The following is a 57,671-nucleotide window of genomic DNA, read 5'->3' as shown; positions in this document are numbered from 1 at the left end:
ATGCTGCCAGATTTCTTCCGTGATAAACGGCATCATGGGGTGCAACAACCGGAGGGATTGGTCCAGGACATGAACCAACACGGACCGGGTGACTTTTTTCGCTTCTTCATCTTCACCGTAAAGAGGAAGTTTGGCAAACTCGATATACCAATCGCAAAACTCATCCCAAATGAAGTTGTACAGCACCCGTCCCGCTTCTCCGAAATCAAAGCGGTTCAAGAGCCTGGTCACATCCCGGACCGTTTCGTTCAGGCGATGCAGGATCCACTGGTCGGCCGTTGAAAAGGGTCCTGCCAAGGAAAGATCTTCTTTTTCGACTCCCTCCAAGTGCATCAGGGCGAAACGGGAAGCATTCCAGATTTTGTTCGCAAAGTTTCTTGCCGCTTCCACGCGTTCAAAGCGGAAACGCTGATCATTTCCCGGGGTGCAACCGGTCGACAACATGTACCGCATGGCATCGGCACCGTATTGGTCGATCACTTCCATCGGATCGATCCCGTTTCCGAGCGACTTGGACATTTTCCGGCCTTCCGCATCCCGGACCAAGCCGGTGAACAGGACATTTTTAAACGGAATGTCATCGGTGAATTCCAGTGCCAAAAAGATCATGCGGGCAACCCAGAAGTAAATGATATCATATCCCGTCAATAAAACATCCGTCGGATAGTACCGTTTTAAGTCCGCGGTTTCTTCCGGCCAACCCAATGTGGAAAACGGCCAGAGTCCGGAACTGAACCAAGTATCCAGGACGTCTTCATCCTGCTTTAACTGATCGCTTCCGCAATGCGGGCAAGTCTTCGGTTCCTCACGGGCCACCGTCATCTCATCACATTGGCCGCAGTACCATGCCGGAATCCGGTGTCCCCACCACAGTTGCCGCGAAATGCACCAATCCCGCACATTTTCGATCCAGTTGAAATAGATCTTTTCAAAACGTTCCGGAACAAAACGGACGCCTTCTCCTTTTTTCTGGGCCTGAATCGCCCGCTCTGCAAGCGGCTTCATGGCCACAAACCATTGGGTGGAAAGATACGGTTCCACCACCGCGTCCGAACGTTCGCTGTGCCCGACCGAATGCACATGTTCTTCCACCCGGACCAGGTATCCTTCATTCTCCAGATCTTTGACGACTTGTTTGCGGCAGTCAAACCGGTCCATACCTTGGTACTTGCCGGCATTTTCGTTCATTTTCCCGGATTCATCCATCACCAAAATCCGCGGCAGTTGGTGGCGATTGCCCACTTCAAAGTCATTCGGGTCATGAGCCGGTGTGATTTTGACAACCCCGGTTCCAAATTCCTGATCCACATATTCATCGGCAATCACCGGAATTTTGCGTCCGGTAAGCGGCAGGATCACTTCTTTGCCGATCAAGTGTTGATAGCGCTCATCATCCGGGTGAACCGCCAATGCCGTGTCCCCGAGCATCGTTTCCGGCCGGGTGGTGGCCACTTGCACCGATCCGGAACCGTCTGCCAGCGGGTACCGGATGTGATACAAGGCGCCTTGCACCTCTTTGTGAATCACTTCAATGTCCGACAGGGCCGTCCTGGCAACCGGATCCCAGTTGATAATGTATTCCCCGCGGTAAATCAGGCCTTTTTCGTACAGCTTGACAAACACTTCTTTAACCGCTTCCGAAAGCCCTTCATCCAGCGTAAAGCGCTCCCGGCTGTAATCCAGCGACAATCCCATTTTCCGCCATTGATTGGCGATGTTTTTGGAATACTCATCCTTCCACTGCCATACAACGCCCAAAAACTTTTCCCGCCCCAGATCATGGCGGCTGACTCCTTCTTCCCGGAGTTTCGCTTCCACACGGGATTGGGTGGCAATTCCCGCGTGATCCATCCCCGGCAGCCACAAGGCATCATACCCCTGCATCCGTTTAAAACGGATCAAAATGTCTTGTAACGTGTTGTTCAAAGCATGGCCGATGTGCAGATTTCCCGTAACGTTTGGCGGCGGGATCACAATGGTGAACGGCTCTTTATCCGGGTCATTTCCCGCTTGAAAATACCCACCTTTCATCCAATAATCATACCATTTGGCTTCCGCCTGTTTCGGGTCATACGTTTTTGGCATCGTCGACATTCTTTCTAACCTCCTGCTCACCTTTCTTCCGAAAATAAAAAAAACCTTCGCCGGCAAAGGACGAAAGTTCTTTTCGCGGTACCACCTTTATTCACTAATTAAAAAATTAGTGCACTCTGACCAGATAACGGCTGGGACCGGGTTATCTTACACGGTTTCAAAAACCTTTCAGACACCTGCTCAGGAGCGACGTTCGACGGTTAAATGCAGAAGAAACCTTTCAGCCAAGGGTTTCTCTCTCTGACTGCTTTAATCCGTCTACTCTTCTCCGTCTTCGCATTTTCCATTCACATCTGATATTGACTATTATATTACACGGTTTCCAACTTTGCGTCAAACTATACCCCATTTGAATAAAAAACGGCGATACCGCCGTTTCAACAAGACGCATCGATGATTCCCTTTTATGAACGGACGCCAAACGTTTGTTTAATAAATTCATACATCGCCTGAGGATCCGCCAAAAAAGCCAGAAGCAACACCGTGCACAACAACAGGATACTGAGAAAAGTTAAGAACAACACACCTTTGTAAGTTTTTTTCACGATCGTTTTAACTGCTCTCAAGTGAATAAACCCCTTCCTGTCAGCATCCGAAGTCTTTTCTTTGTAACATATTCCTATTCTCCACATTTTGTACGTTTCTGTCCAGCATCCGAAACAAATTCCTTCGCTTTTAAACGATTGTATCTTAAATCGGTCTTCCATGAGATGCAAATGACTGATAATAAGTTTATCATCAAAAGAGCGATTGAATAGTGACAAAAAACAAAAAACCGGGAGATCCCGGATTTATTCTTCGTTTATCTGCGTTTTTCTTTATTCGTCTTTCCTTTTTTTCTGTTCATCCACAACCGGCGTACCAATGCCTTGGTTTTTTCATACCGGGCCATCTCTTGTTCCAGGCGCGAAACCGCTTCGGGCTCATCATTTAAAAGCTTGGGATCCTGATAATAAATCCGGAGAGTCTTTAACAGCCGTTCCGGATAGGACAAATATAATCCGAGCAGCTTTTTTTCCTTGGACCGGAGGGGGCAAATCTCTTCATAGGCCTGAATCAGTGCCGAAGGCGAATTTTTCGGATCGGACGGATCGCTCAGGCGTTCCACCGCCAGCGCCAGGTCACGTACCGGCGAATCCACCCCGGCATGGTCAAAATCGATAAAATAAAAGTTTTCCTGATCCGCGACAATGTTGCCCGGGTGAATGCGGATGTGGCAAAGGGCGTAACGCGGGGGAGCACCATCTTCCGATTCCAGATAGCGCTTCATGCCCCGGATCGCAAACGAGAGCGATTGGTCCAGCTGTTTAAAGATTTGCTCTGCCGACTGATCAAAGGGAGACGGAAATTCCCGTGCGCGGATTTGTTCCTGGTAACTCTTCAAATCCTGCCGTTTCTCCTCCCACTTGCCGATCAACCGTTCGTCCGTTTTTCCCGCCAATTCCGGATAATCTTTCAAGACCGGCTCCGAAAAGCGATGCATATGCGCCAATCCCATGACCACATCCCGTGCGGATACTTCGCCCGCCCCTTTTTCTTTCCACGGCACCGCATACCAACAGCTTGTACGGGTGCGTACAACGGGCTCACCTTCCGGGGTCAACTCCCAAGGCAACGTGTGCACAAACCCCTGATGGTTCATTTTTTCCAAAATCCGGTGAAGCAGCATCAATTTTTCATAAGAGGCCCCCGATCTTTTCAGCCCCAATTCCCGGTCCGGCAATGTCACTTTGAAGACCCGCCCGTCTCCTTCCACCCGGACCGGTTGCCAACCGTATTGGTCACAAACCATTTTCCATTCATCATAACGGGTGAAATCCAATCCACATCCTCCTCTCCCCACTCCAAACGAATACCGGAAAAACCGGTTTGGAATTTTTTCATTGGCACTGTAAATGAATTCCGTCACTAAGCTTCCCCATTTTCGTGCGATTCGGCTGGTTTTGCGGGAACTTGCAAGATTTGTCCGGGTTCCAGCCGGTCGGTTTTCAACCGGTTTTTATTCACAATCTCATCGGCAGACACCTCATACTTGCCAGCCACCTGGTCAATGGTCTCATTTTCTTGCACGATTACCATTTTGATCGGAACAAAATTTTCTTCCTTTCCGTGAACCAACCAGCGGATCCATTCGGCCTTGCTCCGGGCTTCACCGGATTCATCCTTTTCTTCTCCGGCGGCGGAGTCTTCCACAGCGTCTTCCTCTTCGGCAAGGACCGGTTCAGGTGCGCCATCTTCCTGTTTCGGCACCTCCGCCGTCTCTTGGACGGGGGGCTCCTCTTCCGCTGTTTCTGGCAGGATCAAATCTTCCTCCGGTTTCAAATCCATTTGCTTGGATTTTTGCCTTTCATACCAGAAATCTTTGGGTGACAATTTGATTTCCTGTACAACCTCTTTGCTTTCTTTTTCCTCCGGTTCTTTTTCCGATTGCGCCGTCTCGTGCAAAGCCGGTTTTGAAACTTCTTCGGCCGCCTTCACTTTTTCCCCGGCTTTCTCTTCGCTTTCATCCGCAGCCTTTCTTTCGCCGGTTTCACGGACCGGTTTTTCTTCCTGTGCTTGTTCCTGTGCTTGCCGCTGTGCAACAGCCTCCGAAGGATCCTCTTCTTTCTCAGCCGCCTCCTTGTTCCCGTCTTCCCCGGAAATGGTTAAAGGTTGAGCTGTCGATCCGGAGAAAACCGGATATTTTTGCACATTTTCCCCGCTTTGCTCTTCTTCCTCACTGCTGCTTTCGGGGAGCAAACCGTCAATCATTAAAATCGCTTCAATCTTCAACTCAAATGGAGACAGGACTTCATAATCAAACGTCTCCACTTCCGCGGAAATCCGGGACTGCTCTGCCCTGTCGGCAGGAAGTGTGATTTCCACCGGAATCACATAAGCCAGCTCATTGGTTTCTTCCCCCACGCCCCCGTTATGTAAGGCCCCGCTTTCTCCTTCAGCGGTTTGTTCTTCCCCTACATAAACGCCGTTCAAACGCAAATAACCTTGGATTTTTAAATGTTGACCCTCGTCTTTTATCTCTACATCCGGATATAAGTCCAGTTCCAGGAGGGTATCGATTCCCGGTTGTTGCGGATGTAAACGCACCTTCTCCAAAATGTCGAAACGAAGCTGAGTGAACTGATTTTCCATTTGATTCCCTCCTTTTGAGGATTTTCTTCACCAAACGACATCACAGTGCCCGTCGTTTGGGATATTAGTAAACTATATGCAATTCCTTTCCAGTTATAACCGGTTCTTTTGGACAGGAGGTTGAAAAAACAGAAAAAGAGACGGCAATCCTTACGGATGCCGTCTCTTAACGGTTTCATGCTTTCTCATATTCATTTGGACAATTTTTTCAGTGCACGCCGGTTTGCTTCGATGGTGCGCTCAATGTCCGATTCACTGTGGGCCACCGAGACAAACATGCCCTCGAATTGGGAAGGCGGCAACAAAATCCCTTCCTCCAGCATGTTTCTGTAGTAGGAAGCAAACAAACCGGTATCGGACGATTTGGCCTGTTCATAGCTGGTCACTTTTTCATCGGTAAAGAAGAGACATACCATGGAACCGACGCGGTTGATATGATGCGGCACACCGGCTTCTTCGGCATTTTGTTTCATTCCTTCTTCCAGCATGGCCCCTTTCTTCTCCAGCTCCTCATAAGCTTGCGGGGTCATGGCTTCCAAGGTGGCCGTACCGGCTGCCATGGCCAACGGGTTTCCGGATAACGTGCCGGCTTGGTAAACCGGGCCGACCGGAGCAATCATCTCCATGATCTCGCGTTTGCCGCCGAAAGCCCCCACCGGCAAGCCGCCGCCAATCACTTTCCCCATGGTGGTCAGATCGGGCATGACGTTGTAACGTCCTTGGGCGGAATAATAATCCACACGGAAACCGGTCATCACTTCGTCAAAAATCAGGATGGTTCCATATTGTCCGGTGATCTCCCGGATTCCTTCCAAAAAGCCGGGCTGAGGCGGAACCACACCCATATTGCCCGCAACCGGTTCGACAATCACCGCGGCGATCTCTTCGCCAAATTTCTCAAAAGCCAGCCGGACACTGTCCAAATCATTGTACGGAACGGTTAACGTCGATTGGGCCAAATCCATCGGAACGCCGGGGCTGTCCGGAAGACCGAGCGTGGCCACCCCGGAACCCGCTTTAATCAACAAGCTGTCCGAATGCCCGTGATAACTTCCTTCAAACTTCAAGATTTTCGTCCTTTGGGTATAAGCGCGTGCCAAACGGATGGCGCTCATCGTGGCTTCGGTTCCGGAATTGACCATGCGCACGATATCCACGGAAGGCATGCGCTCGGTAACCATCTTGGCCATTTTCGTTTCCAGTTCCGTCGGCGCCCCGAAACTGGTTCCTTTTTCTGCCGTTTCTTTCACTTTCCGGACCACATCGGGATGGGCATGTCCCAAGATGAGCGGCCCCCAGGAACAGATATAGTCGATGTACCGGTTCCCGTCGACATCCGTCACCACGGAACCTTGCCCTTGTTCAATAAAAACCGGGTTCAGACCGACCGATTTAAAAGCACGAACCGGGCTGTTGACACCGCCTGGGATCACTTTCACCGCTTCCTGGTAATCGGCAACGGATCGTTCAAAAGAAAGACGCATAACGGACCCACCTTTTTTCATGTTCTTGAGCGATATGTAAACGCGCTGTCTGTATTGTAACGCAAAACCCGCATCCGGCAAATCAACCGGCCGGAAGGGCCCGGCTGGTTGAAACCGGCATGCGAAAAATCATTCTTTCAGCCAACGGGCCAAATCCTTGGCATGATAAGTGATGATCAAATCCGCTCCGGCACGTTTAAATGCCAGCATGCTTTCCATCACCACTTCTTTTTCATTGATCCAGCCGTTGATGGCCGCCGCTTTGACCATGGAATACTCCCCGCTCACATTATAAGCCACCACCGGCAAATCAAAACGTTCGCGAACCCGTTGCAACACATCCAAATAAGCCAATCCAGGTTTTACAATGAGCACATCGGCGCCTTCTGCCACATCGGATGCGGCTTCACGCATGGCTTCCCGGACATTGGCCGGATCCATTTGGTAAGAACGCCGGTCGCCAAATTCCGGAGCCGATTGTGCCGCATCACGGAACGGTCCGTAGTAGCTGGAAGCATACTTGACGGCATAGGACATGATCGGGACATTTTCAAACCCGGCTTTGTCCAGTCCTTCGCGAATGGCGTAAACAAACCCGTCCATCATATTGGATGGGGCAATCATATCCGCTCCCGCCTCGGCTTGCGAAACGGCCGTGGAAACCAACCGTTCCAAGGACGGATCGTTTAACACCTGCCCGTTTTCCACCACACCGCAGTGGCCGTGGGAGGTATATTCACATAAGCAGGTATCGGCAATCACATACAGGGAGGGATATTCTTTTTTCAGATACCGGATCGCTTCCTGGACAATTCCGTGCGCATCATCGGCTTGAGATCCGCATTCATCTTTATGTGCCGGAATGCCAAATACCAAAACCGAACGGATTCCAAGTTTCACCACTTCATCCATTTCCTCGTGAAGACGGTCCAAAGAATATTGATAAACGCCCGGCATGGAGGGAACTTCCTGTTTGATCCCCGTTCCTTCAATCACAAAAAACGGATAAATCAAATCATCGATATGCAAATGTGTTTCTCTCACCAGAGACCGGATGTTTTCATTCATGCGTAAGCGGCGATGACGAATAAATGAAGCCACTGATTTCATCCTCCTTCTAAAAACCTTACGGCAACTGCTTCAATGCTTCCACCAATCCTTCAATGGTGTACTCTTTGGCAATGCTGTTCACTTTCAATCCCGATTCCTTGGCCGTTTGAGCCGTAATCGGGCCGATGCAGACAATTTGCACCCCTTTTAGCAATGAGGTGACATCCGCTTCCACCGTTTGCAGGGACCGGACAAAGTTCCGGACCGTGGAGGAACTTGTGAAAGTTATCACATGAATCGTTCCTTCCCGTAACCCCTGAACAATTTCACCCGCATTTCCAGTTTCTGTCTCCGTGTCGTAGGCATCAGCGTCGGTCACTTCACAACCCATCTCAGCCAGCTTGACCGCTAAAATTTTGCGGGCAATGTTGGCGCGGGGCAATAAGATTTTATCTCCCGCTTTGACATGGTGGCGAAGGCTTTCAATCAACCCTTCCGCTTGGTATTCTTCGGGAATCACGTCGACGAGCAACCCTTTTTCCCACAGGGCTTCGGCCGTTTTCGGGCCGATGGCGGCGATCTTCGCTTTGGCCATTTGCCGGATATCGATCTTTAACTCGCGCAATCGTGAAAAGAAAAATTTCACCCCGTTGACACTGGTGAAAACAATCCAGTCATATTCATGAAGGCGGCGGAGGGATTGATCAAGAAAGGCCTGGCGTTTCGGGCGGGTGATTTTGATCACCGGAAACTCCAGCGATTCTCCTCCCAATTCATGAATCTTCTCCGACAAGCTTTGGCTTTGCTCCCGTGCCCGGGTGACCAAAATCCGTTTGCCAAACAATGGTTTCTGTTCAAACCATGCCAGCTTTTCACGCAGACGGACCACTTCCCCGACAACAATCACCGCCGGCGGGCGGAAATTTCGTTCTTCCGCCTTTTCAACAATATCCTCGAGCGTGCCGACCAAGGTTTCCTGTTCCATTTTGGTTCCCCAACGGACCAAAGCCACCGGCGTATCGCCGGCTCTCCCGTGTTTTCTCAACTGTTCGACGATATAGGGAAGGTTTTTGACTCCCATCAAAAACACCTGGGTTTCGGTTGCCCGGGCCAAGGAAGCAAAAGAAACGGAGGGTTCATTTTTTTCTTTCCGTTCATACCCGGTGACCACCGAAAACGATGCATTCATATCCCGGTGGGTGACCGGAATCCCTGCATAAGCCGGAACGGCAATGGCAGAGGTGATGCCGGGGATCACTTCAAAAGGAATACCTTCTTCCACGCAACGTTCGGCCTCTTCCCCGCCGCGTCCGAAAACAAAAGGATCCCCGCCTTTCAGCCGGACCACCGTCAATCCTTGTTTGGCCTTTTCAACCAGCAGATCATTGATCTCTTCCTGCGTGTGTGTATGATGGTCGGATGATTTTCCCACATAAATCCGTTCGGCATTCTCCTTGGCATGATTCAAAAGCTGGGGATTGGCCAACCGGTCATAAATGATCACATCGGCTTTTTTCAGCGCCTTTAATCCCTTGACGGTGATCAAGCCCGGATCCCAGGGGCCCGCACCAACCAGATAAACCGTACCGGTCATATCTTAAGTCCCTCCCGCACGGTTTCCAACAGCCGGCCGGCCCCTTCTTCTTTTAAGCATGCCGCCAAATCTTTTCCAATCTTTTCGGGATCGTTCCCGCGGATGCCTTTTTTGATCACGGCTTGTCCCCCGGGATCGGCAACGAGGCCGGTCAAATGAATCTCATCTTGCTCCAAGGTGGCATGAGCTGCAATCGGCAAATGGCATCCGCCTTGAAAAGCATGCAAAAAAGACCGTTCGGCAGAAACGGCTTTTTTCGTTTCCTCATGATTCAACCGCTGTAAAACAGCCAAAAGCTCTTCATCATCCGCACGGCACTGGACAGCCAAAGCCCCTTGCCCGACTGCCGGCAGCATGACATCCGCGGTTAGCTCCTGGCAAATTTTGTTTTCCCAGTCCATCCTTTTCAATCCGGATGTCGCCAAAATAATGGCATCAAACTGGCCTTCCTGCATCTTGCGGATTCGCGTTTCCAAATTGCCCCGCACCGGTTTCACTTTCAAATCCGGACGATAAGCCAAGATTTGCGCCTGGCGCCTCAAACTGCTGGTTCCCACCACCGCTCCGGACGGGAGTTCGTCCAATGTTTTTCCGTCGATGGATAACAGGGCATCCGTCGGTGTTTCCCTCACCGGAACCGCCCCGATCACCAATCCGGGGGGCATTTCAGAAGGCATATCTTTCATGCTGTGCACGGCAAAATCAATTTTCCCATCCAACAAAGCTTGTTCAATTTCTTTGACAAACAATCCTTTGCCGCCCACTTTGGACAAGGTGACATTTAAAATGCGATCGCCTTTGGTCACAATTTTTTCCACCCGGATATCCAATCCCGGTTCCAATTCCTTCAAGCGTTCGATCACCCAATGGGTTTGGGTAAGTGCCAACTCACTTCGTCTTGTTCCTGCCACAAGCGTCCGCATGCCACAGACCCTCCTTTCTCCTTCGCTCCGTTTAACATCATGTTTTCCAACCATTCAGCCATTTCACGGCGAACCCCGTCCGGGTTTCGGCGGCAAGCTTCAATCCACCGGTCCGATGCCAATTCTTTGTACAGCCGGTACCGGAGCCGTTTTTCCGTGACCCGGGCTTGAATTTTCTGCCGCATCTCATGCACCAGATCCAAATACAGCTCATATTCCTCGCCATAGATGTCTTCCAGTTCGCGGCGGATTTTCTTGGCCACGGACGGGCTTGCCCCTTGGGTGGAAATGGCAATTTGCAGTCTCCCCCGTGTCACGACCGAAGGGATCGTAAAATTGCAAAGCCCGGGCTGATCAACGACGTTAATCCATTGATCCCGCATCACCGCATGGCAATAAACGGTCCGGTTGACATCGGGATCATCGGTGGCGGCAACCACCAAAAATTGGCCCGCACCATCTTCTTTTTGGTAAGGCCGGGCGAACCATTCCACTGTTCTGGAAAGCGCCCAATATTTGATCATGGGTGTGACCGCCGGACTCACCACTTTGACATAAGCTCCGGCATCGATCAGCGTCTTCACTTTGCGCCCGGCCACCTTTCCTCCCCCCACCACCAAACAGGGCTTTCCTCTCAGATCAATCATCATGGCATAGGGTTGCCTCATCTTTGTCGTGCTCCTTCCGGTCTCAGAACCATTGATGAAAGGAAACACCTGCTTGGGTAATGAAATAATTCAGCAAGATGGATAAAAAAGAAAGCGAACTCCACCAAGCCAGGCGCCGGCCGGTCAACCGTGTGCGCGCCCATTGCCAGATAATCCAGCCGTACAAAATCATTACCCAAAACGTTCCCCACAATTTCGGATCCAACCAAAGCCGGTTGCCAACCGTTTGGTAACCATAAATGATACCTAATAACACGGAAATTAGCAAGAAAACGGCACCGGCGACAACCGACCAAACGGAAAAGGACTCCAGCCGGTCCAAGCTGGGCAAGATGCGCAACAAACGATTCCACTTTTTCTCTTTCAACAAATGATTGCTGACCAAATAAAGCCCCCCGCTGATGCAAGCCAGCGAAAAAGCGGCATAGGCCATCATCGCGATGGTCACATGAATGAAAACCAGTTCCGTCAACAACAAATGTTCAAAGGCTGCGGATGGATGACGCACAAAAAACAGGTTCAACACCAAAACGACAAACCCCATCAGATTGGCCAGAAAATAATAAACCGGCATACGATAGACCAGATGCATGACCAGTGTAAAACTGACCAAAATCCATGAGTAAATAAAAAAAGCATCAATCCAAAACGGCAGTTGTACGGGCCACCAATCAAAAACTGCCAGGATGAAAACTGCCGTTTGGATCAACCACACGATCCCCAAGAAAAAATAGGATATTTTCTCGGAGCGCCTGTTCCGGTGCAACAGATCAGCAAAAGAAAACAAGATGCTGAACGCATATAAATATATGATGAAATCATAAATCCAACGCTCCGCAAACATCAAGGTTTCCTCCTTTAAATGCGGGCCCAAGCCTCATGACCAAGCGCTGGATTTTTCACTTCCACTTTGGCTGTTTCTTCCTCATCTTCCTGCTTTAAAAGCTCTTCCAAAGCAAACAAGTAAACAAACATTTCCTGTGCCGCTTCTTTCTGCGGCGTGGTGGCCAGTTCCTTCAGACGGACAATCGGATCACGCATCATTTGGTTGACAATGCTCTTGGTGTGTTTGCGAATGACCCGTTTTTCCCGCTCAGTCATCTCCGGCAGCTTCCGTTCGATCTTGTTCACGGCATCTTCCTGAATGGACAGCGCTTTTTCCCTCAGCGCCGAGATCAGGGGAACGACGCCCAAAGTATCCAGCCATGTGTTGAATTCCCGAACTTCTTCCTCAATCCAGCCCTTGATTTTTTCGGCTTCTTTCTGCCTTAGGGACATGTTGGATTCAGCAATTTCTCGCAAATCATCAATGTCATATAAAAACACGGACTCCAGCCCGGCGATAGCCGGATCGATGTCCCGGGGCACGGCAATATCGATCAAGAATAGCGGGGAACGGCGGCTTTTTAATACCGGTTCCACCATGGAACGGGTCATGACCGGTTCTTTGGATCCGGTGGAACTGACCACGATATCCGCTTCTTTCAGGCAAGCAACCAGATCTTCCCATGGCCTTGCTTCCCCGTGAAACTTTCCGGCCAGCTCCTCCGCTTTCGAAAAGGTCCGGTTGACAACTTGTACACGCTTTGCCCCGTTGGAATAAAAATGTTTCGCCGTCAATTCGCTCATTTCGCCCGCACCGACCAAAAGAATCGTTTTATCCTCAAAGGAGTCAAACATTTTCTTGCCCAATTCCACGGCAACATAACTGACGGATACGGCATTTTGTCCGATTTCGGTTTCCGAATGAACACGTTTTCCAAACGTGACGGCCTGTTTAAACAATGTATTGAATAACGTTCCGGTTGTTTTGCTTTCCATCGCTGTGAAAAAGGCTTGTTTCACCTGCCCCAGGATTTGGGTTTCGCCCAACACCAGGGAATTCATGCCGCAAACGACATGAAACAAATGCCGGACGGCATCTTCGTTCTTTTTCACGTAAAGGTAATCACAAAACTCTTCTTTGGGGATACGAAACCAGTTTTCGATAAAGGTCTTGGCATAATATTCACCGGTGTGGAGCTGGTCACAAACCACATAAAGCTCCATGCGGTTGCAAGTGCTCAAGATCACGCATTCCATAATGCTTTTCATATCCCGCAACGTTCTTAAGGCATAATCCAGACGGTCTTCCGAAAAGGCAAGCCTTTCCCTCAATTCAACCGGAGCGGTCTCGTGATTCAGTCCAATGGTCAGTATATGCATGTTGCTCTTCACCTCGATTCCCGACACTGGGCACAAATCTGCGATGAATCAAACTTCATTATAACATACGATTGTAAATCCCCGGAAAAACGGGTGTGAACACATTTTGAAGCCGCCGAAATCCTGTTGAGCAAATATTGCCAATCTTATTATATAATGGAAATATAGATCCATGCCTAATTTAAATGAGGTGATCGACTTGAGAAGGTCTGTCAAGCGGCTTTCTTGTTTCCTGCTCGTTCTTTCTCTGGTCTTCTTGTCAACGGCATGCACATCTTCCCCTGACGATAAATCCAACATCCGGCTGGTCGAGGTGACGCATTCCATCTTTTACGCACCGCAGTATGTGGCCTTAAGCCAAGGTTTTTTTGAACAAGAAGGATTGTCGGTTGAACTGGTCAATGGAAACGGCGGGGACAAAACCATGACCACCCTCCTGGCCGGGGAATCCGACATCGTTCTGGTCGGCGTGGAAGCCGGCATCTACGTCACCGCCCGTTCCCGTTCCGATACGATCAAAGCCTTTGCCCAACTCACCCAAACTGACGGATCATTTTTGGTATCCCGCCAACCCGTCCGCCAATTCGACTGGCAAATGTTAAAAGGCCGGTCACTCTTGGGACAACGGCGGGGCGGCATGCCGGAAATGGTCAGTGAATACGTACAACGGAAAAATCAATTGATTCCCCATCGGGATGTGCGAATCATCCAAAATGTCGATTATCAAAATTTGGGAAATGCGTTTTTGGCAGGAACCGGCGATTTTGCCCAACTGTTTGAACCCATCGCTTCCAAAATCGAAGCCGAAGGCAAAGGATACATCGTCGCATCGTTTGGAAAAGAAAGCGGCCGTCTCCCCTACACTTGTTACCTGGCGAAAGAGAAGTGGCTCCGCGAAAATCCGGATATCGCCCAAAAATTTGTCCGGGCCGTGTACAAAGGACAAATCTGGGTGAAGAACCATTCCCCCGAAGAAATTGCCTCCGCCATCCAAAGTTATTTTCCCGATACCGACCGCTCCATCTTGATTCGGGTGATCAAGCGATATAAAGATCAGGACGCTTATGCAGACAATCCCGTCATCGATCCGGATGAATACAAGCATTTCCTCGGCATTATGTCCCAAGCCGGCGAATTGCCCAAAAATGTTCCCTATGAGGAACTGATTGATCCTCACATCAGCCAAAAAATTGTGGAGGAACTCAAAGGAGGGGGAGGGACACCATGAAACCCACACCGGCTATCCAGTTTCAGAACGTGACGCATACCTTCTTCAGCAAGGAAGAAGAAGTCACTGCCATCCGGGACATCAATTTCACTGTCGAACAAGGAGAAACCCTGGTTTTAGTCGGTCCCAGCGGTTGCGGAAAAAGCACCATCCTCTCGCTTCTGGCCGGCATTTACAAACAGACGGAGGGGCAGATTCTGTTGTTCGGCAAAGAGGGAAAAACCCATGCGGCCAAATACACCGGTTACATGCTGCAAAAGGACGGATTGCTGGAGTGGCGCACCGTCCTCAAAAACATGATTTTGGGTTTGGAATTCCGGAAACAAAACACGCCCGAGCGCGTCGAATACGCCCTTCATCTCCTCAAACAGATGGGGTTGGAACACACGGCCCATCAATATCCGTCCCAATTGTCCGGCGGCATGCGGCAACGGGTGGCGCTGGTCCGCACATTGGCCGTCAATCCGGAAATCCTGCTGTTGGATGAACCTTTTTCGGCTCTGGATATTCAAAACAAAATTGCTTTGGAAGACTTGTTGAAGGATGTCATGAAACAACACAAGAAAACGTCTGTCCTCGTAACCCATGACCTTGAAGAAGCCTTGGCGGTGGGCGACCGGATCTTGGTGATGGGCGGCCGTCCCGGAACCATTCAAAAAACGATGGCCGTTCCGGAAGAAATCCGCGCTTTGTCTGCGCTGAAATCCCGCAGCCATCCGGTTTTTCGCCGGCTGTTCGAACAATTGTGGCAGGAGGTGGAACAACCGTGAGCTTTTTTTCGTGGAAAAAGTGGTTGACCAAAGGGGCCAAGAGCCCCTCTCATGCCGATTTCCTGCGCAGATTGCGTCTCCGGCAAATCGGGGTTTGGTTCTTGCGCTTTGTGATCCTGATCGGTTTTGTCTTTGCATGGGAATGGGGAGCCCGGGCCGGCTGGATTGACTCCTTTTTATTCAGCAGTCCTTCGCTCATGATGAAGCAAGCGGCCGAATTGGCCCGTTCCGGGGAATTATATTCCCATATCGCCATCACATCGATGGAAACCATTGCCGGCTTTTTGATCGGCACCCTGTCCGGGGTTATCCTTGCCACCATTATATGGGCTTCACCGTTTTTATCCCGTGTATTGGATCCCTACCTTGTGGTTTTAAACAGCATGCCGAAAGTGTCGCTCGGCCCCCTGTTCATTGTTTCGTTCGGTTCCGGCTTCGTCTCCATTCTGGCCATGGGAATCGCCATCACCGTGATCATTACGACCATCGTCATTTACACCAGTTTTCAAAGCGTGGACTCCAGTTATCTGCTTTTGGCCCGTTCGTTTGGGGCCAGCCGCAGCCAGATCTTTTGGAAGATCATCTTTCCCGCCGCCATTCCCGATATGATTGCCGCCTTGAAGGTCAATGTCGGGTTGTCATGGGTGGGGGTCATCGTCGGCGAATTTTTGGTCTCCAAGCAGGGGCTCGGTTACTTGATGATTTACGGTTTTCAAGTGTTTAATCTGCATCTTGTGATGTTAAGCCTGATGATCGTGGCGGTCATCGCCACCATCATGTATCAGTTGATCGCGGTCATTGAAAAACGGCTCGTTTATAAAGGACTGCAGCAAAACGGATAACCGAAGCACAAGATTGGTCCCGCTTCCGTTAGTGCCGTTTTCTGTTTCCCAATTCTTTTCTTCATTTTTTCTTCACGGCCGGCAGGATAAACCCGGCCGGATCGATAAATCTGTACCTTGCTCCTGCTGAAATTGTGATAAGATGTTATAGGAAAATTCTACTTATTGACAAAGGGAGAAGGGTTTATGCAAACAAAGATTCTCGGTTTTATCATCACACTGGTCGGAATCATCCTTCTGCTTGTCCAAACCGATCTCACTTCTATTGCTTCTTTGATCACATGGCCGTTTCTCTTATTCTTGTTCAGTGTCCTTTTGCTTTATGTCGGAATCTTGAAGAAAATCAGCGCGCTGACTTTGTGGGCCGGTTTCGCCGCCACCATCAGTATCATGGTCTGGGGCCTGAAATACGTCAACGGATGGCCCAAACACTGGAGCATATTGGTTGCTCTTTTCGGATTGGTTGTTTTGTTGCAATTTACCATTAACAAAAGCAAAATCACGGCTTTGGTCGGGGTGATTTTGATATTGACGGGAATTTTTGCATACCCGGGCATCACCGAACTTCCTTTGGTCTCCCCGATCACTTCGGTCTTTCATGCTTACTGGCCCGTTTTGATCGTGATCTTGGGACTGGTTTTTATCTCCAAAAAATAATGGGGCCATCGTCAGCCAAAACCACCGGCTCCGGTGCATGAAAATGGGACAACCGGGGATACCGGTGGTTTTCTTACCCTTTTTGCAATCCCTCCATGGTTCGTGAATAACTTATTGGTGGAAAACCGTACACATTCCGATGAAGAAAACAAGGGAGAGATCGCGGAATGATTTCTTTAAAAAGCCCCCAAGAAATCCGCAAAATGCATGAAGCGGGAAAACTTCTTGCCAAATGTCATCAGCACTTGAAAAAACGAATTCGGCCGGGAGTGACAACACTTGAGATCGACGAATGGGTGGAACAGTTTTTGAAGCAGCACGGGGCCACCCCGGAACAAAAAGGTTACATGGGCTATCCCTATGCCACCTGTGCTTCAGTCAACGATGAGGTGTGCCACGGTTTCCCCCGGAAAACACCGCTGAAAGAAGGAGACATTGTTTGCATTGACATGGTCGTCAACCTGGACGGTTGGCTGGCCGACTCGGCTTGGTCTTATGCAGTGGGAAAGATTTCCGAAGCGGCCCGAAACTTATTAACCGTCACCAAAACCGCATTGTATAAAGGCATTGAACAAGCCAAACCCGGCAACAAAATCGGGGACATTTCCCATGCCATCCAGTCTTATGCCGAGCAAAACGGAATGTCGGTGGTCCGATCGTTTATCGGTCACGGGATCGGCCGGCGCATCCATGAACTCCCCGAAGTTCCCCATTTCGGCCCGCCCGGCCAGGGAGCGGAATTGAAAGAAGGAATGGTGATCACGATTGAACCCATGCTGAACTTGGGAAAGCATTTGGTCAAAATCATGGAGGACGGATGGACGGCCAAAACAGTGGACGGGAGTTTGTCGGCGCAATACGAACACACCGTGGCGATCACCAAAGACGGGCCGCTCATCCTGACCCGGCAACCGGATGAATCCTTTGATTTTTAAGTAAAAGAAAAAGGGCTGTGCAAATCGCGACAGCCCTTTTTTGCTTAAAGGTCAAAAACGGTTTTCAAATTGGACTTTTCCTCGTAACGTTGAAGTGCCAACTCAATCAGTTTGGAAATCAATTCCGGATAGGAAACCCCTGAATGCTCCCACAACTTTGGATACATGCTGTAAGGCGTGAAGCCCGGCATGGTGTTAATCTCATTGATCAACACCCGGCCGTTGTCCTTGCGGATGAAGAAGTCCACCCGCGCCAAGCCGCTGCAATCAATGGCTTTGTATGCCTGAATTGCCAGTTGCCGGACCTTGCCGGTTGTCTCTTCCGGAAGTTCCGCCGGAATCCGCATCACGGATTTCCCGTCAATATACTTGGCTTTATAATCATAAAATTCATTGGAAGATACGATTTCCCCCGGCATGGAAGCTTGCGGTTCATCATTTCCCAACACGGCCACTTCCACCTCATGTGCGGGAATATACTCTTCCACAATCACTTTCCGGTCATATTGGGCAGCCAACTGCAAAGCCTCCGCCAATGCCTCACGGTCTTTGGCCTTGGAAATCCCCACGCTGGAACCCAGATTGGCCGGTTTGACAAAGCAGGGGTAGCCAAGTTCTTGTTCCACTTTTTTGATCACTCTTTGGATGTCTTTTTTAAGTTCTGATTTCAAGAAATAAACGTATTTGCCTTGCGGAAGCCCCTCTTGTTCAAACACTTTCTTGGCCAACACTTTATCCATGCCGACGGCCGATGCCAACACCCCGGCTCCGACATAAGGGATCTGCGCCATTTCCAACATGCCCTGAATGGTCCCGTCTTCACCGTATGTGCCGTGCAAAACGGGAAACACCACATCCACTTCATGCGGGGCAAATGCAGGCAAGGTTCCGCTTCCTTTGGACACAAGCGCCGGCAAATGTGTTTGCAATTGCTCGCAAACTTCTTTCTCAAGCAAGCCGGCAATGGCCGGAATCGCTTTTTCCCCGAAATGCCATTGTCCTTCATGCGAAATCCAAACGGGAATCACTTCGTATTGGTTCCGGTCAATCGCCTGGATCACGGATGCGGCCGAATTTAAAGAGACTTCATGCTCCCCGGATCTTCCTCCGAACAAAACCGCAACACGAACTTTTTTCTCCATTCTCCCACCCTTTCTTCCGTCTACTCCTGATTTGCGTTCACTTGTTCCTCAATCAAGTTCCACAACTGCTCTTTACCATATGCAGTTTGCGCGGAAAAGAGAAGGAACGGATCTTCTTTTTCCATTTTCAAAGTTTCCCTGATGATCTTGGCATGCTTTTGCCATTTTCCTTTCGGAACTTTATCTGCCTTGGTGGCCACGACCCATGTCGGGATGGAATAATACGTTAAGAACTCGTACATATTCTGATCATCTTTCGAGGGTGGGTGTCGCAAATCAACCACTTGGATCACCGCTTTGAGCGGTTCCCGTTCCAGCAGATAAGTTTCCATCATTTTTCCCCACTGTTTTTTCATCGCTTTCGGAACGCGGGCAAATCCGTAACCGGGAACATCCGCAAAATAAAAAAGGTCATTGATCCGGTAAAAATTGATGGTTTGGGTTTTCCCGGGTTTTGAACTGGTACGCGCCAGATTTTTTCTTCTGATCAGACAATTGATGAGCGATGATTTGCCCACATTGGAACGCCCGGCCAGAGCAATCTCCGGCAGGGCGTCATCGGGGTATTGATCCGGTTTCACCGCACTGATCACAAACTCAGCTTTCTTCACCAGCATAAGGATCCCTCACTAACGCCAACCGCAACACTTCATCCATGTGCTCCACCGCTGTAAACTCCAATTCTTTCCGCACGCTTTTGGGAATGTCTTGAAGATCTTTTTCATTATCCTTGGGGATCAACACATGTTTGATACCCGCCCGGTGGGCACTCAACGATTTTTCCTTCAATCCGCCAATGGGCAGCACCCGTCCGCGCAATGTGATTTCCCCGGTCATCGCGACAAAACGGGAAACCGGAATTCCGGTCAATGCGGAAACCAAAGCGGTGGCCATGGTAATTCCGGCTGAAGGGCCGTCTTTGGGAATGGCTCCTTCCGGAACGTGGATGTGAATGTCGTGTTTTTCATGGAAAGACGGATCAATGTTCAATTCCTTGGCGCGGGAACGAATGTAACTGAATGCGGCTTGGGCCGATTCTTTCATCACGTCTCCCAATTTCCCCGTCAATGTGAGCTTACCGTTTCCGGGCAACAAGGAAACTTCCACGGACAACGTGTCCCCGCCCGCTTCCGTCCAGGCCAGGCCGGTTGCAATCCCGACTTGATCCTTTTCTTCCGCCCGTCCGTAACGGAAACGCTCCGGTCCCAAATATTTTTCCAAATTATTGGATGTAATGACCACTTTCTTTTTCTTGCCGGAGACAATTTGCTTGGCCGCTTTCCGGCACAAGGTTCCGATCGTTCTTTCCAGACTCCGGACCCCGGCTTCCCGCGTGTAATTCCGGATCAATTTCAACAATGCCCCCGACTGGATTTGCATGTTTTCTTTGGTTAAACCGTGTTCTTTTAACTGTTTGGGGAACAGATGGTCTTTGGCGATGTGCTCTTTTTCAATTTCTGTATAACCCGAAATGTATAAGACCTCCATCCGGTCGAGCAACGGACGGGGAATATTGTGAATCACATTGGCCGTGGTGATAAACATCACTTTGGACAAATCATACGGAATCTCAATGTAGTGATCGCTGAATGCCTGGTTTTGATTCGGATCCAGGACTTCCAAGAGCGCAGAGGCCGGATCGCCTCTGAAATCCATGGACATCTTGTCAACCTCATCCAGCAAGAAGACCGGATTGGTGCTTTGCGCTTGTTTCATTCCCTGAATGATCCGGCCCGGCATGGCACCGACATAAGTGCGGCGATGTCCGCGAATCTCCGCTTCATCCCGCACGCCTCCCAATGAGACACGGACAAAATTCCGTCCCAGCGCACGGGCAATGGAACGTGCCAAGGAAGTTTTTCCGACTCCCGGCGGGCCGGCCAGACAAAGAATGGGGCCTTTCATTTTCTTGACAATCTGTTGCACAGCCAGGTACTCCAGCACCCGTTCCTTTACTTTTTCCAATCCGTAATGATCCTCGTCCAGCACTTTTTCCGCTTTCTCCAGGCTGAGATCGTCTTCGGTTTCATGAAGCCACGGCAAATCCAATAACCAATCGATATAATTGCGAACCACACCGCCTTCAGCGGAACTGGTCGGGATTTTTTCCAAACGGTCAATTTCCTTGTCAATCTTTTCTTTGATCTCTTCCGGCGCTTTTAACTCGGACAGTTTTTGCCTCAATTCTTCCACTTCGCCCATGCGCCCTTCTTTTTCTCCCAGTTCCTTTTGAATGGCCTTCATTTGCTCACGCAGATAATATTCTTTCTGCGTTTTTTCCATCTGTTTTTTGACCCGGGAGTTGATCTTTTTCTCCAACTCCAGCACTTCTTTTTCGTTATGGATCATGGACAACAATTTTTCGAGACGGGCCTGAACGTTCAACGTTTCCACAATCGTTTGCTTGTCTGCAATCTTCAGCGGAAGATGTGATGCAATGACATCCGCCAGCCGTCCCGGTTCATCAATATCCGCCACGACCGAATACGTTTCCGGCGAAAGCTTTTTGGACAAGCGCAGATATTGTTCAAAATGCTCCAACACCGCCCGCATCAGCGCTTCCGTATCCAGACCGTCTTCTTCTTCTTCCGCCAATTCTTCATACCGGACGATGTAACAATCTTCATCATCGAGGTATTCAATGATGCTTGCTCTTTTCAAACCTTCCACAAGCACCCGGATGGTGCCGTTTGGCAACTTCAACATTTGACGAACCTTTACAATCGTACCGGTCCGGTAGATATCGTCTTCGGTGGGTTCCTCTATCTGAAGCTCCTTTTGCGTTGCAAGCAAAATCAAATTTTGGTCGTCCACCATTGCCTTTTCCAATGCTTGAACCGACTTTTCTCTTCCTACATCCAAATGCAAAACCATGGTGGGAAATACAACCAAGCCTCTCAATGGCAAAAGAGGCAATACATGTTGTTCCCCTTCTTTTACAGCCATACATGCACCTCCGTTGCTGTCAACACAAGGAACAGGATGCCAGCTTTGTACGATTTTATCTTATTCATTCTTTTTTGTCTACGACACGAGGGCAACCGCCGGCAGCGGCCCGCAGCCGGAACAAAAAGTGGACTCTGCATTCCTATATTATACCGGAGCCGAAGTGGGTGAAAAAAGAACCGGCATTTCCACGGATTTTTCCCGGCCAAAAGCAAGTTCAAAAACCGTCTCAATGCGTTCAACAGGAATCACTTCAATCCCTTCCAACTGCATAAAAATCGACTGCATGTTTTCTTTGGGAATCAACACTTTCTCAGCTCCTGCCTGCTTGGCCGCTTCCACTTTGGCAATGATGCCTCCCACGGGCTTCACATATCCGTGAATGCTTAACTCTCCGGTCATGGCCATTTTGGGGTCCATCGGAATGCCTTTAATGGCGGAATAAATCGCCGTGGCCATGGCAATTCCCGCCGAAGGGCCATCCACCGGCACACCGCCGGGGAAATTGATGTGCAAATGGTAATCATCCGGTTGCAACCCCATTTTTCGCAGAACCGTCATCACATTTTCCACCGAACCCCGGGCCATGCTTTTTCTTCGCAATGTCCGCTGCCGGTTGGCCATTTCCTCTTCTTCGACCACTCCTGTAATCCGGACGGTTCCCTGATCTTTTGCCGCGCGGGTTGCCGACACTTCAATTTCCAAAGTCGCCCCCATGTGCGGGCCGAGCACGGCCAATCCGGTGACGAGCCCCACTTGTGCTTTTTCCGGCATTTTCAATTCCGGGCGCGGATTTAACTGACTGCTGTTTACAACCCATTCCACGTCACGGGCTTCCACCCGGTTGCGCTGTTCACTCAACGCCACGCCCACTGCGGTTTGGACAATATTCACCGCATCGCGCCCGTTCATCGCATAACGCATGATCACCTGAACGGCTTCCGGGCTGTAATCAAAATGAATCCTCTCCAGGGCATCGGTGGCGATTTTCTCGATTTCATGCGCCAACAGCGGTCGAAAAAAAATCTCCATGCAGCGTGACCGGATGGCCGGAGGAATTTCTTCAGGAGGTCGTGTGGTTGCACCAATGAGGCGAAAATCAGCCGGCAAACCATTTTGGAAAATGTCATGAATATGCCGGGGGGTATTGGTGTCTTCTTCATTGTAGTAGGCACTTTCCAAAAACACCTTGCGGTCTTCCAACACTTTTAACAGTTTGTTCATCTGCACGGGATGCAATTCCCCGATTTCATCGATAAACAAAACCCCGCCATGCGCCTTGGTCACCGCTCCCGGTTTGGGTTGGGGAACCCCGGCAATTCCCATGGCTCCGGCTCCCTGATAAATCGGATCATGCACCGAACCGATCAAAGGGTCGGCAATGCCCCGTTCATCAAAGCGGGCCGTGGTCGCATCGATTTCAATGAACTTGGATTTTTCATTAAAGGGAGAGAAACGGTTCTTTTTCGCTTCCTCCAAAATCAGGCGCGCAGCCGCTGTTTTCCCGACTCCGGGCGGCCCGTAAATCAGGACATGCTGCGGATTCGGTCCGCACAACGCCGCCTTTAACGAACGAATGCCCTCTTCTTGTCCGACAATGTCCTCCAGTTTGGCCGGCCTGGTTTTTTCCGCCAGGGGTTCGGTCAAAGAGACCTCGCGCATGGACCGGAGCCTTTCCAATTCTTTGCGTGATTCTTTATTTACCGCACTGCGGCTGGATTGTTGGCTTTTTAACAAACTCCAGAAATAAATCCCGATAATGATGGAGAAAAACACTTGTAAAAACATAAGTAAAGAAGTCCAGTTCATAGGCCCCTTCCTTTCCTCCCTGCAATTTGGACAGACACCGTCTGCTTTTTCTGTATTATGACCGCAGGAGGAAAGGGATACTCATGCTTTTTCAATAGCCAAAAAGCACCAAAATCGTGGCATCAACGGCTTTTCATGTACATGTCGAAAGCCCAGTGCAGCATCGGGATGACCGGGTAATCCCATTCTCCCATAAATTGACAGGCTTCACCGCCAAAACCCATTTTAAATTGCAGCAATTCAAATAACCGGTTGTTTTCATCCAAAACCGTGGAAATTCCCCGGAAATCAAATATGGTGTCGCCATGCCGGTAAGCATCCTGAATCATCTTCCAACGCAGCAGGTACGCGGACGGATCTTCGTATGAATCACTGCGCCGGGCATTGTACAAATCCCATGTATGCCCGTCCACTCTCACCGCCAGCGAGGCGCTTAACAACTGATTGTCTTTCCGTGCCAAATAAAGCCGGATCCGGTAAGGATTTTCCAATACCAATGTTTCAAACATTTTTTCAAAATAAGAAACATCCCGGACATTGGATTGTTCCCGTTTGGCCGTCAGCGAGAGCAACTCGTGAAACTCCGGCAAATCGTTTTCTGTTCCCAGGTAAACATGCACTCCGCTGTTTTCCGCGTCCCGGATCCTTTGTTGCCAGTCCGGATGGAAACCCGAAAAAATCTGCTCCAACGATTTTCCTTTCATGTTCAGGCGAAAGACAAACTGCGGTTGCACGGTGTCGAAACTGTCTTCCCCGCCGTTTTGTCTCCATCCCATCTCCGCCAATTCCTGTTTCACATATTCCACCGCATTGAAGACCTGATCCGGCAAAATGTCTGTCAAACGTTTATTTTTCAATCCATGGGATTTAAATTCCTGAACAGCTTGGGAAATCCGGTTCGCAGACCACTTTTTGCTGACAAGCGGCGGATCCATTTTCACGGAGAATACATTACGGTTTTTCAAGTGGTGAAACAAAGGATGGAACCAATCGGTCAGGGAATAACTTGAAAACCAATCGATCATCGGTCCTCGGGGTATGTATGCCAAATATTTATTTAATCCGGGTACCTTCCTGTATAATACAACAGCTCCGCCCACCAATTTGCCGTCTTTCGTCGCCCATCCCAAAAATTCATGTAACCATTTCCATTCGGACTTCAAGTCCGCCCAAGACGGATACTGTAAGAAATTTCTGTAAGGTTGCGTCTCAACGAAATCCAAAAATTTTTCTCGCTCCACTGAAACGATTTGTAACAAATTTCCTCACCCCTTTGTTAATCGAAAAAGCAGCTCTACCCGCGACGTAGAACTGCTTCTAATTCGATCAGAAACTACTACATTTTAACATATCATGAACCATAGAAAAAAGCATCTGCTATTTCTCCAGCAGATGCCCAAATCCCATTCTTCCTCAAGCAGATTCTTCTTTTTTTGTTGTAATGACGCGCCCTTCACGGGTGTAAAGTTTCGGGCTTCCCCCTTGCACCACCGTGTCCTTGGTGATGACACATTTGACGATATCATCGCGCGAAGGCAATTCAAACATGACATCCAGCATGATGGACTCGATGATCGCCCTGAGTCCCCGGGCCCCCGTTTTGCGCTTGATGGCTTCTTTGGCAATGGCCTCCAGCGCGTCTTGTTCAAAGGACAATTCGACATTGTCCATTTCCAACAGTTTTTTGTACTGTTTCACCAGTGCATTTTTGGGCTCGAGCAAGATGCGCACCAGCGCTTTCTCATCGAGCGGTTCCAATGTGGAAATAACCGGAAGCCTTCCCACAAATTCCGGAATGAGACCAAACTTCAAGAGGTCTTCAGGCAACACCAGCTTCAGGTATTCGCCCGGTGTCATGTTGACGTTTTGCTGGTCCATTCCAAAACCGATCACTTTCTTGCCGATCCGCCGTTTGATGATCGTTTCCAATCCGTCAAAGGCGCCCCCGCAAATAAACAAAATGTTGCTGGTGTCAATTTGGATGAACTCCTGGTGCGGGTGTTTGCGCCCTCCTTGCGGCGGCACACTGGCTACGGTTCCTTCCAAAATCTTCAGCAACGCCTGTTGGACACCCTCACCGGACACGTCACGGGTGATCGACGGATTTTCAGATTTGCGGGCGACTTTGTCAATCTCATCAATGTAGATGATCCCGCGTTCCGCTTTTTCAATATCGTAATCCGCCGCTTGGATCAATTTGAGCAGGATGTTTTCCACGTCTTCCCCGACATAACCCGCTTCCGTCAGCGAAGTCGCGTCCGCAATCGCAAACGGGACATTCAGGATGCGGGCCAATGTTTGGGCAAGAAGGGTTTTCCCGCTCCCCGTCGGTCCCACCATCATGATGTTGCTTTTTTGCAGTTCAACATCATCGGATTTCTGCGAAGAATTGATCCGCTTATAGTGGTTGTAAACCGCAACGGACAAAGCTTTCTTCGCTTCTTCCTGACCTATGACGTATTCCTCCAGAATAGCGCAGATCTCTTGTGGTTTGGGCAAGTTTTGCAGATCGATTTCTTCTTCATTGCCCAATTCTTCTTCCACAATTTCATTGCACAATTCAATGCATTCGTCACAGATATATACACCAGGTCCGGCGACCAGCTTGCGCACCTGATCCTGGGATTTTCCACAGAAAGAACATTTCAATTGTCCTTTTTCTTCATTGAACTTAAACATCTTCTCTCTCACCCCTTTCAACGATTGATGGCCATCACCTGGTCCACGATGCCGTATTCCTTGGCCTCTTCGGCACTCATGAAATAATCGCGATCCGTGTCCCGGGCGATCTTGTCAATCGGTTGCCCCGTTCGTTCAGACAAGATCCGGTTGATTCTCTCTTTAGTCTTCAGGATCCAGTCTGCATGAATTTTTATGTCTGTCGCTTGTCCCCGGGCGCCTCCCAGAGGTTGGTGAATCATCACTTCGCTGTTTGGCAGCGCCAAGCGCTTTCCTTTCGCACCGGCGGCCAGCAAAAAGGCTCCCATGCTGGCGGCAAGCCCGACGCAAATGGTGGAGACTTGCGGCTGAACATGATTCATGGTGTCGTAAATCGCCATACCGGCGGTTACGGAACCACCTGGTGAATTTATGTACAAATAAATGTCTTTTTCCGGGTCTTCCGCACTCAAAAACAGCAATTGGGCAACAACCAAATTGGCCACATTATCATCAATGGGCCCTCCCAAAAAGATAATGCGGTCTTTCAACAGTCTGGAATAGATATCGTAGGAGCGCTCTCCCCGATTGGTCTGTTCTACCACCATTGGCACCAAAGGCATTAAAAACACCTCATTTCGGAGTGAAAAATTTGAAAAACAAGGCACGTTTTCACGTGCCTCACTTCATCTCCTATCATCATTATGCCTTATTTTTACTGTTCGATACAAGTAGATCGATCGTTTTCTTCATGCGAAGTTGATCCTTCACGGAATCAAGGGCACCTTGATTTTCCAGAATGCGGCGCACTTCATCCGCTTCGCGGCCCATTTCTTCAGCCATTTGTTTGATTTCTTCTTCCACTTCTTCATCTTTGACTTCAATTTGCTCTTCTTTGGCAATGGCTTCCAAAACAAGATCGGCGCGAACGCGTTTTTCCGCATCTTCTTTGAACTGGTCTTTTAACGCTTCTTGATCCTGGCCGGTGAATTGCGCATAGGTTTCCAGGTTCAAGCCTTGGTACATCAAGCGTTGTTCAAATTGGCGCAACATGTTTTCCGTTTCGTTTTCAATCATCACTTCCGGAATTTCCACTGTTGCATTTTGCGCCGCTTTTTCCACCAGTTCATTGCGGATGAAGTTTTCTTTGTCTTTTTCCGCTTTTTCTTTCATGTTTTTCTCGATGTCGGCTTTCAATTCTTCGAGCGTGTCAAACTCGCTGACATCCTGAGCAAATTCGTCGTCCAGCTCCGGCAGGTTCAACCGTTTGATTTCGTGAAGTTTCACTTTGAAGGTGGCCGGTTTCCCTTTCAAATCTTCAACATGGTATTCTTCCGGGAAGGTGACTTGAATTTCTTTTTCTTCTCCGGCCTTCATGCCGATCAGCTGGTCTTCAAAACCGGGGATAAACGTTCCGGAACCGACTTCCAGCGTGTATTGTTCTGCTTTCCCGCCTTCAAAAGGTTCTCCGTCGACAAATCCTTCAAAGTCAATGATCACACGGTCGCCTTTTTCCACGGTTCCATCTTCCACCGGTTCCAATTGACCTTGTTGTTTTTGCATGCGTTCGAGTTCTTTTTCCACATCTTCGGGTTTCACGGCGAATTGTTCTTCATCCACTTCCACTTCTAATCCTTTGTATTCACCGAGTTCCACTTCCGGTTTCACGGTCACCGTCGCCTTGAAGATCAACGATTTGCCTTTTTCCAGTTGCTCGATGTCGATCTCCGGACGGTCCACCGGCACGATTCCCGTTTCTTCCACAGCTTGTTCATAAGCTTTGGGCAGCAGGATATCGAGAGCGTCCTGATACAACACTTCGACGCCAAACCGTTTTTCGAAGATGGCACGCGGCACTTTCCCTTTGCGGAATCCGGGGACATTCACTTGTTTGACCACTTTTTTGAACGCTTGGTCCAGTGCGTCTTGAACCGATTGCTCATCTGTTTCGACCGTAAGGATACCTTTGTTTTTTTCTGTTTTTTCCCAGCTTGCCTTCATTACACAGTTACCTCCTGCATCACAAATCTATCATATGGTATGATCAGTCCGATTCACTAGTATCGCTCCCCGCAATAACCACTTCATTATAACACAGTAAAGCAACTTTTCAATAAACATCAAACATCCATGAACAGGAAAAAAGCCCCTATAAACCCGGGGAACTTACTATTCATCATTATGTATCCCATACCAACAGCCACTATGTTAAACCATGTGATCTCATCTTGTAAAGAAGATCAACAATTAACTATAAATATTCGTTTCATCCTTTCTTTTTCCTCTTTTTATCCGTGATCCCGGGACAAAAAATGCCGGACGGCCCGGATGGCAACGAATGAACGCCAATCACCGCGGTTTTCCGGGTCGTCCCTTTTCCGTCTTTTAAGAGATTTTTCCAACCGCTTCCTCGTATTCCCGCTTCAGCTCCGCCACCACTTCCTGAACGGTTTGGACTTTCCGGATCTGACCCACTCCGTGGCCGGCCGACCAAATGTCTTTCCATGCTTTGGGACCGGTTTCATTCATTTTGGAGAAATCGACGGTTCCCTTTTTCTCCAAGTGCTCCGGATCCAAACCGGCTCTTTCGATGCTCGGTTTCAAATAGTTGGCATTGACACCGCTGAATGCGTCGGTGTAGATGATATCATCCAAGTCTGACTCAATCAGCATGTTTTTGTAATCTTCACTGGCCAAACTTTCAACCGTCGGAATGAAACGCGTCCCCATGTAAGCGAGATCCGCTCCCATTACTTTGGCTGCCAGGATATCGCGGCCGTTGGAAATACTTCCGGCCAGAATCGTCTTTCCGTTCCAAAATTTGCGCACTTCACCAATGAACGCAAACGGGTTGATCGTCCCGCCATGCCCCCCTGCGCCGGAACAAACCAGAATCAATCCGTCAACACCGGCAGACGCGGCTTTTTTGGCATGAGGCAAAGTGCTCACATCCGAAAACACCAATCCGCCGTATTCGTGCACAACATCCACCACGGGCGCCGGATTGCCGAGGGACGTGATCACAATGGGCGGCTTGTATTTTTGGATCGCTTTCAAATCTTCCTCATATCTCCGGTTGGTCCGGTGCACCACCAGGTTGACCGCCCAAGGGGCCACGGTTTGGTTTTTTTCCAATTCTTCGATGGATTCCGTAATTTTTTTCATCCAAACATCCAAATCTTCGGACGTCCTTGCATTTAACAAAGGAAATGAACCGACGATTCCGGCTTTGCAACACTCGATCACCAATTCCGGGCCGGATACCAGAAACATCGGCGCTGCAACCACAGGCAAAGTTAATTGTTCCAAGTTTGGCATGTTTCATCGCCTCCTCTTCTACATCTTACCCGAATCTGAAAATAATTTCAGCCTAAACGTAAGGTTTTATTTTTTCTGTCAATTTTTTAATTTCCGTTTCCAAGTTTTTGATCTTTTCTTCCAACTGTAAAAGCTGTTGTTGCTTTTCTGAACGCCCCGTCCTCCACTTTTGAATCCGCTCAAACAAGAGCAACAGGCTGGGATCATGCATAACCGTCCAGATGACCGCATCCTCAAACGTTTCTTTCCTTCCCGGCATTCCGTGGTCTTTTCCGTTTCGCAAATGTTCATCCAAGAGCTTTTCGATTTTGCTGTTGTTTGGGCCGCCGGATTGCCGGAAGAAAGCTTCGATTCGCTCTTCCATGGTCATTTTGCGCTCTTTCAACGCCATCCCCCTTCCCGTCATCCCGTCAAGCTCTTTTGGAACGGAACACTCTCCATAACAGGTAAACACTCAGCGCCGATGCCCCCCACAGCATTCCTTGCATCAACCATTTGATCGACTGGACTGACTGCATCCATTCATTTCCAAAAGCAAGAAAAACTGCCGATCCCACGAATAAGCCGCTTGCCAGCCAAGCCAACGCCATCCGGTTGACCATCTTGTTCATTTGCCGGACCAAATGATCATCGGTCCGGTTTTCCACCACCACTTTCCAGTCATTCCACGCAAGCCGCTCCAGGATTTTGTTCAGCCTGCGCGGCAAAGTGCCGGTCAGCTTCGCCACTTCACTGATCCAACTGGCATTGGCCCGGTAGTTAAACCTCCGCGACAACCAGCTTTTCAAGATTTGCACATCGGCCGATTCCACAACCGTGTGGTAACTGATTTCCGGGCACAACCACCGTGCCGTCCCTTCTGCGGCCGTGAATCCTTTTGCCCACAAAGCCATGGCATTGGGAATGCGGCAATGGTTTTTCACCCCGATCACAATCGCCTGGATCAAGAGATTCCCCCAATTGTATTTGCCCGCCTGATCACTGTTCACATAGTGCACAAAATGGGAACGCAACTGATCTTTTAAGCGGATCGGATCGGTGTAAGGCGTCGGTTGGATAATATCCAAAACGGCTTCCGCCGCATCTTCCGCCTGATTCAAGCGGGTGTGAAGCAACATGCGGAAAATGGCTTCGGTATGGAGGGAATCCACCCGCCCAACCATTCCCCAGTCAATCACATACGCCTTTTTCGTGTGCTTATCGATCATGATGTTGGAACCGTGCGGATCACCATGATAATATCCTTCGGAAAACGTTTTGACATAATAATGGGCCAAATCGACCATCCGCATAAACCGTTCTTCAAACGTGAGAAAATCCACCGGAAATTCTTTGAGATTCCAACCGTCCACATACTCCATCACCAGGACATTTTTTGAAACCTTGTACACTTCGGGGACGGAAATGGTCTCAAAATCCTTCATCATCTCCCGGTGCTCTTTCATGGTCCGGGCTTCGGCCAGCATGTCCAGTTCGTTGGTCGAACTGCTGTAATAATCACGGACCAACCCGTTTAAATCCACTGAAGCTGCGTATGGGGGAGGGAGCCTTTTTTGCAACCGGCCGGCAAATTTTTGGATGATGGAAATATCGATTTCAAACAGTTTGTCCACGATGGGGCGGACCACTTTGACGGCACAAACCCGTCCATCCTTTAATTGTGCACGGTACACTTGGGCCAATGAAGCGGATCCGACCGGTTCCGGGTCAATCCACTCAAACTCCTTTAATCCTTCCGGAAGCCCGTCTTCCATCACCGCGGCCATATAGCGGAAAGGCATGGGAGGAACTTCGTTTAACAACTCCGAAAGTTCCGTCGTCACCGGCTCGGGAATGATTTCCTGCCGGGAAACAAGAACTTGTCCCAGTTTGATAAAAGTGGGACCCAGTTCCTCAAAAACCATCCGCAGCCGGCGTCCGAACCGGTGCAGTTTTTCTTCTTCTTCCCGGGTCCGCTTTTTAAAAAACAGCCGGAACAACCCGCGGTCTTCCAACAAGTGAAGCAACCCGTGCTTGGCAAAGATTCCGGCAATGGTGCGATACCGTTGACTTCTCGTGATTTTCAAACGCATTTCAAGAATTTCCCGCCTCGCCTGATCCAACTCCAAATCCGAAACCTCTTTCGCCGACACGACGGACACACCCATCCCCCCTTCCAAAGATTAAGACAGGCGGACACCGGGTCCGCCTGATCCAATGCAAAATTATTCATCCGTCAAGCCGACATCTTTTTCGCTGATGGAATAAATTTCATCCGGCGTTTTTCCGCGCGCCCGCCGGAGCACTTCCATGCGTGTTTGAAACTGTTTCATTGCAAAAGCAACAATGTCATCTTTTTTGAGATCAAACGGAAACGGATCCATCGTGCCGAAGATTTCATCCACCACACCAATTGCATGCGGAAGCAGCAACTCCATCCGTTTGACAACCACATCCCATATGTGATCATGCTCTGAAATGAGCCGCTGCAAAAGATAGCTCCCGTAACTGATATGCCGGGCTTCGTCTCGTTTCAAATTCGTAACGGCTTCAAACATCCCGGGCATGGCCAGTTGTCCCTGGAGAGCGGTATAAAATGCATGATAACCGGATTCGGCCAGGATTCCTTCCACCACCATGTTATAAGTAACCGAAGCTTCCGCCTGCGCTTCCGGTGACGGATCATCAATCAGACGTTCCATCGCCTGCGGCAGGTACTCGTAAAAAATTTTCTTAAAGTGGCTCTGATGATAAATCGTCAAATCCCCGGCCCCGCCGACCACTTCATCCAAAAACCTCCGGAATACCTCGGTATGTTTCGCTTCTTCAAACAGAAATGTCGTCAAATACAATTCCTCTTCCAAACGCCCTTCCATGGAAATCACCCGGATGAGCGGAAGCAAATCCCGGGTTACTGCTTCTTCCCCCGCCTGAAACATCGCCCCCAAGCGCAGACTCGCTTCTTTTTCTTCATCCGTGAAAGTTTGCCATGTTTCCTTATCTTGGGTAAAATCAATGTCTTTCGGATCCCACACCCCCAGCTTCTTCGCTTTGTGGTATAACCGCATGGGCAAAAGCGAATGATCCAATCCCTTTTCACCGGTTGTTTTCAGTTCCCGCATGATCGATCCCCCCTCAATGAGTCAAACAAGATGTCACCGCTTACAACAAGCCTTCGCGCCCCTCCTTATCGCATCCAACCATTTCAATTAAATGTTATTTTATTTGAAATATTTGGACAATCCCTGATATTCTGGGTTATAATACCCCTAAAACCAAGGTTTTTAGGGGGTTGGCCATGAAAAAAGAGCAACTGCTCGATCTGATCTCCGGCAGATATCCGGAAGGTTTGGCACGTTGGCATTTGAAATTATCCAAGTGGAATGCCCCGGATGAAGAAAAAGCCGCTCTGTCCCGTCTTTTCTCTTTCCTGCTTGATCACCTGGATCTCGCACTTTCCGACGAAAGCGCTTTGATGAGCCGGTTGCAACAATGGATGATGGATGAAACGCCGGTCGCTGATCCGAACCATTGGTTTTTTGCCGTCGGATCCCTGGAACAAATCCTCATGGAATTCGTCATGGAATCGCAAGATTCTTCGTTTGTCCAACAGGCCTTTCACAAGATCCACACACTGTGCATGAACATCAACCTGGCCCTGATGCAATGGCCGTTTTTGACACTCCGCGCTTTCGATTCTCCCCGCATCCGGTCTTATTCCCCATTGGTTGAACTGCTGCAAGGATTAAAAATCCGGCCGGATGTCCGGTGGAACAAAATAGCGGTGCTCACTTCCGAAGGAAAAGTCCTGGACCTGGCCGTTCACCACCCGCGGAACAACCGTTGGGTTGCGGCATACCCCACGGACAGACAAACTTTATTTGTCCGCCGCATCCTCCAGGGAAAAGACCGGGGATTCACCGAACCCGTCAACCAACATCTCTCACTGGCCATTTCGGGCAGCAAAAATGCTTTGTCCCGGTCTTATGCCCGGGAAATTGCGGGTTGGATCCGGCACGCCCTGCGGTTTTCCCGACAATATACCAGCGGCCCGTTATATGACACCCTCCGGCAATATGAAGCGATTCTGGAATTTGATGACACGTTGCTTTCCACCAGCGGCGTCAAGGAAACCTTGCTCACCAGCATGAAACAAATCTGCCGCCTGACCGGCTTTCAACGCAGCGCCTTTTTTTGGTACTATCCCTTATTAAAAAAGGTGGAAGGCATCTGCTCGTATAATGTGCCATTGGAAGAAATCCAACGGATTCATGAGTCCGAACAAAATGTGCCCGGGATTTCCAAATTGTTCGATGTCAAACGCCCCGTGTATTTCCGGCAGGTACACCATCTGCTGCCAAAACATCACATCCGGCATTTCCGTTTGACTTCCCTTTTGGTCGCTCCTTTATATGAAGAACACCATCATGTCACCGGCGTGCTTTTGTTGGACCAGAACGGACAACAATTTGACGTTTCACAAACCACCATCGAAATCATCCGCTCCCTGTTGACCCGCGTGTCCCGGAATTTACGCACCAAACTTTATGCCAACGCGTCTCCCCTTCAACTCTCCTCCCCGCTCACCCACCGGGAAAAACAAATTCTCCGGTTCAGCGCCAACGGATTAAGCACCAAACAGATCGCCGCCAGACTGAAAATCAGCGAACACACCGTAAACGAATATATCCGGTCGGTCTTTAAAAAGTTGCACGCCAAAAACCGGGCCGAAGCGGTTGCCAAAGCCCTGCGCCAACGGTTGATCAAATAAAAAGGACGGTTGAGCTGCGGGTTCAACCGTCCTTTTCTCATATTCACCCTTTTATTCATCCAGCCTTTCAATAATGGTTGCATTGGCCATGCCGTATCCCTCGCACATGGTTTGCAGTCCGTACCGGCCGCCGCTTCGTTCCAATTCATGCACCAGGGTCGTCATCAACCGGGCTCCCGAAGCTCCAAGCGGATGTCCAAGTGCAATCGCCCCGCCGTTGGGATTCAGCTTTTCCGGATCAGCGCCCGTTTCACAAAGCCAAGCAAGCGGCACCGGCGCAAAGGCTTCATTCACTTCAAAAAGATCGATCTCTTCCAATTGCAATCCCGCTTTTTTCAGCACCTTTTCCGTTGCAGGAATGGGTCCGGTCAGCATCAGGGTCGGATCGGACCCGGTCACCACACGGGACAAGATGCGAAAGCGGGGCTTTAACCCCAGCTGTTCCGCTTTTTCGCGGGACATCAACAAAATAGCCGCCGCGCCGTCACTGATTTGGCTGGAGTTGCCGGCATGAATTTTTCCGTTCTCCACAAAGGAAGGAGACAAAGCGGCCAGTTTTTCCATGGAAGTGTCTTCCCGCGGCCCTTCGTCCTGATCAATCACCTGTTCGCTTCCGTCGGGCAACCGGACGGCAACCGGCATGATCTCTTGCTTGAAACGCCCTTCTTTGCGTGCTTGTACCGCTTTTTCATGGCTGCGGAGGGAAAATTCGTCCAGCTGCTCCCGCGAAAACCCCCATTTGTCGGCAATGCGCTCCGCCGAAATGCCCTGATGGATCATCTATACCGGGAAGTAAGCTTTTCACTGAAGACGGCGCCTTGAAAATTGGAAGACATCGGCACGCGGGACATGCTTTCCACGCCAGCCGCCACGACCACATCCATATCCCCGCTCAAAATCGCCTGGGCCGCAAAATGGACGGCTTGCTGGCTGGAACCGCATTGCCGGTCGATGGTGACCCCGGGCACTTCCACCGGAAATCCGGCGATCAATGCGGCCAATCTCCCGATATCTCTTGCTTGTTCGCCGGTTTGCGTCACACACCCCATCAACACATCTTCCACCAGTTCCGGAGGGATTCCGGCCCGCCGGACCACCTCTTTCAACACCATGGCCGCCAAATCGTCCGGGCGGATTCCGCTTAAAGTGCCGTTCCGCCGCCCAATCGGCGTACGAACTGCTTCGATGATAACTGCCTCCCGCATGGTCTATCTCTCCTTTGTTCTTTTTTCACGTTTCATCAGGCTTGGTTTTTGTGTTGGTTTCGCAAAAGAAACTTCTGAATTTTCCCGCTGGCGTTGCGGGGAAGCTGCTTGACAAACCGGTATTCTCTCGGCCGTTTGTAACGGGCCAGTTTTTCGCTTTGCCAGCAAAACCGTTCCAGTTCATCCGCCGTCACCCCCGGATCTTTTTTAACGACATACGCCACCACCCGCTCCCCCCAAGTTTCATCCGGTTCCCCCAACACCGCCACATCCAACACCCCGGGATGCTCATACAGCACGTCCTCCACTTCCCGCGGATAAATATTTTCCCCGCCACTGATAATCATATCATCCAAACGGTCGGCCACCCACAAATATCCGTCTTCGTCCAGATAACCCAGATCCCCTGTATGATACCACCCTTGATGCAGCGCTTTGCCGGTCTCCTCTTCTTTCCGGTAATATCCTTTCATCATGCAAGATCCCCGGACGAGAATCTCCCCGGTCTCACCGGGTTTGAGCACGTCCTCCGGATCCGACGGCACTCCTTCCTTCACACGCACCACCCGGACTTCATGGTTTAAACAAGGCTTTCCGGCGGAACCGGCTTTGGTGATCTGTTCCACTTCCAACAAGAAGGTGACCGCCGGCCCCATTTCCGTCATTCCGTAGGCTTGAACCAAACCGATGCCGAGCTTCTCCCGGCAACGTAGAATCAATGCCGGAGCCATGGGAGCCCCGCCATAGAATCCCAGCCGCAACGACGACAAACGGTACCGGGACAAATCTTCCTGCAACAACATGTTCCACATGGTGGGAGCGGCAAAGAAAACGGTGACCTTCTCCTCCTGCACCAGTTTTAAAACCCGTTTCGGATCAAATTGGCGCATGATCACCTGGCCGGCTCCGATATGCACTCTCGGCAAAAACGCACAATGCAGTTCGGCACAGTGAAACATGGGAGCGGTCACCAGCCCCCGGTCTTTCGGGGTCAAACGCATCATCGCCAAAATGATCAGACTTTGCTCAATCATGTCGCGGTGCCGGTGCATCACGCCTTTGGGCCGGCCGGTGGTCCCGCTGGTGTACATGATGCCGCAAAGGTCCTCTTCCGACACCTCCGCTTCCGGCCGGGTATCCGGAGCCATCCGGATCCGTTTTTGGTAGCTTTCCGCATAACAAGGAGGGTCCCCGTCCGTCATCCAAAACGAGATCCGGGGGAATCTCCCGTGAATCTTTGCGATATGACTTTCCAGCTCTTTTTCAAATAAAACGATTTTGGGTTCGGCATCATGCAAAATATAAGCCACTTCTTCGGCCGTCAAACGGAAATTGACCGGGTTGAAGACCGCGCCGATTTTGGCGCAGGCAAAAAAAGCAGTGGCCAACTCCACGGAGTTGTATAGGTATGTGGAAACCCGGTCCCCCTTTTTCACCCCGGCTGCCAAGAAAGCCCGGGCCAGCCGGTTCACTTCCCGGTCCCACATCCGGTAAGTCCAGCGCCGGTTCTTCTCCGCATCAAACAGCGCTTCCTTTTCCGGATACTTTTGAACCGTTTGCTCCAGGATCTTCCCGATGGTTGGGTACATGAACGAAGCGGACCCCCTTTAAAAAAGTGAATCAACCTTTGATATATTTCTTCCGCAATTCCATTTTGGAAAATTTCCCTGCCGAAGTGCGCGGAATAGAGTCCGTGAAAACAAACTCATCCGGCAGCCACCATTTGCTGAACTTCGAAGCCAAAAACGCACGCAATTCCTCTTTGCCGGCTTTTTTTCCTTCTTTCAGCACGACGACCGCCAGCGGGCGCTCCTGCCATTTGGGATGCGGCATGGCAATCACCGCGGCTTCCTTGACCGAAGGATGGGCCATCAGTTCATTTTCCAAATCCACCGAACTGATCCACTCTCCCCCGGATTTAATCAGATCTTTCGTCCGGTCGGTAATCTTCATGTAACCTTCCGGATCAATCGTTGCAACATCCCCGGTTTGAAACCAGCCATCGTCTGTCAACACCTCTTTGGCATCCGGACGGTTATAATAACCGGCCGTCACCCAAGGCCCCCGGATTTGGAGCTCTCCCATCGTTTTCCCATCCCAAGGAACTTCCCGGTCCCCGTCCATCACCCGGATCTCGACAAACGGAACAGGAGTTCCCTGTTTCAATTTGTATGCCAATTGCTCCTCGGCAGGCCTTTCTTTTAAATGGGGCTTCAAATGGGATACAGTTGCCACCGGCGTGGTCTCGGTCATTCCCCATCCGTGCACCGCCTGCAGGCGATGCCGTTCCAATCCCCGGATCAACGATTCAGGCGGGGCAGCCCCTCCGATCAAAAGCTTGAGATCCGGATCCAGATCCCACCGGTCCGGCTTTTCGTCCAGCTTGTTCAACACATCAAACCAAATGGTGGGAACCCCGGCCGCAAAAGTCACTCTTTCTTTTTCCATCAAGTCCAGAAGGTTTTCGGCATCCAGGAACGGACCGGGAAAAACTTGCTTGGCGCCCAACATCACCGAAACAAAAGGAAGCCCCCAGGCATTGACATGAAACATGGGAACAATGGGCATCCCGGCATCCTCACTTGAAATCCCCAACCCGTCTTTGAGCCCCAACATAAAGGAATGCAGCACCAAAGCCCGGTGGGAATAAACCACGCCTTTCGGCTTTCCGGTCGTTCCGGAAGTATAGCACATCACCGCGGCGTCATTTTCGTCCAGCCCGGCATAAGAAAAGGTGTCGCCGGCGCTCCCGAGGAACTGTTCGTAATCTTCACCGAAAGAAGGAACCGGTTGGCCGGTGAGCGGGACAACAATGATTTTTTCCACGTCAATTTGATCCCGAAATTTTTCCAGAAGGGGCAAGAGGATATCATCGACGATCAGAAACCGGTCCCTCGCATGCCGGATGATATAAGCAACTTCCGTGGGATGAAGGCGCAAATTCAGCGTGTGCAAAACCCCGCCGGCAACCGGAACGCCAAGGTACGCTTCCAAATGAACATAATGATTCCACATCAAAGTGGCCACACGATCCCCTTTTTTCAAGCCGGCTTTTTCCAATGCCCCGGCCAACATCCGGGCACGCCGGTAAAAATCCGCGTAAGTATATCGATGCAATGATCGGTCCGGCATTCGGGAGACGATTTCAACAGAACCATACAAATCATTGGCCCTTTCCAATAAATGCGAAAGCGTCAGCGGAAAATTCATCATGGTGGCACGCATTCCTTAAAATCCCCCCCAGATTCCTTGTAATCCATCATCCAAACAATAAGCAAATCCAATGCCAACGGTGTGCGGAAAAAAGGGCCGGAAAATCCTTTACTCCCTTTCTCCCGAAACGGGATGATTCCGAAAAACCGGACACTTGTCAAAGGTCGGTGTCCGGTTTCCGGACAGCAGGATGGTTCCCCCGGGCCCGTTCGTTCAAAACGCATTCGGCAGTTGGTATTTTTTTAATTTTTCGTATAAGACGGAGCGGCTGATTCCCAACAAACGGGCCGCTTTCACTTTATTGCCTCCCGTCTCCAAAAGCGCCTGGCAAATTGCATTTTTTTCTGCTTGTTTCAGCAAACCATCCTCCTTTTGGCATGCGGTTTTTTTCAGGTCCCGCAGGGGAGAGGGGAGATCCTGCCACCGGATGCAACCGTGCCCGGCAAAAATCATCGCCCGTTCCAAAGTGTTTTTTAATTCACGGACATTGCCGGGCCAATGATAATTCAACAAAATTTGTTCTGCTTCGGGATCGATTCCGGTGATGGCGGTCATCAGCTTTTGATTCAGTTCTTTGACAAAGTGCCGGCACAACGGCAAAATATCCTGCTTCCGTTTCCTTAGCGGCGGGATGTGTAGTGCAATGACGTTCAACCGGTAAAAAAGATCCTCCCGGAACGTTCCCTTTCGGATCATCTCTTCCAGGCTTTGATTGGTCGCGGCGATGATCCGTACATCGGTTTCAATCCGTCTGGTGCCGCCGACCCGGTAAAATGATTTTTCCTCCAGCACCCGAAGCAGTTTGGCTTGCAGTTTCAAGGACATGTCGCCAATTTCATCCAAAAACAACGTGCCGCCATCCGCCAATTCCAATTTTCCGGGCTTTCCTTTCTTTCCGGCTCCGGTAAATGCCCCCTCATCGTATCCGAAAAATTCCGCTTCCATTAAATGTTCGGGAACGGCTGCACAGTTGACGGTGACAAACGGTCCGTTTCTGCGCGGACTGTCACCATGAATGGCATGGGCCACCAGCTCTTTCCCGGTTCCGCTTTCCCCGCGGATCAGGATGGTTGAATCCCCGGCCGCCGCTTTTCGGGCACACCGCTTTAACCGCTTCACTTCCGGATCGCTTCCAATCACCTGTTTCCAAGTAAAAAGGGACGGATTGGCCTGCCACTTTCTTCCGGTTTCCGCGTTTTGCCCCTCGTCCAGCTGTTCCAACCGCTTTTTGATTTGATTCCAATGCCGGTATATCACTTTCCCGGCCATCCCCGCCACCTTCCCGCTTTCAAAAACCGGGTAACAGTGAACCAGATACCGGATGCCGTTGGCTTCCAACCATCCGGACACCTCCTCCTTTCCCGTTTTCATCGTGTTTGTCAGCTTCAATCCGGGAAGCATTTGGCCGATCGGTTTTCCCAGCCATTCTTCCCCGGAACAAGCCATGAGTTCGAGCAGGCTTTGGTTGGCAAAAACCATTTTCTCCTCTTCATTCACCAAAAACCAGCCGTCACTTCCTTGTTCCAGGATCCTCTCCATCATCCGGCACCAGGAAAACGCCCTCCTGAGAAGGTCCGACCGGGAAAGCGAACCGGTGACTTGTCCTTCCCGGTTCAACACAAAAACCGTTTCCACCTGACTGTGAACCATTTTTTCCAAGATTTCTTCCCAAGCGGGATTGGAAACAGCAAACGAGTCATCCTGCGGAAAATGATCTTGGATCGGGGCATGAAGCGGCAGCTTTCGCAAAACCATTTGCAGCAAATGGTCCCGGGTGACGGCGCCCAGGAAGGTTCCGCGGGGATCCACCACGGGGATGGCCTCTGATGGGGAACAGAGCAATTTTTCGGCAGCATCCAACACGCTATCCTCCGGATAAAGAAAAACATCCACCTTCTTTAAGATTTCCTGCAGTCGAATCATACTCTCCTCCCGGTAAATTCAGAAAATACTAATTTCATTTTAACAAAAAACCGCTCCAGGCTGTGAAATCGGCTGATCTGCTTCATAAAATGAATTTTGTCCGGATCACAGAAAATAAAATCATAGTAAATCGATGAGAAATTATGAAAATAACAATTGACCCGGATCAAGATTTGTAATACATTAATTTCAAAAGAATATAATAAGACGAACAATTCTTTCAAAAATGGATTGTTTCACCCATTTCCATGCCTTTGCCGAATAGTCGACAAATTCACTCAAGATTGTCAAGAATTCTTTGGCTTGTTTTCAGCTGCAAAGGGGATTGAACAATGAAAGTTTCAACCCGTGGCGAATACGCCTTGCGCACCCTCATTCTTCTCGCACAGCATCCCGCGGTCATCCCCGGTGCCGAAATTTCCGAAAAAACCCGGGTGCCTCTCAATTATCTGGAACAGATCCTGCTTCAGCTGAAAAACCTTGGTTATGTCCAGAGCAAGCGGGGAGTCCGGGGCGGTTATTTTTTGCATAAACCGCCCGAGCAAATCATCATTGGAGAAGTGATCCGGCAGCTGGAAGGGCCATTGGCCCCCATGGGATGTGTCAGCGTGACCGCTTATGATCCCTGTCCACTGGAGGAAGGTTGTTTGTTGAAACCTTTATGGGCCTTCATCCGGGACACCGTTGCCCGGTGTTTGGAACAGACCACTTTAAAAGACTTGCTGGAAGGTCAAATTCCGAATGTCAAAGGGGCGTGAAAACCAAGATGAGACCGTCTGCTGTTTCGGATGAACAAATGCTGCGCATTCAAAAATCATTGGAAGGGCTCGAATACGGGACCGTCGTCATCACAGTCCATGATTCCAACATTGTGCAGATCGACCGCACGGAAAAACACCGTTTCTCCTTGAAAAAATCCCGTCCCTCCCCGGACCGGGCAAATCACAACCAAAAAAGCGTTTAACAGCCGACCAGAAAACTGGAGGCCCCACACCCTGTTTGGACTCAGGGATGTCGGGGCTTTTTTTCATTTTTTAAGCAAGAGGTGAAACGTTTCATGCGTCTGCGATTGATTCCTGTTGCTCTACTCATCACATTACTCTTTCTGACCGCCGGTTGCCGTCCCGGTGAAGCAAATAAAAACGAAATCCGGATCGGTTATCAAAAATTCGGGGTTTTAAGCATCTTGAAAGCCCGCGGATCCTTGGAAAAACGCTTCGAATCCCAAGGGGTCCGGGTAAAGTGGGTCCAATTCCCGACCGGACCCCAACTTCTGGAAGCCCTTCATGCCGGAAGCATTGACATCGGGGAGACGGGAAACACCCCTCCCATCTTTGCGCAAGCGGCGGGCACCCCGCTGGTGTATATCGGAGCCGGAAAGCCGCGGCCCGAGGCTGAAGCGATTGTCGTCCATCATGACTCACCCATTCATGACATCGGGCAATTGAAAGGGAAGAAAATCGCTTTGAACAAGGGATCCAATGTTCACTATCTGTTGCTTAAAGTATTGGAAAAAGCCGGGCTTTCGTATTCGGATATCCGGCCGGTCTATTTGCCGCCAGCGGATGCCAAAGCGGCTTTTATCAGAAAAAGCGTGGATGCATGGGTCATTTGGGATCCTTATTTTGCCGATGCCCAGACGGATTTGAATGTCCGGATCCTCACGGACGCAAAGGGATACACATCCAACCGCTCCTACTATTTCTCGTCCAAAGACTTTGCACAAGAGAATCCGGACAAGATCCAAATCCTTTTGGATGAATTGCAAAAATCAGCCGAATGGTTTAACCAAAACCCCGATCAAACCGCCAAATTGCTCGCCGAACAAATCGGGATGGACTTGAAGCCGGTCGATATCGCCATCCGGCGGGCGAAATACGGGATTGAACCCGTCAGCCCGGACATTGTTCAGGACCAGCAACAAATTGCCCGGGCTTTCCATGAAACCGGCCTGATCCCCCAATCCGTCCAAGTCCGCGATGTGATTTGGTCACCTAAATAAAATGGAAGGATGAGATTGATGAAACTTTTTTGGTTTCTCCCGACCCATGGAGACGGACGTTATTTGGGAACATCGATCGGAGGGCGCGCCACCGAGTATCCTTATTTGCTCCAAGTGGCTCAAGCCGTGGATCATCTCGGATTCAGCGGGGCGCTCGTCCCCACCGGACGATCCTGTGAGGATGCATGGATTGTGGCGTCCTCTCTGCTTTCGGTCACCAAACGGATGAAATTTTTGGTCGCGGTTCGTCCGGGCATCATTTCCCCTTCAGCTTCTGCGCGCATGGCCGCCACTTTTGACCGTTTGTCCAACGGACGGTTGCTCTTAAATGTCGTCACTGGTGGGGATCCGGTGGAACTGGCCGGGGACGGCATTCATCTCGACCATGACACCCGCTATGAATTGACCGACGAATTTTTAACGGTCTTTCGCCGGATCATGCAAGGGGAAAAAGTGGATTTTCACGGGCGCCATCTCCATATCAAAGGCGGAAGCCTGCTGTTTCCCCCGGTTCAAAATCCGCATCCGCCTTTGTATTTCGGCGGCTCCTCTGCTGCGGGAATGCAAGTGGCCGCAAAACACGCGGATGTTTATCTCACATGGGGAGAACCCCCGTCCCAAGTTGCTTCCAAAATTGAGCAAGTCCGCAAGCTTGCCGCTCAACAAGGAAGAACCGTAACGTTTGGCATTCGCTTGCATGTCATCATCCGCGAAACCGAAAAAGAGGCGTGGAAAGCGGCCGAAGAAATGATCCGCCATTTGGATGAAAAGGCCATCCGCAATGCCCAACGTATTTTTTCCCGCTTTGATTCCGTCGGCCAACAACGCATGACCCGGCTTCATCATGGCAAAAAATCCAATTTGGAAATCAGCCCCAATTTGTGGGCCGGAATCGGACTGGTCCGGGGCGGCGCCGGCACAGCGCTGGTCGGGGACCCGCAAACGGTTGCCAAGAGGATCCGGGAATACGCCGATTTGGGAATCGAAACCTTTATTTTGTCCGGCTACCCCCATCTGGAAGAGGCCTACCGGGTTGCGGAATGGCTGTTCCCGGAACTGTCCCTTCCGGCCGGTTCTCTTTACTCCCGGCCGCACGCCGTGAGCCCGTTCGGGGAAATTGTGGCCAATCATCATCTTCCGCAAAAGAAAGGAGAGGTGAAATGAACACCAAAACCATCAGGCCTCATGCACGCAAATTTCACTTTCTCCTGTCTTGGCTGGTTCCGGCCCTGCTGATTGTGCTCTGGCAACTATTCAGCAGCATCGGCTGGATTTCCGACCGGACCTTGCCGGCACCCCTCACGGTGATTGAAGCGGCTGTCCGCTTAACCCGGTCCGGGGAATTGCTGCAGCACATTGCCGACAGCACGGTCCGCGCTCTTTTGGGATTGGGTATCGGCGGCGGAATCGGGCTGCTGCTGGGATTTTTAAACGGAATCTCCCGGGTGGCTGAAAAGCTTCTGGATTCCACGGTGCAAATGTTGCGCAACATTCCTCATCTCGCTTTGATTCCGCTTGCCATCATGTGGTTTGGCATCGGGGAAGAATCCAAATTATTTCTGGTTGCCCTCGGGGTCTTCTTCCCCGTCTATTTAAACACGTTTCACGGCATCCGCCACATTGATCCCGGATTGATTGAAGTGGGCAAAATCTATCAACTCACCCCCGGGTATTTTTTCTGGCACATTCTTTTGCCCAATGCGTTGCCTTCCATCCTCATCGGGCTCCGCTATGCCCTGGGAATCATGTGGCTGACCCTGATCGTGGCCGAAACCATCTCCTTTGATTCCGGCATCGGCTACATGGCCATGAATGCCCGGGAATTTATGCAAATGGATGTCGTGGTGTTAAGCATTCTGCTCTATGCTCTGCTCGGAAAAGCGGCAGACCTTTTGGCGAAAATGTTGGAGAACCGTTGCCTGAAGTGGCGGGAAACCCAATAACCATATGCAATCGCAGGAGGTGTTTCACCTGAACCGTCAACCTTTCGGAACCCGGCTCAACTTGAAAGACTTGCAAAAACAATACGACGGCCGTTTGATTCTGGATCACATCAACCTTCAAATCACCCCGGGAGAATTCATCGCCGTGGTTGGCCGCTCCGGCACCGGAAAAAGCACATTGCTCCGATTGATTGCCGGAATCGAAAAAACCAGCGGGGGAAAAATCATTCAAGACGGAGAATTCCTGACCGGAATCAATTCAGCGGCCCGCATGATGTTTCAGGAATCCCGCCTGTTGCCTTGGAAAAAAGTTTTCCAAAATGTTGCCCTCGGCATCCGGGACAAGCGCCATCGAAAAGAAAAAACCGAATTGATGTTGGAAAAAGTGGGACTCGATCAGTATAAAGATGAATGGCCCCGTATTCTCTCCGGGGGACAACGGCAACGGGTGGCGCTGGCCCGTGCCCTGGTCAGCCGCCCCCGCCTTTTGTTGTTGGATGAACCCTTGGGCGCTTTGGATGCTTTCACCCGGATCGAAATGCAAAAATTGATTGAAGAACTGTGGCAAGAACAAAAATTTACTGCTCTGTTGGTGACGCACGACGTCGAAGAAGCGGTGACTCTGGCAGACCGGGTCATCTTGCTGAAAGACGGCAAAGTCGCAACGGACATTCCGGTGACTCTTCCCAGACCCCGCCAAAGGGACGATGCGCGTTTCTCTTCCCTGACGGGCCGTATCCTGAAGGAAATCATGGACACTGCCCAACCCTGCCGGAACGAATCATCCGCATCTTCCCACTCCCCTGTGAATCCCGCAAACAAGCTTCCCGAGCCTTCGCGCTTATAATAAATATGCCAGACACAGCGTCTGGCATTTTTTATTTGCCAATCATTTACTTTTATTAACAATAAAAATAAAATTAGATTATCATTTTCATAAAGATTTTCTTTTAACAATATGTTATGATGCTAAAGGGTTTTTTGAGAATCCCTTCATAAAATGACCTGAAAGAAAGGAGGATCAACATGTCTCAACAAGAACAAGCCATATCCGCCAAGAAAATCCCTGAAACCAAAAAAGAGCATTCCATAGATTTTTCTTTACCGATTTGGAAGACGATGATCCCGTTTTTGATCCCGTTAATTTTTAGCAATGCATTGCAATCTTTAGGCGGAACGGTCAGCTCCGTTCTGATCGGAAAACAGTTGGGCGAAAATGCTCTGGCAGCCGCCAGTACGGTATTTCCGCTGACCTTCTTTTTGATCTCCTTTGTGATTGGCCTGGGAAGTGCCAGCTCCGTGCTCATCGGGCAAGCTTTCGGAAGCGGGAACACGGAGAAAATGAAAGAAACTGTCGGCACTTCACTCACTTTTAGTTTTATTTTGGGAGTCATATCTTTAATCATTGGTTGGTTATTTTCGGACCAATTGCTCTCCCTCATGGGAATCTCGGAGGAGATTAAAAACGATTCTTCCAAATTCATGCATGTTCTTTTTCTCGGATTGCCCTTTTTGTTTCCTTATGTGATTTACACCACCTTGTTGCGGGGAACCGGCGATTCGAAAACGCCCTTTTATTTTTTGATCATCAGCACATCCCTGACCATTTTGCTCACCCCCCTGTTTTTGTTCGGATGGGGCGTTCCGCAGATGGGGTTGGAAGGAGCGGCGCTGGCTCAAATCATCGCCAGCCTGGTGACGTTTATCCTGTTGATCCTTTATTTGTTCAAAGTGCGACACCCGCTTGCCTTGGACAGAGATACATTGAAAATGCTGAAATTGAACCCGCAAATTTTGCGATTGATGGTAAAAATCGGGTTGCCGACCAGTATCCAAATGGTTGTCATCTCCGTTTCGGAATTGGCCATTGTCACGTTTGTCAACCATTTCGGGGCAAAAGCCACGGCTGCCTACGGAGTCATTAACCAAGTCATCAACTATGTGCACATTCCGTCCATGAGCTTGTCGATCGCCGTGGGAATCTTCGGCGCCCAACTCATCGGGGCCAATCTTCAAGAAAAACTGACGGAATTAATCAAAACCACCGTATGGTTGAACTATGTGGTCGGCGGCTTTTTGACCATTCTCATCTATGTGTTCAGCCGCCCGATCCTGTCCATGTTCTTGACGGACCCGTCCACCATTGACATCACGCAAAAATCTCTGTTCTTCACCTTGTGGGCGTTCACCGTGCTCGGCCATGCGGTGATTTTATCCGGATTGATGCGCTCCAGCGGCACCGTTTTCTGGCCCACCACCATCATTATCGCAACCATCATTTTGGTGGAAATTCCATGTGCGTTTGTCTTCTCCCGGCTGTTTGGCTTATACGGGGTCTGGATGGCTTATCCCGTTTCCTATTTCGCCACACTCCTCGGACAATACATCTACTACCGGAAGTATTGGAAAGGGAAAAGACATCAACAATTCTTCGAACAGCCGGAACCGGCCAACGGATGACTTCTGCCAAAGAAGAGCCCGTGAATTCAAGATTCACGGGCTCTTTGTTTTTATTTCATTTCGCTTTTAAAACGCGGGAACAAAATGTTGTTTTCCAAATGAATGTGCTGGAACAAATCCGCTTCCAACCTCTCAAGCATGTGAAAGGTCAGTGCATATGTCCGGCACGCCCCTTCCGGCAGTGTGTACCCATTGGTAACCTCTCATTTTCTTGAGGAGCTCCCCGGCCTCACTGTACTCCGATTCCAAAACAAACATGTGATCACCGTGCCGAAGGACATTTCCGAAAAGGCCAAACGGGCCATTGAAAGAATGGTTTCCATCGGATAAACCATAAGCTGTTTTCAAGAACATCCGTGAAGCGGAAGCCACCCGGTAAAGACAGCCCCTTTTCCAGGCTGATTTCCGGCAAACAGATCCCCTTGGTGGGCATGAAGGATCCGTTTTGCAATCGTCAGTCCCAAGCCGGTTCCCCCGGTTTTGGGATTTCTTGATTTTTCCGCCCGGTAGAAGGGCTCAAAAACATGAGGCAAATCCTGCTCCGGAATCCCCGGTCCGGTATCGGTAACCGTAAAAACGACTTGATTTTCTTCCTTGCGCCATTGCACGCAGATTTCGCCTCCGGAAGGCGTGTAATAAAACGCATTGTCCATCAGATTAAGCACGGCCCGTTCCAGTAAATGTTTGTCCCCCCACACCAAACATTTTTCCGTTTGCCGCTGCACGCGAATCTCAATGTTTTTGGTTTGTGCGACCAGCCGGTAATGATCCATGATTTCGTCCATCCAATCACCAAAATCAAACGTCTCGCCCCGAACCGCGGCCGACGGCTCCTGAAATTCCGTCTTTGCGTAAGCAAACAGATCCGAGATCAACCGCTCAAGCTGTTCGGCTTTTTGCCTGCACACATGGATATATCTTTCCATTTTCTCCGGGGACCGGACCAACCCTTGCTCCATCCTCCATAAACTGCCCCGCAAAACAAACAGCGGCGTGCGCAGGTCATGGGCGATGGAGGAGATAAAAAAGCGGCGTTCTTCTTCCAATTTTGCCTGCCGGTTCAGCGACTCCCGGAGGCTGTCCCCCATCTTCTCAAATGCCGCCCGGACTTCTGCCACTTCCGTCAACCGGGATGCAGGCAGCCGGAAATCCAAATTCCCTTTTGCAATTTGTTTGGCGGCCAAACTCATGCCCGAAAGGGGCTTCAACACATATTTCCCCATCAGCCATCCAATGAGAAAAATCGTGGCAATGACCGCAAAAACGGCGGATAAAACCGCAAACACCTGCTGGTGGTCATACAAATACAGATGAACCACTCCCCGGACTTTTCCGTTTTCGATCACGGTCATTTGCCGGCTGTTCCATGGGTTGGGATGCAGGCGGCCCGTTTGAAAGATTTTTTGGCCGGACGGATCGGCGATGAAGACGGGAATCCCTGACGACGCATACTGGTTTTGAAAGGCTTGTTGCCACGCGGGATCTTTCCAATCATCCGCATGCTGCGTGATGTCCCGCATCATTTGGTCAGCCAAAGCCCTTTTGGACTCGGTTTGATGCGCCACGACCGGCTGAAGCACAAAATCCGTGATGGTGTAAAACAATCTCGGCAACAGCACCATGGCCAACAAACCGGAAAAAAGAAACTGGCGGATTCGTAACGTTTTCATGGTTTATGCTCCTTCAAAACGGTACCCGACTCCCCAAACATTGACAATCCATTTGGGATGATTGGGATCTTCTTCGATTTTTTCCCGGATTCTGCTGATATGCACAACCACCGTATGTTTGTCCCCCACCCCGTCCCAAAATTTCTCAAGCAATTGATCATAAGTGAACACTTGACGGGGATGTTCGGCAAACAGCAGGAGAATGTCAAACTCTTTCGGCGTCAGGGAAACGGGTTTGCCATTTACGAAAACCTCATGCGCCCAGACATCCAAGCGGAGCGGGCCATACCGGAGAACCGCTTTTTGCGGGGAAGCTTGTTTCCGGTAACGGCGAAGAACCGCTTTGACCCGGGCCACCACTTCCACCGGCGTGGCTGACTTGACAATGTAATCGTCCCCGCCAATTCCGAGCCCCCTGATTTTATCCATGTCTCCGTTGCGGGCGCTTAAAAACAAAATGGGAACATCATTGTTTCTCCGGATTTCGCGGCACAGTTCAAAGCCGTCCTGCCCGGGCATCATCACATCCAAAAGGATGCAATCCACCGGCACCTGATTCAACAGTTTAAGCGCTTGTCCCGCATCAAAGCCTTTTCCACCCGATAACCCTCATCTTCCAGAAAATCCTGCATCAATTCCACGATTTCTTTATCATCATCCACTACCAATATGGTCTCTTTCCTGTCCATGGCGAACCTCCATGCATCCAAAAATCAACTTCATCTTAACACAGCCACTCTGCCCGTTTGAAAAGACAAGCAATTCCTGATGGATTCGTGACCGGTCTGTGACTTTTTCACAAATTTATTTGTGATGAAAAAAATGTATCTTATACCCGTGCAAGGTAGTTTATCTGACCATTTCAATCAGAGAGGTGATCTTATGTTTTTAACCGTACACCCGGCAACCCATGCTCCCTTTTTTCCTTTTTTCATTTTTCCCATTGCATTCTTCTGCCTGCTGATCGCGGCGATTTTGATCTTCCGGTTCATGAACCGCCGTTCCGGTTGCCGCTCTCATTCCACCGGCATCCATCTGGAAGCCGAAGAAATTTTAAAACTCCGCTTGATCAATCATGAAATCAGCGAAGAAGAATACCTGAAAATGAAAGAACTGCTGAGGAAATAACCGACCGGCCGGCAGAACAAAAAAGGAGTCAGGAAACTTGCCCTGACTCCTTTTCTCATCAGAGAAACCATGCTACCGGTTCCCCGGTTCAAACGGAATTTCATTTTCAATGCCCCGTTTCATCTCTTCAATGGCTTTTTGTGATGATTCATCAAAGACAATGTCCCCGTCACCGGAGGCTGAAACCTCTTCCTTGACGGTCAAGGGAACATCCCCGGCATTGGGAACAAGGGTGTACCAATCGTGAACCGAATCGTAAACTGTGGCAAACAGGTAGATTTTCCCGGGGATCAACATCCGGTCCCCGTCAATAGTAAAGAAATCCCCGTTCTCATCATATCCGGCTTGTTGGTTCACCGTTACTTGGCCCACCGCTTTTCCTTTGAGGGTTTCGATCACTTGCACGTCAAACCGGGTTTCAGGAATGGCGCCCGTTGGGTTGCTCCCGGATTTTTCAACCACCTTGCCGATGAAAATATCGCTGGTAAACCCGGAAAGCTTTCGCGGGTCATCGATATCCGTCACATAAGAAGCGGCCGCATTGATCACTTCGGGCTCCTGTTTGGAAAAATGTTGATACGCGACGATCACACCGGTGAAAAGAAACAGCAGTGACGCCGCCACGAAGACATAGCGCTTTTTCATCTTAGTCCCTCCATTTGGCATAATAATCTTGCCGGTCATGGTGAGTCGGTGTGTTATAGGGGTTACAGGTGGAACATTTATACATTAAGATTTTCCGGTAGCTGTATTCTTCATGATCCCCCAAACCCAGAGCATGCCCCATTTCATGGGCGGCCACGCGGGCTTGAACGGGTGTCGTATACTTGTCCATGTAATAGATATTCAAATGAATGGTATCCGCTCCGGATTTCGGCGTGTACAGCCCGTCCCAGCTTGCCGTGGAGTAATTGGCATCATAAAAGATCAAATCCGGTGAGCTTGCCGGATAAATGGATATCGTCGTCAGCTGGTTCCAGGCATAATCCGCATGATCGACCGCCTTCAGATACCGGGAAGAATTTTTATATCGAATCGCTCCATTTTTCACCGAATCCGAGTCAATGTAATGAGCTGCATATCCGCTCGGAAACAAGCCGAAAAACACCGTCAAAGCCAGAAGCAAAAGAAAGGTGATTTTTTTCAATCCATGAACCTCCTGCTTGTCCATCGATGATCTAATGTGATTTTATCATAAAAATATTCTAAATATAAATAAAAATATATCCACCTTCAATGATGTGTTCCTTTTCCTGTTCAAAATCCGGCTGTTTCCGGCTCATGGTTCATTTTTCTTCCTATAGCTCCATTTCATGATCTTCCGCAAACGCTCCCCATTTTCCTTTAAACAGTCCGTCCACCAATAAACATCGTCTTGACTCCGACGGCTCTTCATGTATCATACATGTATTCCAATCAAATCTTGGCAGAAAGGGAGAACAAGGATGTCCGATCACACCAACCCTAGAAGAATCCTTTTGGATTTGGCCGTGACGTTGGATGGTTTTATTGAAGGGAAAAATGGAGAAATTGATTGGTGCATCATGGAACCGGATATGGACTTCATTTCCTTCCTGAATCAAATCGACACGATTCTGTTTGGCAGAAAAAGTTATGAAATCTGGGAACAATACCGCCCGCACGCCGAAGCACCGGAGATGGAAAAAGAAATTTGGCAACAGATTCAACGCAAAAAGAAAGTTGTCTTCTCCCGGACACGGACGAAAACCGGCCCGCAAGCAACGTTCATCCATGGCCCTCTTTATAAAGAAGTCATGAAAATCAAAAACCAGCCCGGCAAAGACATTTGGCTGTATGGCGGCGCCGATCTCATCGCCTCGTTCATCGATTTGGGGCTGGTGGATGAATTCCGGTTGTCCGTTCACCCTGTTGTTTTGGGAGAAGGAAAACCGTTATTTACCGATTTGAAAAAGCGGCTGAATTTAAAACTGGTGCAAACCCGGACGTTTTCTTCCGGTGTGGTGCAACTGATCTATCATCCAAAAGACAAATAAAAACCATACGCTTAAAAGCGTATGGTTTGGATTGGGTTTTGTCATTTTTCCGCGTGAATGGTGATATGCCCGAACGTTTCGGTTTGGTTAAACAATTTAATCATAAAAGAGAGCCTTTCTTTGGCCTCCCCGGACTTCGCCGCATTTTGCAAAATCTCAATGGTTCGGTCCCACCCCTCGTCATACAGGAGACCATCCAGGGTTAACAGGGTCATCTCCCCTTCTTTGAATTCCACCTTGGAAAAGGGGGTTTGGGCATAGATGCCCTCCCATTTTTTCCGGTCCAATGGTCTGACGATCAAATTCAATGCATGATGCAACAGCTTGACAACAACCGGGTTGTCCGGCAAGGGAACATCCATGATATGTTTCACCATTTTCAACATTTCTTCGGTCGGCTGCCGTTTGATCAACAAATCGTGGGTTCCCAGTTTGCCGCCTTTTTTCAAAACCCGGTAATACTCATTCAAAGCTTTGATTTTATCCTGATCAGGCAGCATTGTCAGCATGGCCTCATTGATCACACCATCAAACGTTTCATCCGCAAACGGCAAATCTCTGGCATCGGCCCTTTGCAGGGTGATTAAATGCTCCACCCCCGCCTGTTTGATATTCTTTTCCGCCTTTTTCAAACTGTCTTGATGAAGGTCCACGCACACAATGCGGCAACCGTATGTTTTGGCCAGATGCACCGCCGTGGTTCCCATGTTTCCCGCAACTTCCAAAAGACAGGAATGTTCATCCGGTTGCAGATGATCGATGATTTTCTGTGTTCCCCTTCTTCCCCCGGGCCGGAGAACCGTTTTTCCCAGACTTGCCAGAAACAGATGCCCGGGCAGTTTTGCTGTTGGTGCCGGCATTTTTTCACCTCGTTTTATTTCCTGAACCTTGATCAGGAGGTGTCCTTTGCCTTTATCTTAATTAAATGGATTGTGCCCTTCCGTTAAATCCATCACACTTGTCTTCCCGGGATTCCTCCGTCCGGGTTGACCCGAAGACCCGCTTTCTCTATGATGGGGAAAAAGAAAAACTCCCGCTTGGGATGGGGTGATCTTATGTGCGGACGCTTTTCGCTGGCCATGGATTTCAACCTTTTACAAGAAAAATTCGGGTTCACGTTTCCCGATGAGTGGAACCCGCGATACAACATTGCTCCCAGCCAACCCGTCCTCACAGTGACCCGACAGGGAAACCGCCGTGTCGGACAACCCATGCGAGGGGGCTGGTTCCCTTTTGGGCCAAGGATCCCAAAATCGGCTACAAAATGATCAATGCCCGCGCGGAAACCTTGGACGAAAGGCCTGCTTACAAGCATCCTTTCCGCAAACAACGCTGCTTGATCCCGGCGGACGGCTTTTATGAATGGAAAAGAAGCGGAAAAACCAAACAGCCTTACCGGTTTCAAATCAAGGGCGGGGAACCGTTTGCTTTTGCCGGGCTGTGGGACCAATGGAAACAAGGAACAGACTTTTTGTATACCTGCACCATTATCACCACCCGGCCCAATGCCCTCGTCAAAGAGGTGCACAACCGGATGCCAGTCATCCTGAGGGAAGACGACTATGAAACCTGGCTGGATCCGGAAATGAACAACCCCGTTGTTTTGCAGTCACTGCTTGAACCTTATCCGGAAGAACAAATGGAATCCTATCCCGTGTCACAACGGGTCAACTCCCCCAAAAACGATGATCCGTCCCTCATCGAACCGGCTGTTCAGGGATAAGCCCCAGCAAACATAAAAAACCAGGGATGGTTTCCCTGGTTTTCGTTCGCTTTGCAAGCAAACATTAATCTTTCTCTTCTTTGTCGTTACTGAATGCATAACCGGCTCCGCCCAAGCCGGCGCCAATGGCAACCCCGATCGCCATCCAAAGCCCCAGGTTATCCATGGCCAACCCAATGCCGACGCCGATGGCAACGCCAATCGCCATGCCGAAACCCATTGACTTTCCCATTTTGTTCTCTTGGTCCTTTTGATCTTTGGTCATGTTGTTACCTCCAATGGAAAATATACCAAACCATCATACCGCTATGTATATACCCGAAAAATAAGATATTGAACCATATAAGCATCCATACCCTTAATCATCCCATTCATCCACCCATCCGCAAACCCAATTCCACGCATGGATGCGTTCATAAGCGACCAACAGGTCAAATGGAAGCGTTTCTCCTTTTTCATAAGCTTCGGCCTGTTGGTGGTAAATTTGCAAATGCCGCTCCAGCATTTGTACAATCTCTTCCACCGGGCGCAAACGGGCTTTCCTGATAAAGGCTTCCAGGGAATCTCCCGGCATCGGCAACACATCCTGCATCACGGTGCCGTCACACCGGTCGACCGGCGGTTCCAGGGATTCAACCAAATCGAGGCTCCATAACATCGCAAGCAAACCTTCGATACGCCACGTCAAAAGATGCGATTGCAGGGCTTGTTGCTTCCACCGGATTTCTTCCGGGGAGAGACCTGAAACCGGAATCCGGAAAATCTCTTTCTCCTGCTGGCTCAAATGTTCCCACAACCCCTCTTCGTGTGCCCATTTCACCACCTCTTCCGGCGCATGATGAAAAATCACGCCCTGCAACAAATGAAGCTCCAAAGCCCGCCGGGCCACATCCTCCGCCGGACGCACGCTCACTTCCCTTCTCTTTGGCTCAACCGGGAAACCGAAGATCATCACCGCACGCTCCCCGCTTGGATCCATCACGACTTGTTTCTGCGTCTCCGCCATTGGCCAACCCCTCTCTCTTCTAAAAATTCACCCATGCCATTTTAACAAAAAACATTTTATATTCCATCAACTCCATTTTCGAATTCATAAATTTACTGGAATCCTTTCACCATTATGATAAAATCGATCCAAGCTCAATTGAAAAAAGAGAGGGAGTGGGAGTATGAATCAACACGATCGCAAGGATTCCAACCTTCGACACGAAACCTTGGTCACACATTCCGATGACAGCATCACAAATGACGGAACCGTCTCTCCGGCCATTTATTACTCGGCCACCTTCGTCGCAGAAAACGCCGAAGCATTTGCCGATATGGCAAACACCCCCCGCCATCCCCGGTACTATACCCGTTACGGCAACCCGGTTCACGAACGGGTCATAAAGATCATGTCGGAGCTTGAAGGAACCGAAACCGCATTGGTGACCGGCTCCGGGATGGGAGCAATTGCCACCACCCTTCTCTCGCTGGTCCGTGCCGGAGATCATGTGATCGCACAAACCCGGCACTATATGAGCACTGCCAAAATCATGGATGAAATGCTGCCGCGATTCGGGGTGGAGGTCACCGTGGTGGAACAAGCAGACACCGCCGCTTTTGAAGAAGCCATCCGGCCCAACACCAAACTGATCATGGTGGAAACCCCCGCCAATCCCACCTTGGTTGTCACAGACCTTGAGGCGGTGGTTAAACTGGCCAAGTCCCGCGGCATACTTGTCGTTTGTGACAACACCTTTGCTTCTCCCATCAATCAGCGGCCGCACGATTACGGGGTGGATGTGGTTGTGCACAGCGCCACCAAATATTTGGGCGGGCACCATGATCTCACCGCCGGGGTCATCTGTACGAGCAACGAATTGGCGGAACAAATCTGGCAAACCCACCTTTCCCTCGGCTCCGTGCTGTCCCCCATGGATGCCTGGCTTCTGCTGCGGGGACTGCGCACGCTTCCGATGAGGATGAAACAAATCAACGCCAATGCGCTGGCTTTGGCTGAGTTCCTGGAAAACCAGCCGCAAGTGGAAAAAGTGTTTTACCCCGGCCTCCCCAGCCATCCGCAACATGAACTCGCCAAGCGGCAAATGAAAGGCTTCGGGGCCGTCATCGCTTTTTCCATCAAAGGCGGTTATGAAGAAACCCGGCGCTTTGTCTCTTCATTAAAAATCTCCCGGCATGCCGTCAGTTTGGGCGGTGTCGACTCCCTGGTCGTCCATACGGCCGCCATGTGGGCAGGAACGATGACCGAAGAACAAATGCGGACCTCCGGCATCCAACCAAACTTTGTCCGCTTTTCAACCGGCATTGAACATATCGAAGACCTCAAAGCCGATGTCAAACAAGCCTTGCAATCCATCTGACCAAAGCATAAGGCAAAGGGAAGTTCCCTTTGCCTTTTGTATAAACATTTGATTTTCATCTTGTGCAATCGGGACGATTAAAAGGGGAAATCCCCTTCATATATAACGCCAAATATAGCGGAAATGTTCCACTGAATCATTTTTGCGCAATCAAGTTCAACAATTCTTCTCTTTTCATCTTCTTGTCTCTGCCTGCCGGATGGTTTTTCATCAGGTATTGTTTTAATCGCTCGGCCCATTCTTCTTGGTAGCCGTCTACTTTTTTTATTTCTTCCATAAACACCTCATCGATAAATTCATCATGTGCGATATTAACGGTTTGAGGACAATGATTTAACTCACCATCATAAACATAGGCTTGTCTTGTGGCACAGGCTGCTGCATACAATACACAGTCAAACACTTGCTTTACTTGGGGATCACCTGAAACCGGCATCTCACAGTCGATTTCTTCAATATAGACAACAAATAACCCTTGATCTTCATCGTCTTCTAACTGGTCATACAGTTCGTCACCACGATACTTCTTTCCCTCCACCCATTCCCAGCACATATTCATCGTTTCTCTGATTTGAGAATACCATCGGTAATTGACCAATTTATCAATTACTCTCTCTGTCAATGTTAATACGAATGCCACTTTCGCATCGTCATTTACATAATTATACCAATGCATTCGTTAACCCTCCGTATCAAACAATGATAATATTTATACCATTTCTCTATCTTTTTACTATGAAGAAATGTTTTCTTTAAGCTTCTCCTCCCTCTGAGATTTCAGATGCAATTAATCCCAAGAGGTTACCAATGGCTGCTTCCAAGAAGGTCATTTTGTTTTAATTTCCCTTCCATTCAGGGCCATGCTGATCACAAATGATAAAGCCATATCACTGAGCACGGCACACCTCCCATGATGGAACAAAGATACATCAAGAAACCCAAGAAAACAGCCCGCTCCTTTCAACCGGAGCGGGCTTCTACAAAGACAAGAAATGGTGCAACAAATGACCCATTGAATCCTTTTTTATGCAATCAAGTTCAACAACTCTTCTCTCTTCATCTTCTTGTCACTTCCTGCCGGATAATGTTTCAGCAGGTATTCCTTTAAACACTTAGCCCATTCTTCTTGATACCCGACTGTTTTTACTATTTTTTCCATAAATTCATCTATCGTCCTATCACTTTCACCTTCAAGAGATTGCGGCAGATATTCTTTTTCATATTGATAGGCTTGCCAGCACGTATAACACACTGCATCCAATACACATGCCCAGACTAATTTTACTTGGGGACTATATACTTTATCGCTCTCATATGCCACCCCTTCAATAAAAATCAATCCTTCCTCATCTTCGTTCTCCACATTCTCATAAAGATCATCACCATGATTCTTCTTCTCTTCCACCCATTCCCAACAAGCATCCATCGATGTCCTCACTATTGGATACCAATCATAATTCTCTATTGGATCAAGAACTCTCTCTGTCAATGTTAATAAAAATGCCGCTTTCGCATCCATATTTACTTTTTTATACCATTCCATCTCTTATCACCTCCGATCCATGGGGGTTGTCACGTTGAATCTTATATCTCACCAGATATTTTCATAAAATATCAGCTGCAAATCAGAGTGATGTTTTTCGCAGTCATCCCCTCTAATAAATCCCCCCACTATATAATGGAAGGAAACATTATTCAAGAACTATTCGTCATCAACGTATAAATAATAATTTTCTTTAGCATCCAGCTTTCGTAAAAAATCTTCGAGGGATTCCGCAATGATCACCCCTGCATAATCAACCGGATGAATTCCTTCTCTTG

Annotated in this window: 52 protein-coding genes, 3 pseudogenes and 1 other annotated feature (1 of these 56 running past the window's edge); of the genes and pseudogenes, 17 read left to right on the top strand and 38 right to left on the bottom strand. The window is 49.6% G+C overall.

The window, feature by feature from the left end:
- The 11 genes from I8U21_RS09245 to hemA form a co-directional block, all read right to left on the bottom strand.
- Positions 1-2,094 carry the 5' portion of a valine--tRNA ligase gene (locus I8U21_RS09245; RefSeq protein ID WP_181731781.1) on the bottom strand. The gene continues 546 nt to the left of window position 1, outside the view, so only the first 2,094 of its 2,640 coding nucleotides appear in the window; its start codon is at positions 2,092-2,094; the stop codon falls past the left edge of the window.
- Positions 2,095-2,147: 53 nt separating this feature from the next.
- Positions 2,148-2,378 (bottom strand) — a binding site (T-box leader).
- 120 nt (positions 2,379-2,498) lie between these two features.
- Entirely contained in the window at positions 2,499-2,660 is a 162-nt protein-coding gene (locus I8U21_RS09240; protein WP_181731782.1) for a hypothetical protein, read from the bottom strand.
- A 236-nt stretch (positions 2,661-2,896) separates the two neighbouring features.
- Entirely contained in the window at positions 2,897-3,916 is a 1,020-nt protein-coding gene (locus I8U21_RS09235; RefSeq protein ID WP_198053794.1) for a phosphotransferase, read from the bottom strand.
- A gap of 86 nt (positions 3,917-4,002) precedes the next feature.
- The gene (locus I8U21_RS09230) at positions 4,003-5,226 is read right to left on the bottom strand and encodes a LysM peptidoglycan-binding domain-containing protein (RefSeq protein ID WP_181731784.1); all 1,224 of its coding nucleotides are present in this window, start codon (positions 5,224-5,226) and stop codon (positions 4,003-4,005) included.
- Positions 5,227-5,417: 191 nt separating this feature from the next.
- Positions 5,418-6,710, bottom strand: a complete 1,293-nt coding sequence (hemL, locus tag I8U21_RS09225; protein WP_198053793.1) for a glutamate-1-semialdehyde 2,1-aminomutase — start codon at positions 6,708-6,710, stop codon at positions 5,418-5,420.
- Between the two features lie 129 nt (positions 6,711-6,839).
- The gene (gene hemB, locus I8U21_RS09220) at positions 6,840-7,811 is read right to left on the bottom strand and encodes a porphobilinogen synthase (protein ID WP_370527057.1); all 972 of its coding nucleotides are present in this window, start codon (positions 7,809-7,811) and stop codon (positions 6,840-6,842) included.
- 25 nt (positions 7,812-7,836) lie between these two features.
- Positions 7,837-9,354, bottom strand: coding sequence for a uroporphyrinogen-III C-methyltransferase (gene cobA / locus I8U21_RS09215; protein WP_198053792.1), 1,518 nt, complete (start codon positions 9,352-9,354; stop codon positions 7,837-7,839).
- On the bottom strand, positions 9,351-10,277 hold the full coding sequence (gene hemC / locus I8U21_RS09210) for a hydroxymethylbilane synthase (RefSeq protein WP_181731788.1): 927 nt from the start codon (positions 10,275-10,277) through the stop codon (positions 9,351-9,353). Before hemC ends, cobA begins: the two co-directional genes overlap by 4 nt.
- Entirely contained in the window at positions 10,214-10,945 is a 732-nt protein-coding gene (locus I8U21_RS09205; RefSeq protein ID WP_181731789.1) for a precorrin-2 dehydrogenase/sirohydrochlorin ferrochelatase family protein, read from the bottom strand. Before I8U21_RS09205 ends, hemC begins: the two co-directional genes overlap by 64 nt.
- Positions 10,946-10,967: 22 nt before the next feature.
- Complete coding sequence (locus I8U21_RS09200; protein WP_181731790.1) at positions 10,968-11,789, bottom strand: cytochrome C assembly family protein; 822 nt, start codon at positions 11,787-11,789, stop codon at positions 10,968-10,970.
- A gap of 14 nt (positions 11,790-11,803) precedes the next feature.
- The gene (hemA, locus tag I8U21_RS09195; protein ID WP_181731791.1) at positions 11,804-13,150 is read right to left on the bottom strand and encodes a glutamyl-tRNA reductase; all 1,347 of its coding nucleotides are present in this window, start codon (positions 13,148-13,150) and stop codon (positions 11,804-11,806) included.
- 172 nt (positions 13,151-13,322) lie between these two features.
- Here hemA and I8U21_RS09190 point away from each other — a divergent pair, with 172 nt between their 5' ends.
- The 5 genes from I8U21_RS09190 to map all read left to right on the top strand — a co-directional run bounded on the left by I8U21_RS09190 (position 13,323) and on the right by map (position 17,582).
- Positions 13,323-14,378: an ABC transporter substrate-binding protein gene (locus I8U21_RS09190; protein WP_181731792.1), complete on the top strand. Its 1,056-nt coding sequence runs from the start codon at positions 13,323-13,325 to the stop codon at positions 14,376-14,378.
- Positions 14,375-15,148: an ABC transporter ATP-binding protein gene (locus tag I8U21_RS09185; RefSeq protein WP_181731793.1), complete on the top strand. Its 774-nt coding sequence runs from the start codon at positions 14,375-14,377 to the stop codon at positions 15,146-15,148. Before I8U21_RS09190 ends, I8U21_RS09185 begins: the two co-directional genes overlap by 4 nt.
- Positions 15,145-15,990 (top strand): ABC transporter permease, encoded by an 846-nt coding sequence (locus I8U21_RS09180; RefSeq protein ID WP_309544810.1) that lies wholly within the window; start codon positions 15,145-15,147, stop codon positions 15,988-15,990. The genes I8U21_RS09185 and I8U21_RS09180 overlap by 4 nt, the downstream gene beginning before the upstream one ends.
- A 186-nt stretch (positions 15,991-16,176) precedes the next feature.
- Positions 16,177-16,647, top strand: a complete 471-nt coding sequence (locus I8U21_RS09175) for a hypothetical protein (RefSeq protein WP_181731794.1) — start codon at positions 16,177-16,179, stop codon at positions 16,645-16,647.
- A 167-nt stretch (positions 16,648-16,814) separates the two neighbouring features.
- The gene (gene map, locus I8U21_RS09170) at positions 16,815-17,582 is read left to right on the top strand and encodes a type I methionyl aminopeptidase (RefSeq protein WP_181731795.1); all 768 of its coding nucleotides are present in this window, start codon (positions 16,815-16,817) and stop codon (positions 17,580-17,582) included.
- A 44-nt stretch (positions 17,583-17,626) separates the two neighbouring features.
- On the opposite strand, the gene I8U21_RS09165 is transcribed toward map, so the two are convergent.
- The 12 genes from I8U21_RS09165 to I8U21_RS09110 form a co-directional block, all read right to left on the bottom strand.
- Entirely contained in the window at positions 17,627-18,724 is a 1,098-nt protein-coding gene (locus I8U21_RS09165; protein WP_198053791.1) for a D-alanine--D-alanine ligase, read from the bottom strand.
- A gap of 20 nt (positions 18,725-18,744) precedes the next feature.
- A complete protein-coding gene (gene yihA / locus I8U21_RS09160) occupies positions 18,745-19,341 on the bottom strand; it encodes a ribosome biogenesis GTP-binding protein YihA/YsxC (protein WP_181731797.1) in 597 nt (198 codons plus the stop codon).
- Positions 19,322-21,670, bottom strand: coding sequence for an endopeptidase La (lon, locus tag I8U21_RS09155; protein WP_198053790.1), 2,349 nt, complete (start codon positions 21,668-21,670; stop codon positions 19,322-19,324). Before lon ends, yihA begins: the two co-directional genes overlap by 20 nt.
- A 147-nt stretch (positions 21,671-21,817) precedes the next feature.
- Entirely contained in the window at positions 21,818-23,479 is a 1,662-nt protein-coding gene (lonB, locus tag I8U21_RS09150; RefSeq protein ID WP_181731799.1) for an ATP-dependent protease LonB, read from the bottom strand.
- 122 nt (positions 23,480-23,601) lie between these two features.
- Positions 23,602-24,720 (bottom strand): lipid II:glycine glycyltransferase FemX, encoded by a 1,119-nt coding sequence (locus tag I8U21_RS09145; RefSeq protein WP_309544813.1) that lies wholly within the window; start codon positions 24,718-24,720, stop codon positions 23,602-23,604.
- Positions 24,721-24,892: 172 nt separating this feature from the next.
- On the bottom strand, positions 24,893-26,158 hold the full coding sequence (gene clpX, locus I8U21_RS09140; protein ID WP_181731801.1) for an ATP-dependent protease ATP-binding subunit ClpX: 1,266 nt from the start codon (positions 26,156-26,158) through the stop codon (positions 24,893-24,895).
- 17 nt (positions 26,159-26,175) lie between these two features.
- Positions 26,176-26,760 (bottom strand): ATP-dependent Clp endopeptidase proteolytic subunit ClpP, encoded by a 585-nt coding sequence (clpP, locus tag I8U21_RS09135; RefSeq protein WP_181731802.1) that lies wholly within the window; start codon positions 26,758-26,760, stop codon positions 26,176-26,178.
- A gap of 79 nt (positions 26,761-26,839) precedes the next feature.
- Positions 26,840-28,138 (bottom strand): trigger factor, encoded by a 1,299-nt coding sequence (gene tig / locus I8U21_RS09130; protein ID WP_181731803.1) that lies wholly within the window; start codon positions 28,136-28,138, stop codon positions 26,840-26,842.
- Positions 28,139-28,522: 384 nt separating this feature from the next.
- Positions 28,523-29,455 carry an NAD(P)H-dependent flavin oxidoreductase gene (locus I8U21_RS09125; protein WP_037993563.1) on the bottom strand — a complete coding sequence of 311 codons (933 nt, stop codon included), beginning with the start codon at positions 29,453-29,455 and terminating at the stop codon, positions 28,523-28,525.
- A gap of 52 nt (positions 29,456-29,507) precedes the next feature.
- Entirely contained in the window at positions 29,508-29,840 is a 333-nt protein-coding gene (locus I8U21_RS09120; RefSeq protein ID WP_231564560.1) for a hypothetical protein, read from the bottom strand.
- Positions 29,841-29,865: 25 nt separating this feature from the next.
- Entirely contained in the window at positions 29,866-31,602 is a 1,737-nt protein-coding gene (locus I8U21_RS09115; RefSeq protein ID WP_037993565.1) for an ABC1 kinase family protein, read from the bottom strand.
- 57 nt (positions 31,603-31,659) lie between these two features.
- Entirely contained in the window at positions 31,660-32,556 is an 897-nt protein-coding gene (locus I8U21_RS09110; protein ID WP_037993567.1) for a R2-like ligand-binding oxidase, read from the bottom strand.
- A gap of 176 nt (positions 32,557-32,732) precedes the next feature.
- Between I8U21_RS09110 and I8U21_RS09105 the strand changes: the two genes are divergently transcribed.
- Positions 32,733-34,205, top strand: a complete 1,473-nt coding sequence (locus tag I8U21_RS09105; RefSeq protein ID WP_198053789.1) for a LuxR C-terminal-related transcriptional regulator — start codon at positions 32,733-32,735, stop codon at positions 34,203-34,205.
- Between the two features lie 51 nt (positions 34,206-34,256).
- Here the strand turns inward: I8U21_RS09105 and I8U21_RS09100 are convergent.
- The 4 genes and pseudogenes from I8U21_RS09100 to I8U21_RS09085 all read right to left on the bottom strand — a co-directional run bounded on the left by I8U21_RS09100 (position 34,257) and on the right by I8U21_RS09085 (position 40,546).
- Positions 34,257-35,410: pseudogene (locus tag I8U21_RS09100) on the bottom strand (thiolase family protein).
- A gap of 35 nt (positions 35,411-35,445) precedes the next feature.
- Positions 35,446-36,999, bottom strand: a complete 1,554-nt coding sequence (locus tag I8U21_RS09095) for a fatty acid--CoA ligase (RefSeq protein ID WP_198053788.1) — start codon at positions 36,997-36,999, stop codon at positions 35,446-35,448.
- 31 nt (positions 37,000-37,030) lie between these two features.
- On the bottom strand, positions 37,031-38,635 hold the full coding sequence (locus I8U21_RS09090; RefSeq protein ID WP_232337602.1) for a long-chain fatty acid--CoA ligase: 1,605 nt from the start codon (positions 38,633-38,635) through the stop codon (positions 37,031-37,033).
- 201 nt (positions 38,636-38,836) lie between these two features.
- A complete protein-coding gene (locus I8U21_RS09085; protein WP_198053787.1) occupies positions 38,837-40,546 on the bottom strand; it encodes a sigma-54-dependent Fis family transcriptional regulator in 1,710 nt (569 codons plus the stop codon).
- A 332-nt stretch (positions 40,547-40,878) separates the two neighbouring features.
- On the opposite strand from I8U21_RS09085, the gene I8U21_RS09080 reads away from it, so the two are divergent.
- From I8U21_RS09080 to I8U21_RS09050, 7 genes are all read left to right on the top strand, one after another.
- Positions 40,879-41,304 (top strand): RrF2 family transcriptional regulator, encoded by a 426-nt coding sequence (locus I8U21_RS09080; RefSeq protein WP_037993578.1) that lies wholly within the window; start codon positions 40,879-40,881, stop codon positions 41,302-41,304.
- 8 nt (positions 41,305-41,312) lie between these two features.
- Complete coding sequence (locus I8U21_RS09075) at positions 41,313-41,510, top strand: YezD family protein (protein ID WP_037993776.1); 198 nt, start codon at positions 41,313-41,315, stop codon at positions 41,508-41,510.
- Between the two features lie 93 nt (positions 41,511-41,603).
- The gene (locus I8U21_RS09070) at positions 41,604-42,548 is read left to right on the top strand and encodes a sulfonate ABC transporter substrate-binding protein (protein WP_198053786.1); all 945 of its coding nucleotides are present in this window, start codon (positions 41,604-41,606) and stop codon (positions 42,546-42,548) included.
- A gap of 18 nt (positions 42,549-42,566) precedes the next feature.
- Positions 42,567-43,712: an FMNH2-dependent alkanesulfonate monooxygenase gene (ssuD, locus tag I8U21_RS09065; protein WP_198053785.1), complete on the top strand. Its 1,146-nt coding sequence runs from the start codon at positions 42,567-42,569 to the stop codon at positions 43,710-43,712.
- The gene (locus I8U21_RS09060; RefSeq protein WP_049719881.1) at positions 43,709-44,491 is read left to right on the top strand and encodes an ABC transporter permease subunit; all 783 of its coding nucleotides are present in this window, start codon (positions 43,709-43,711) and stop codon (positions 44,489-44,491) included. Before ssuD ends, I8U21_RS09060 begins: the two co-directional genes overlap by 4 nt.
- A 4-nt stretch (positions 44,492-44,495) precedes the next feature.
- Entirely contained in the window at positions 44,496-45,338 is an 843-nt protein-coding gene (locus I8U21_RS09055; RefSeq protein WP_198053784.1) for an ABC transporter ATP-binding protein, read from the top strand.
- A gap of 179 nt (positions 45,339-45,517) precedes the next feature.
- A complete protein-coding gene (locus tag I8U21_RS09050) occupies positions 45,518-46,951 on the top strand; it encodes an MATE family efflux transporter (protein WP_069201527.1) in 1,434 nt (477 codons plus the stop codon).
- A 50-nt stretch (positions 46,952-47,001) separates the two neighbouring features.
- On the opposite strand, the pseudogene I8U21_RS09045 reads toward I8U21_RS09050, so the two are convergent.
- The 4 genes and pseudogenes from I8U21_RS09045 to I8U21_RS15320 all read right to left on the bottom strand — a co-directional run.
- A pseudogene (locus I8U21_RS09045) lies at positions 47,002-47,203 on the bottom strand (hemerythrin domain-containing protein); the annotation flags it as partial.
- A gap of 92 nt (positions 47,204-47,295) precedes the next feature.
- Positions 47,296-48,621: a sensor histidine kinase gene (locus tag I8U21_RS09040; protein ID WP_198053783.1), complete on the bottom strand. Its 1,326-nt coding sequence runs from the start codon at positions 48,619-48,621 to the stop codon at positions 47,296-47,298.
- A 3-nt stretch (positions 48,622-48,624) separates the two neighbouring features.
- Positions 48,625-49,173 (bottom strand): response regulator transcription factor, encoded by a 549-nt coding sequence (locus I8U21_RS09035; RefSeq protein WP_370527063.1) that lies wholly within the window; start codon positions 49,171-49,173, stop codon positions 48,625-48,627.
- A gap of 5 nt (positions 49,174-49,178) precedes the next feature.
- A complete protein-coding gene (locus tag I8U21_RS15320) occupies positions 49,179-49,310 on the bottom strand; it encodes a hypothetical protein (RefSeq protein ID WP_370527056.1) in 132 nt (43 codons plus the stop codon).
- A 193-nt stretch (positions 49,311-49,503) separates the two neighbouring features.
- Here I8U21_RS15320 and I8U21_RS09030 point away from each other — a divergent pair, with 193 nt between their 5' ends.
- Positions 49,504-49,749, top strand: a complete 246-nt coding sequence (locus tag I8U21_RS09030; protein ID WP_037993588.1) for an SHOCT domain-containing protein — start codon at positions 49,504-49,506, stop codon at positions 49,747-49,749.
- A gap of 72 nt (positions 49,750-49,821) precedes the next feature.
- Here the strand turns inward: I8U21_RS09030 and I8U21_RS09025 are convergent, their stop codons facing one another.
- Positions 49,822-50,394 (bottom strand): hypothetical protein, encoded by a 573-nt coding sequence (locus tag I8U21_RS09025; RefSeq protein WP_037993590.1) that lies wholly within the window; start codon positions 50,392-50,394, stop codon positions 49,822-49,824.
- A gap of 1 nt (position 50,395) precedes the next feature.
- Entirely contained in the window at positions 50,396-50,896 is a 501-nt protein-coding gene (locus I8U21_RS09020; protein ID WP_037993592.1) for a snapalysin family zinc-dependent metalloprotease, read from the bottom strand.
- A 298-nt stretch (positions 50,897-51,194) separates the two neighbouring features.
- Here I8U21_RS09020 and I8U21_RS09015 point away from each other — a divergent pair, with 298 nt between their 5' ends.
- Positions 51,195-51,764, top strand: coding sequence for a dihydrofolate reductase family protein (locus tag I8U21_RS09015; protein ID WP_037993593.1), 570 nt, complete (start codon positions 51,195-51,197; stop codon positions 51,762-51,764).
- 41 nt (positions 51,765-51,805) lie between these two features.
- On the opposite strand, the gene I8U21_RS09010 is transcribed toward I8U21_RS09015, so the two are convergent.
- Positions 51,806-52,624, bottom strand: coding sequence for a class I SAM-dependent methyltransferase (locus I8U21_RS09010; RefSeq protein ID WP_049719879.1), 819 nt, complete (start codon positions 52,622-52,624; stop codon positions 51,806-51,808).
- Positions 52,625-52,774: 150 nt separating this feature from the next.
- Between I8U21_RS09010 and I8U21_RS09005 the strand changes: the two are divergent.
- Positions 52,775-53,487 (top strand): annotated as a pseudogene (locus I8U21_RS09005) (SOS response-associated peptidase).
- A gap of 64 nt (positions 53,488-53,551) precedes the next feature.
- Here the strand turns inward: I8U21_RS09005 and I8U21_RS09000 are convergent.
- Entirely contained in the window at positions 53,552-53,752 is a 201-nt protein-coding gene (locus I8U21_RS09000; RefSeq protein WP_049719877.1) for a glycine zipper domain-containing protein, read from the bottom strand.
- A 93-nt stretch (positions 53,753-53,845) separates the two neighbouring features.
- Positions 53,846-54,493, bottom strand: coding sequence for a DUF4272 domain-containing protein (locus I8U21_RS08995; protein WP_198053782.1), 648 nt, complete (start codon positions 54,491-54,493; stop codon positions 53,846-53,848).
- 163 nt (positions 54,494-54,656) lie between these two features.
- On the opposite strand from I8U21_RS08995, the gene I8U21_RS08990 reads away from it, so the two are divergent.
- Complete coding sequence (locus tag I8U21_RS08990) at positions 54,657-55,850, top strand: trans-sulfuration enzyme family protein (RefSeq protein ID WP_181731827.1); 1,194 nt, start codon at positions 54,657-54,659, stop codon at positions 55,848-55,850.
- A gap of 136 nt (positions 55,851-55,986) precedes the next feature.
- Here I8U21_RS08990 and I8U21_RS08985 read toward each other — a convergent pair whose 3' ends face one another.
- A complete protein-coding gene (locus I8U21_RS08985) occupies positions 55,987-56,526 on the bottom strand; it encodes an Imm6 family immunity protein (RefSeq protein ID WP_198053781.1) in 540 nt (179 codons plus the stop codon).
- 348 nt (positions 56,527-56,874) lie between these two features.
- Positions 56,875-57,393 (bottom strand): Imm6 family immunity protein, encoded by a 519-nt coding sequence (locus I8U21_RS08980; protein ID WP_181731829.1) that lies wholly within the window; start codon positions 57,391-57,393, stop codon positions 56,875-56,877.
- Positions 57,394-57,671: the final 278 nt, after the last annotated feature.

This window comes from Thermoactinomyces sp. CICC 23799, assembly GCF_016055145.1.
Lineage (GTDB): Bacteria > Bacillota > Bacilli > Thermoactinomycetales > Thermoactinomycetaceae > Thermoactinomyces > Thermoactinomyces intermedius.
The sequence above is the reverse complement of the archived record's forward strand: the minus strand, read 5'-3'. Positions and strand labels throughout refer to the sequence as shown.

Coding starts and splice junctions, on each gene's coding strand:
- I8U21_RS09230 (WP_181731784.1), bottom strand. CDS start 5,226: ATGGAAAATCAGTTCACTCAGCTTCGTTTCGACATTTTGGAGAAGGTG.
- hemL (WP_198053793.1), bottom strand. CDS start 6,710: ATGCGTCTTTCTTTTGAACGATCCGTTGCCGATTACCAGGAAGCGGTG.
- cobA (WP_198053792.1), bottom strand. CDS start 9,354: ATGACCGGTACGGTTTATCTGGTTGGTGCGGGCCCCTGGGATCCGGGC.
- hemC (WP_181731788.1), bottom strand. CDS start 10,277: ATGCGGACGCTTGTGGCAGGAACAAGACGAAGTGAGTTGGCACTTACC.
- I8U21_RS09205 (WP_181731789.1), bottom strand. CDS start 10,945: ATGAGGCAACCCTATGCCATGATGATTGATCTGAGAGGAAAGCCCTGT.
- I8U21_RS09200 (WP_181731790.1), bottom strand. CDS start 11,789: ATGTTTGCGGAGCGTTGGATTTATGATTTCATCATATATTTATATGCG.
- hemA (WP_181731791.1), bottom strand. CDS start 13,150: ATGCATATACTGACCATTGGACTGAATCACGAGACCGCTCCGGTTGAA.
- I8U21_RS09190 (WP_181731792.1), top strand. CDS start 13,323: ATGCCTAATTTAAATGAGGTGATCGACTTGAGAAGGTCTGTCAAGCGG.
- I8U21_RS09185 (WP_181731793.1), top strand. CDS start 14,375: ATGAAACCCACACCGGCTATCCAGTTTCAGAACGTGACGCATACCTTC.
- I8U21_RS09175 (WP_181731794.1), top strand. CDS start 16,177: ATGCAAACAAAGATTCTCGGTTTTATCATCACACTGGTCGGAATCATC.
- map (WP_181731795.1), top strand. CDS start 16,815: ATGATTTCTTTAAAAAGCCCCCAAGAAATCCGCAAAATGCATGAAGCG.
- I8U21_RS09165 (WP_198053791.1), bottom strand. CDS start 18,724: ATGGAGAAAAAAGTTCGTGTTGCGGTTTTGTTCGGAGGAAGATCCGGG.
- yihA (WP_181731797.1), bottom strand. CDS start 19,341: ATGCTGGTGAAGAAAGCTGAGTTTGTGATCAGTGCGGTGAAACCGGAT.
- lon (WP_198053790.1), bottom strand. CDS start 21,670: ATGGCTGTAAAAGAAGGGGAACAACATGTATTGCCTCTTTTGCCATTG.
- lonB (WP_181731799.1), bottom strand. CDS start 23,479: ATGAACTGGACTTCTTTACTTATGTTTTTACAAGTGTTTTTCTCCATC.
- clpX (WP_181731801.1), bottom strand. CDS start 26,158: ATGTTTAAGTTCAATGAAGAAAAAGGACAATTGAAATGTTCTTTCTGT.
- clpP (WP_181731802.1), bottom strand. CDS start 26,760: ATGCCTTTGGTGCCAATGGTGGTAGAACAGACCAATCGGGGAGAGCGC.
- tig (WP_181731803.1), bottom strand. CDS start 28,138: ATGAAGGCAAGCTGGGAAAAAACAGAAAAAAACAAAGGTATCCTTACG.
- I8U21_RS09125 (WP_037993563.1), bottom strand. CDS start 29,455: ATGCCAAACTTGGAACAATTAACTTTGCCTGTGGTTGCAGCGCCGATG.
- I8U21_RS09115 (WP_037993565.1), bottom strand. CDS start 31,602: ATGGGTGTGTCCGTCGTGTCGGCGAAAGAGGTTTCGGATTTGGAGTTG.
- I8U21_RS09110 (WP_037993567.1), bottom strand. CDS start 32,556: ATGCGGGAACTGAAAACAACCGGTGAAAAGGGATTGGATCATTCGCTT.
- I8U21_RS09105 (WP_198053789.1), top strand. CDS start 32,733: ATGAAAAAAGAGCAACTGCTCGATCTGATCTCCGGCAGATATCCGGAA.
- I8U21_RS09095 (WP_198053788.1), bottom strand. CDS start 36,999: ATGTACCCAACCATCGGGAAGATCCTGGAGCAAACGGTTCAAAAGTAT.
- I8U21_RS09090 (WP_232337602.1), bottom strand. CDS start 38,635: ATGCGTGCCACCATGATGAATTTTCCGCTGACGCTTTCGCATTTATTG.
- I8U21_RS09085 (WP_198053787.1), bottom strand. CDS start 40,546: ATGATTCGACTGCAGGAAATCTTAAAGAAGGTGGATGTTTTTCTTTAT.
- I8U21_RS09080 (WP_037993578.1), top strand. CDS start 40,879: ATGAAAGTTTCAACCCGTGGCGAATACGCCTTGCGCACCCTCATTCTT.
- I8U21_RS09075 (WP_037993776.1), top strand. CDS start 41,313: ATGAGACCGTCTGCTGTTTCGGATGAACAAATGCTGCGCATTCAAAAA.
- I8U21_RS09070 (WP_198053786.1), top strand. CDS start 41,604: ATGCGTCTGCGATTGATTCCTGTTGCTCTACTCATCACATTACTCTTT.
- ssuD (WP_198053785.1), top strand. CDS start 42,567: ATGAAACTTTTTTGGTTTCTCCCGACCCATGGAGACGGACGTTATTTG.
- I8U21_RS09060 (WP_049719881.1), top strand. CDS start 43,709: ATGAACACCAAAACCATCAGGCCTCATGCACGCAAATTTCACTTTCTC.
- I8U21_RS09055 (WP_198053784.1), top strand. CDS start 44,496: ATGCAATCGCAGGAGGTGTTTCACCTGAACCGTCAACCTTTCGGAACC.
- I8U21_RS09050 (WP_069201527.1), top strand. CDS start 45,518: ATGTCTCAACAAGAACAAGCCATATCCGCCAAGAAAATCCCTGAAACC.
- I8U21_RS09040 (WP_198053783.1), bottom strand. CDS start 48,621: ATGAAAACGTTACGAATCCGCCAGTTTCTTTTTTCCGGTTTGTTGGCC.
- I8U21_RS15320 (WP_370527056.1), bottom strand. CDS start 49,310: ATGGACAGGAAAGAGACCATATTGGTAGTGGATGATGATAAAGAAATC.
- I8U21_RS09030 (WP_037993588.1), top strand. CDS start 49,504: ATGTTTTTAACCGTACACCCGGCAACCCATGCTCCCTTTTTTCCTTTT.
- I8U21_RS09025 (WP_037993590.1), bottom strand. CDS start 50,394: ATGAAAAAGCGCTATGTCTTCGTGGCGGCGTCACTGCTGTTTCTTTTC.
- I8U21_RS09015 (WP_037993593.1), top strand. CDS start 51,195: ATGTCCGATCACACCAACCCTAGAAGAATCCTTTTGGATTTGGCCGTG.
- I8U21_RS09010 (WP_049719879.1), bottom strand. CDS start 52,624: ATGCCGGCACCAACAGCAAAACTGCCCGGGCATCTGTTTCTGGCAAGT.
- I8U21_RS09000 (WP_049719877.1), bottom strand. CDS start 53,752: ATGACCAAAGATCAAAAGGACCAAGAGAACAAAATGGGAAAGTCAATG.
- I8U21_RS08995 (WP_198053782.1), bottom strand. CDS start 54,493: ATGGCGGAGACGCAGAAACAAGTCGTGATGGATCCAAGCGGGGAGCGT.
- I8U21_RS08990 (WP_181731827.1), top strand. CDS start 54,657: ATGAATCAACACGATCGCAAGGATTCCAACCTTCGACACGAAACCTTG.
- I8U21_RS08985 (WP_198053781.1), bottom strand. CDS start 56,526: ATGCATTGGTATAATTATGTAAATGACGATGCGAAAGTGGCATTCGTA.
- I8U21_RS08980 (WP_181731829.1), bottom strand. CDS start 57,393: ATGGAATGGTATAAAAAAGTAAATATGGATGCGAAAGCGGCATTTTTA.